This window comes from Sphingobium trunci (genome assembly GCF_022664535.1).
Taxonomy (GTDB): domain Bacteria; phylum Pseudomonadota; class Alphaproteobacteria; order Sphingomonadales; family Sphingomonadaceae; genus Sphingobium.
On sequence record NZ_JAKUJY010000003.1, the window covers coordinates 1 to 57,671 of the forward strand.

The window sequence follows — 57,671 nt, forward strand, 5'->3', positions numbered from 1 at the left end:
CAGATTGGTTATCGCTCTTGGCTGGGCGGCAATTTGGACGCGCTTGATCAGCGGTTCGATTTCGATGCGATGCAGAAAGCGGCGCTCGCGTCCGATCCTGGGCCGACCCGCACGTCCGAGACGAACTTCGCCGGTTTCCTGGAGGCTAATGGCGTGGCCCAACTTGCGGGCCGCGATCTCAAGGTGAATTTGGGCGTTCGTGGCGTCAATACGAAGCAGAAGGTGAGCTATGTCTTCAATGGCACCCCCATAGTAAACGACCACAGCTACTTTGAACTGTTGCCGTCCCTGAATGCTTCCTATGATCTCGGCGGCAATCTTCTCGCGCGGTTCTCGGCCAGTCGGACGATGACGCGTCCTGATCCTTCTTCCATCGAACCTGTAACTAATGTCAGCCTGACGGGCGATGTCAGTAGGGGCAATCCTGATCTTCAGCCATATTTCTCCAATGCAGTCGACCTTGGCCTTGAATGGTATTATGCACAGGGTGCGGCTTTGACGCTGGCCGGGTTCTACAAAAATATCCAGAACTTTGTTGCGCCGGTTTCCTTTCAAGCGCCCTTCCGCAATGCAGGCGTTCCGCTCTCGGCGCTTGACCCTCAGATCGTCCGCGGCTTGGTGAACGGACTCGACACTTTGGTAACTTTCTCGACGGCCGAGAATGTGCAAGACCGTCAAACGCTCAAGGGGGTCGAAATCGGGTTCCAGCAGCCCTTGTCTTTCGTTGTTCGCGGCCTTGGCTTCGTCGGTAATGCAACATATGTCGAAGCCAACAAGAATACGCGGATCAATGGATTGTCGCGCTACGCTTTCAATGTCACGGGTTATTACGAGCGTGACGACGTCAACTTCAGAATCTCCTATAATTATCGTTCGAAATATGCTTTACAGATCGGTCCCGTCCAGGATGGACTTCCTGACTCCATCATCACGCGAGGCCGCGGCCAGCTTGATCTGTCATCAAGCTATAAGCTGCCGTTCCTGAAGGAACTTTCGCTGACGTTCGAAGCCATCAACCTTACCAACTCGGATGAATATTCCTATTTCGGCGTTGAAAACCGGCTGGCTGTCTATCGTAGGCCTGGGCGCCAGTTTTTCTTCGGAGTTCGGGGAAGCTTCTAAGGTTTAGCCGGAAGGTCGCAGAGGAGCGCGGTGCAGCGTGCCGCGCTCCTCTATAAAATTACGATGATCATATTATTTATAATTGAAAATTACCTAAGTTTTTATCTGAAAAATCTTATAATTGTGGTGGTTTTCATTATGATATTCAATGGAATATAATCGAAATTATCATGAATAATATGGAATAAAATCCTATTAAAATCAATTTCGGATCTTGGAAAAGATTGATTATGAACCGGCTTTCCTCCTCTAACTGCGATGTTCTACCGGATACCGTATTGCGTCCAAGCTATGACCGTGCGTCGGTGACCTGTGGAGTGGTCCATCTGGGGATCGGTGCTTTTCATCGCGCTCACCAGGCAGAGATATTCGAAGATGCGCTTGAGAGTGGGGATCTCCGTTGGGGAATCTGCGCAGCTTCGTTACGATCCGCCTCGGTGCGTGATCAACTGGAACCGCAAGACGGGCTCTATACGATGGTCGTGCGCGACGGTGCGATCGAGCGGCGCCGGATCATCGGAGCCGTCCAACAGGTCATCGTTGCCACCGAGCAACCGGAACAGTTGCTGGCCGCTCTGTCTGCCGAGTACACCCACATCGTGACCCTGACCATTACCGAAAAGGGCTACAAGCTGGATTCGTTGACGGGCGCGTTGATTGAAGACGATCCGCAGGTCGCCCGCGATATTGCTTCGCTGGAACGGCCGCAAACCGCGCCGGGCTATCTCGTGGCGGCCTTGAGCCGCCGCCGCGCAGCCGGTCTGCGCCCTTTTACGGCAATCTCCTGTGACAATCTGCCTCGAAATGGACAGCGCCTGCGCAATGCCGTGCTGGAGCTTGCCCGGCGCCATGATCCGGCGCTGGCGGACTGGATCGCCATAACCTGCGCATTTCCGGAAACGATGGTGGACCGCATTGTTCCTGCCACCACGGCCGGGGATATTGCCGCTCTGGCCGATCACCTGGGCGTTGAGGACCGGGGGATGGTCAAAACCGAGCCGTTCACACAGTGGGTCATCGAAGATCGATTCAGCAGTGCGCGCCCTGCATTCGGGTCTGGCGTCCAGCTCACGGCCGCTGTAGGTCCCTGGGAAGAGGCGAAATTGAGGCTCCTCAACGGTGCCCATAGCGCTCTCGCCTATCTTGGCGGTTTGGCAGGCATCGATTATATCCACGAAGTGCTGGCGCTGCCTGATGCACGAACATTCGTCGAAGCGCTCTGGGATGAAGCGGAGGCCACATTGTCGCCGCCGAACGGACTGAATATCGCGGCCTATCGCCGTGATCTCATGGCGCGGTTCGAAAATCCGACTCTCCGGCATCAGACAAGACAGATCGCCATGGACGGTTCGCAGAAACTTCCGCAGCGTCTGCTCGCCACGATCCGGGCGCGTTTGGCAAAAGATCAGGCAAGCCATTCGCTTGTCCTGGCGGTTGCGGCCTGGATCCGATGGCAACATGGCCGGAACGATCTGGGTGAACCCTTTGCTATTGACGATCCACTTGCCGCGCCGCTTGCCGAAGCCCTGGCAGGAGCTTCGACCCCTGCCGAGCGGGTTGACGCAATCCTCGCCATGGATGCGATAATTCCGGTGGAACTCAGGCAGGATGCGCGTTTTCGTGAGGCGCTCGTTGAAAAGCTCGGAGCGCTTGAAGCAAATGGCGCGCTGGCCACTCTCGCTGGGTATCGGCAGGCATCGGCTTGAAGATCCCTGTTCGATCCGTGAATTCCGCGTCAATCCCCTGGCCTCTCATCATGGAGCGATCATATGGCCCGCAGAATATGCTTTGCGCTTGATCTCATGGACGACGCCGAACTGATCCGGGAATATGAAGCGCGTCATCGCCCCGGAGCTGTATGGCCGGGGGTGATTGCGAATATTCGCAAAACGGGATTCCTGGCGATGGAGATCTGGAGGGTCGGAGACCGCATGGTTATGGTTGCCGAAGTGCAGGATGATTGGCCGCGCCCGCTCGAAGCCTCCGAGCGGATGATCGATGAGCGCTGGGAAAGTGCCATGGATCACTATCAGAAGCGACTGCCTTTCGCGCTGCCCGGCGAGAAGTGGGTGCCGATGACGAGGCTATTTTCGTTAAATGAGTGATCGAAGCATGGCGTTCTGTCGGCAGACGCGGATTCGCTCGCGAAGTTCAGCCGATTGGTGGAACGGACTTCAGATTGTCGTTGCCATTCGCGGCTCCTTGAGATAATTTCTCACATATGAAAACGTGTTGGAGGGATGAATGAACCTAGCATGGCGTGTTTTCCTAAGCGATTGTAACCGGGTGGAATCCGGTTACGCATGTGAAGCCGGATTTTTCTTGGGTCTCGGGCCATGGCTGTGATGCCGCTTGAAATGGCCCCGGCCGGAATGCCGGCGAATGCCGCTTCGAGTGTGACAGAACGGCGCCTGCATCCTGCGCTCGTCATTACGGTTGCGCTTTTCTTCCTTTGGGGAATGGCCAACAACCTGAACGATATTCTGATCGCCCAGTTTCGCAAGGCCTTCACGCTATCGGATTTCGGGACGAGTTTTGTCCAGCAGGTCTTCTATCTCGGCTATTTCCTGTTCGCCATCCCGGCTTCGATGATGTTGCGGCGCTATGGCTACAAGGCGGGAATTGTTACGGGATTGCTTCTTTATGGGGGTGGGGCGTTGCTGTTCTATCCGGCTGCTCTTGCAAGTGCCTATCAGCTCTTTCTGGCGGCTTTATTCGTGATTGCCGCAGGACTTGCATTTCTTGAAACCTCAGCCAATCCGCTCATGACGGAATTTGGTGATCCGGCGACTGCGGCGCGCCGGCTGAACTGGGCGCAGGCGGCCAATCCTCTCGGGGCGATTACTGGGATCCTGATCGGCCGCAATTTCATCCTTTCGGGCATTGAGCATGACGAACGGACACTTGCGACCATGGGGGAAGCAGCCCGTTCGGCCTTCTACAAGGCGGAAGTGCAGGCGGTGGCGACTCCCTATGTGGTGATCGCCATTGTCGTCCTGCTGTTCGCTGCCGCGGCTGCGCTGGTCTCCTTTCCCGGCAGCTCCACCCATGGTGGTCATGATGGGCAGACGGGCAGCTTCAGGGACATTTTGCGCCGTCCAAGGGTGGTCGGTGCCATGGCGGCGCAATTCTTCTATGTTGGTGCGCAGGTCGGACTTTGGAGCTTTACAATCCGCTACGCGCAGGCGAATGTCGGCATGGCCGAACGCAGTGGCGCGGATGCGCTTTTCGTTTCCTTATTGCTTTTTTCCACTGGCCGTTTTCTCGGCACGGCTCTGATGGCGCGCGTGCCTCCTGTCCGGTTGCTGGCTATCTTCGCCGCCGTGTCCCTGGCCTTGGCAATAGTGGCCGGAACTATTGGCGGCAGGATTGGACTGTATGCAATGGTTTCGGCGAGTTTCTTCATGTCGATCCAGTTTCCGACTATCTTCGCATTAGGAGTGGAAGGTTTGGGATCTCTTCGCCGGGTGGGTTCTTCGCTGATCATCATGACGATCATTGGCGGTGCGGCACTTACCGCACTCATGGGACTGGTGTCCGATCTGGCGGGTATTGCGACGGCAATGCTGGTCCCGGCCTTCGGCTTCGCGGTCGTCATGGCCTTCGCGATCTGGTGCATACGCACCCGTGAAGCCGATCAATTCAGGGAATTGTCATGACCCGGTTGGTCAGGAAGGGCTCGGTCATCTCAGGGGCTGGGCTGACGCTGTCCACGGTCTCGGACGGTGATGGTCATTCCATGGGTAGCCCTCATCCCATCGACTGCAGGGCCCGCCAGTGATGCGGCCAACGTTCGTCGATGCGCACCTGCATCTGTGGGACAGGGCGCGACTGCGCTATCCTTGGCTGAAGGGCGAGGACAAGGCGGCGATCGCGTCTACATATCTGATCGCCGACTACCGCGAGGAGACTGCAGCTTGGAACGTTGCCGCAGCTGTGCACGTCGAAGCCGGCGCGCATGCGGGCGATGCTGAAGCCGAGACCGACTGGCTGAACGCTGCCGCCGATCAAGAAGGCTTGCTTGCGGGGTTGGTGGTGCAGGTTGCGCTCAACGATCCGGATATAGAGGGCGTGCTGGAACGGCAGGCAGCTCGTCCTCGGGTCAAGGGGGTGCGTCATCTCATCAACTGGCACTCCGATCCGGCGAGGCAGGTCTATCCCGCCGATCTCACTCTGGATCCGGCCTGGCGGCGAGGCTTTGCCGCGCTGGCGCGACATGGCTTGAGCTACGATTTTCATGGTTTCCCGCCGCAGCTTGCTGGATTGGCGGAGGTCGCTGCCGCTCATCCGGACGTACAGGTGGTTGTCAATCATCTTGGAATGCCGATTCGGACGGATGGCCTGGAACAATGGCGCGCGGGAATCCGGGCTTTGGCTGCGATGCCGCAGGTATCGATCAAGCTATCCGGGGCCGGCTTTGTCCATAGCCCTTTTGACCCTCTGACATTTGGCGACCTGATGTACGAGCTTGTCGAAGCCTTTGGCTGCCGTCGTGCGATGGTGGCTTCCAACTTCCCCACAGACCGGCTGTTCGCCTCACTGGACTGCACGCTGCGTGCCTATGAGGCACTGTTCAGCGGCTTTTCAGGTGAAGATCGGGCTGATCTGTGGGGTCGTAACGCGAACCGCATCTATCGATTGGATTTGAAGCTGTGAACGAGATAGCCCGCCGGCCGATCGGCAAAACGCGGCTCCAGGTTGAGGAACTGGGTTTCGGCGCCGGGACGCTCGGGAATTTATATCGTCCCGTATCGGATGAAGCGGCGCGTGCCGCGCTGGAAGCTGCGTTAGGCGCGGGCATGCGTTATATCGATACGGCGCCGCATTATGGCCGCGGCCTGTCCGAAAGGCGTGTCGGTGATAGTGTGCGCCTCAGGCCGGACGTGATCGTCTCGACCAAGGTTGGGCGCTTGATGTTGCCGGACGGAAGCATCACGGACGATCGGGAGCGCGACGGATTCCGATCTCCGATGCCCTTCCGCAAGCATTATGATTACAGTCATGACGGCATTTTGCGCAGTCATGAGGACAGTCTGCAGCGGCTGGGGCTGGATCATGTCGATATTCTTTACGTCCATGATATCGGCAGCCTGACTCATGGCGAACGGCACGCCTTTTATTGGGAACAGCTGACCAAAGGAGGCGGCCTGAAGGCACTGGAACGGCTGCGTGCCGAAGGGACGGTGGCGGCCGTGGGCATCGGTGTCAACGAAATTGCCGTCTGCATGGATGTCATGCGGGAAATCGATCTCGACGCGATCCTGCTCGCCGGGCGCTATACTCTACTTGAGCAGAGCGCCATGGATGAATTGCTGCCTGCCTGCGCCTTGGCGGGAACGTCAATCATTGTCGGTGGCCCTTATAACAGCGGCATTCTGGCGACAGGCACGCGAGGCGGCGGAATGTTACATTATGACTATGAGACAGCATCCGAGGAAGTGGTGAACCGTGTTCGGCTCATCGAGGATGTCGCCGAACGGTACGGCGTCCCCTTGCCAGCTGCTGCGCTGCAATTCGTCTTGGCACATCCTCAGGTCGTATGCGTGCTCCCCGGACTGGGGAGTGCCGAACGCGTGGAGGCGACGATCCGCCTTTACCGCCAAGTCATCCCCGAGGCATTCTGGGCGGAACTGTATGATCGGCGCCTCGTGCGAAGCGACGCGCCCATGCCGGGAGGTTCAGCATGAATCCCACAGCGATCCGGCTGTCGCCCTTGGACAATGTAGCAGTTTGCTGCCGCCCAATCGAAGCGGGTGAACGCATCCTCGTGGAAGAACGGGAACTCGTGATAGATGTAGCCGTACCGATCGGTCACAAGGTAGCGTTCGTCGATCTGAAAAAGGGCGACAAGGTTCGCAAATACGGCATGCCTATTGGTTCGGTGACCGTTGATGCGCCCGCGGGCTCCTGGGTCCACCTGCACAATATGAAAAGCGACTATTTGCCGGCGCACATGCGCGACGCGGCTGGAGATCAGGCATGATGAGCGGTTGGCTGCGTTCGGATGGACGCAAAGGCATCAGAAATGCGATCGTGGTCGTGTATCTTGTCGAATGCGCCCATCACGTGGCACGGCGCATCGTCGATGCGGCCGCCGATCCTAGAGTACAACTCATCGGCTTTCCGGGTTGCTATCCCAATGATTATGCGCTGGGCATGATGAAGGCCCTGACCACCCATCCCAATGTCGGCGGCGTGGTTCTCCTTTCGCTTGGCTGCGAAAGTTTCAATCGGGAGGCATTGGCCGCAAACGCGCAACAGAATGACCGTCCGGTGGAAACGGTTGTCATTCAGGAGGCTGGCGGAACCCGCAAGGCGATTGAAGCGGGAATTGCGGCTGTTGCACGCGTGCGCAACCTTGTGGACGAACAGGCGGTCAGGGTGCCCCTGAATATATCGGAACTGGTCATAGGCACAATCTGCGGAGGATCGGACGGTACCAGCGGTATAACGGGCAATCCCGCGGTCGGTCGCGCCTTTGATACCCTTATTGATGCTGGTGCGATATGTATCTTCGAGGAAACCGGCGAAATGATCGGTTGCGAAGGGCATATGGCCGAGCGCGCGGCGACGCCACAGATAGCAGAGGCGCTCGTCGCCTCGGTGCACAAGGCCGAGCGTTATTATCGTGCGATGGGCTATGGCAGCTTCTCTCCGGGCAATGCCGAAGGCGGCCTCACCAGCCAGGAGGAGAAATCGGCCGGAGCCTATGCCAAGTCGGGCAGCCGACCGATAGACGGCGTCATACTGCCAGCCGAGCGTGCACCCGGGCCCGGCCTCTATCTGCTGGATGTAGTGCCTCCCGGAGATCCGAAATTCGGCTTCCCCAATATCGTGGATAATGCCGAGATCGGAGAACTGATCGCCTGTGGCGCTCACATCAATCTCTTTGTGACCGGACGCGGCTCGGTCGTCGGATCGGCAATTTCCCCGGTCGTCAAGATTTGTGCGAATCCGGAGACCTTCCGTCGCATGGAGGGAGACATGGATATCGATGCCGGCCGTATCCTGGAGGGGAGGGCTACGTTGGATGAGGTCGGAAAGGAAATCGTGGCCCTGATCGAAGCGGTCGCACAGGGGCAGGCGACCAGGTCGGAAGAGTTGGGTCATCAAGAGTTCGTCCTCACCTACAAGTCTTCCGCTCCTTCAGGACCGTCTTGCATGCCCAACGCGGCCTGATGCTCATCAATGAGCATGGCATGGTGATGCGGTGGTCATTGATAAAATCGAACCTGTGGATGGTATTCGCAGCTCCATTTCTTTTTACAGGGAGTCATTTCATTGAAAACGGTTGTCTGCTCCGAGCCGTTCACCCTTAATATCGAGCAGCGCCCCCGGCCAAGGCGTGGCAAAGGCGAGGTGCTGATTCAAGTGAATCGTGTCGGAATTTGCGGAACCGACTATCATATCTTCGCAGGGAACCAGCCATTTCTGAGTTATCCGCGCGTAATGGGACATGAACTGGCAGGTTCGATAGTGGAAGCAGATGCTGCATCCGTCTTCAAACCCGGACAGATCGTTACCATCAACCCCTATCTGGCCTGCGGACAATGTGTCGCCTGCCGAAAGGGTAAACCGAACTGCTGTGTGGGCATAAGGGTGTTGGGAGTCCATGCCGACGGCGGCATGGCCGAGCTGATAGCGGTTCCGGAAGAGGCGCTCGTCGAGGTAGATGGCCTCACGCTCGATCAAGCGGCGATGGTCGAATTTCTGTCTGTCGGAGCTCATGCGGTTCGCCGCGGCAAGGTGCAACCGGCGGACAGGGTCCTCGTAGTAGGGGCTGGACCGATCGGCATAGCCGCCGCCATTTTCGCCAAGGCAGAAGGGGGCGAAGTGACGCTGATCGACACCTCGATCGAACGGCTTCAATATGCTCGTGATCATCTGGGATTCGATAGGGTGGAGAGGGTTGAGGGCGACATCGCTGAACGACTGGGCGGCCAGACCGGTGGTGAGTTCTTCGATGTGGTTTTCGATGCCACCGGCAGCCCCCACGCGATCGAGGCTGGCTTTGCTTATGTTGCGCATGGCGGAACTTACGTCCTAATCAGCGTGGTGAAGGGAGAAATCAAATTCTCAGACGCTGAATTTCACAAGCGTGAAATGCAGCTTGTTGGAAGCCGCAACGCGACCGCAGCGGACTTTCGCCGCGTCATTTCCGCGATCAGGGATGGAATGGTGCCGGCAGCGGCCATGCACACGCACAGCTTTCTTCTGGAAGAGGCCGCAACGCAGATACCTGAGTTGATTGCCAATCAAAGCAAAGTCATCAAGGCCATTGGCCGTTTCTCGGACGGTGAGTTTGCGCCCTAGCTCCTGTGCCGCTTCAGCCGGTTCTTGATGGGCGTGCGTAGTATAAAGCAGAAGAGGGAGCTTGATGTTCAATCGGCGTGAGACGCTTGGAGTATTCGGCGCGGTTGCTGCTGCTGATGCCTTGAGCAAAAATGCAAAGGCCGTTCATGGCCAGGCAGGTCTGCCATACACTCCCGATTGGGCATCCTTGACTGCAGGTTACAGGGCTCCGGACTGGTTTCGGGACGCAAAGTTCGGGATCTGGGCGCATTGGAGCGCACAATGCGTGCCGGAGGAAGGTGATTGGTACGCGCGGGACATGTACCGCCAGGGAAGCCGCGCCAACCGGGCTCATCTCTCCAAATACGGTCACCCGTCGCAATTCGGCTTCATGGAGATCGCAAATCTCTGGAAGGCAGAACGATGGCAGCCGGAACGTCTCATCGACCTGTATAAGCGTGCGGGCGCGCGCTATTTCGTTGCGTTGGCAAACCATCATGACAATTTCGACGCCTATGCGTCCACTTATCATCCCTGGAATTCAACGCGGGTCGGGCCATGCAAGGATATCGTGGGAATCTGGGCCGGGCATGCGCGTGCACGCGGTATGCGATTTGGGGTGTCCAATCACAGCGCTCATTCGTGGCACTGGTTTCAGACCGCCTATGGTTATGACCCTGAGGGACCGATGCGGGGCCAGCGCTATGACGCCGCGCGCCTGGGAACTGCGGATGGACGCGGAAAGTGGTGGGATGGGCTGGATCCCGGGCTGCTTTATGGAAAACGTACCATGCCGCTGCCCGACGGGGTTCAAACCATTGCCGAAGCCGACGCGCTCCACGAACGCACTGATGGCATCTGGACCGAGGCATTCCCTGAGGCCGCTCCACAATTTGCCCAGGATTGGGCGTTACGTTGCCGTGAACTGATCGACAAATATCGGCCTGATCTTTTGTATTTTGACAATTTTGGTCTACCTTTCCAGCAGATAGGCCTCGACATGGCGGCCTATTTTTACAACGCGAACCTCTCCTGGCATGATGGCAGGCTGGAGGCTGTTCTAAACGCGAAAATGATGCCTGCCGAGCGGCGAATGGGATTGGTGGAAGATGTCGAGCGAGGCGGCAAGTCCTTTATCGAGACTTTTCCGTGGCAGACGGATACCTGCATCGGCAACTGGCATTATGACCGGGCGCTTTATGAGCGCAATGGATATAAGACCGCTGCGACTATCATCCATATGCTGTGCGATGTCGTTTCGAAAAATGGAAATCTGCTGCTGAACATTCCGATGCGGGGTGACGGGACCATCGACGAGAAGGAAGAGATGATCCTCGAGCAACTCGCCCGCTGGATGACACGCTTTGGCGAGGCAATTTACGGCACCCGACCTTGGCGTATCCATGGGGAGGGACCCGTCAAGCCCAACAGTGGTATGTTTGCCGAGGGGGGATCCAAGTCGCCGTACACAGCGAGTGATGTGCGCTACGTCCGCAAGGGACCAAATGTCCATGCCCTTGTTCTGGGGTGGCCGGAAGACGGCGTTGTCCGCCTTAAATCCTGGGGGAAAGGCAACCCGGTCGGGCGCGGTGAGATCCAGCGCGTCACAGTGCCGGGGGTGTCCGCGCCGGTTGCGTTCCGCCGAACGGAAGAAGCCCTGGAAGTACCATTGCCCGACACATTGCGAAATGGCATCGGTGCGGCGCTGGTCTTGTCCGGAGAAGGTCTGGCAACGGCCAGTCTCGACGATAGCTGACTATGATGCTTTGAAAGATTCGTCCCAAGAAAAAGCCGGATGGCGAGACCATGGGTGCCACCGGCCGGCTTGCTGGGCAAGGTCAGGCTTCTACTGTGTCCTGATATTTCGGGCGAAGGGGCCGATCTTGAGCACCGTTGGATTATCGATGTCGATCTTGCGCCCGCCGATCGTCACATTTTCCAGGCGAATGTCGTCGATGCCGCGCAACTCGTCATAGCCAGAGATCAGCGAGGCGCTGGGCATACCTTCGCCTGTATAGCTCACGTTGCGCAACGTCACGCGTTTGATGCCGCGTCCCGGACTGGTGTTATATTTCTGGTTGAGCATGACGCGGAACTGGAACAGCTTGGCTTCCTCTATCCGGTCTACCCGGATGTTGCTGAAGCTGATGTCCTGCACCAGGTTCGAATCTCCGGCCATGATCGACATGACGCCTTCATAGTCGGGGTCGTCTTCATCCACATTTACAACGTCGATGTTGTCGAAGCGGACATTTTCGATGATTTCGGGCTTGATGGTATTTCCATGGACGCCGATGAACATCGCATGCGCGACATCGGCCCATAATGTCGAATTGGTCACGCTGATGTCGCGTGAGTCTCCATAGATTTCATCCCGATGCGTATAAACGGTGACGCAATCGTCCGAAGTCCGAAGGAACAGACGATCCAGCGACACCCGTTCCGAACTGTAGATGTTGATCCCGTCGGTCCACCGGCCACCGGTAATACCTTTGATGTCGGAGAAACGAATATCCTTCGACATGACCGATCGGCCGACACCGGCATCGGCCTGTGTCACGATCAGCCCTTGGATAGAGACATTCTGCGATTTGACGACCAGAAACTGCGCGCCGTCTTCGCCGGCAGGCGGCAGAATCAGGCCGTGCCCGACAATGCGCACATTATGCGCATTGTCGACGCGGAACGTGCCCCTCAGCACGGCTCCACCCTCCAGATAGACCGTTTCGTCCGACTTGACGTTGAAAACGCCGCCGCCGCCTTCGGGTACATGCAAGCCGGGTCCGAAGCGGCGGACATTTTCGCCTTGGGGTGCGGGGATAGGTGCTCCAGCAAAGACGTGAAGATTGTGCAGGCGGTCGTCGTCGAAAAAGACCGCGAAATTCTGGGGATGATCCAGCGAGATATAGACTTTGTCGTCGCGTATGATGGGGCGAGGAGCATCGTTCCTCGGACCTATGTTCACCTTGGAGAAATTCCCGTTATTCTTCTGGATACGCAATTCGACCTTGCCGGTGAAATCGAAATAAACCATGGATGCATCCTGCGGTCGGTCATGATCGACGCGAACATTCCATTCATACAGATCTTTCCACTCGCCGTTTTCGGAACGGACCTGAACAGTGAAGTCGTCATTATGGGCCGTATATTGCAGCGCTGGTGGAACGTCATAGGTCTGAAGTGTCTGGCCCCAGACTGGCGCAGCCGTTGACAAGGCCATGATCAAAACTGCCGCGAACGAAATGCGCATACCCCTCCCCGCCATTCTCATGCATCAGGATATCGATAACATATGTCTGCCCGCCGGGGCCAGACTTATTTATCACATCGTCACATCTTTAGGTCAGGGAATGGGTGCGTCGCTGCGCAACAAGCCCTGATGGCGCAGTTCCGCCCAGAAATCCCGGGCTATGACCTCACGATAGAGGTTCACGGTCTGCTCCACGCGCGCGGCGCTTTCCAGTCCGGGAATCACGCTGGCGATCTGGGGATGAGCCAGCACGAATTGCAATGCCGCAGCGGCCAGGGTGACATCATACCGATCTGCAACGGCCTCGATCCTGCGGACGCGTTCGATGACGGCGGCGGGCGCTGGCTGATAATCATAGAGTGCTTGGCTGCCGGTGCGGGTACCTGTCGCCAATATACCGCTGTTATAGGGGCCGCCGACCACGACCGACGTTCCCGCCGCCGCGCATGAGGGCAGCAGGCTGTCGAGCGCCTCCTGCTCGAGCAGCGTATAGCGCCCCGCCAGCAGGATCACGTCCAGATGCGCCTCGCGCATCGCATCCTGGCAGACCGCGATCTCGTTCACACCCAGGCCGAAGGCCGTAATCAGGCCCTCGTCGCGCAGCCGCTCCAGCGCCTTCAGGCCGCCGCCGGCGGTCAGCTGCTCCCAGTAATGCGCTGCCTTTGCCCCGTGATTGAAGCTGCCGATATCATGCACATACAGGATATCCACATGGCTGAGGCCCAGTCGCTGCAGGCTGTCCTCATGGCTGCGCAATATCCCATCGTGGCTATAGTCGTAATGCACCCGGAATGGCATTGGCGATCGGAAGCCGTCCCGTTCTCGGTCGTCGCTTACCGTGCGGTCCGGCTGCATCAGGCGCCCCACCTTGGTCGATATTGTGACGCCAGGCACAAGTCGGACGGCGTCGCCGACCCGTCGTTCCGACAGGCCTCGGCCATAATGCGGCGCGGTATCGATATAGCGCAGCCCCATCTGCAGGGCGGCGTTCAAGGTCGTTCGCGTCTGCGCATCACTGACCGGCCGATAGAGATTGCCCAGCGACGCGGCGCCGAATCCCAGTTCCGGGACATGGAGGGCGGTCAGGCCGACACGGCGGAGGGAGATGTCGTTCACGATGAAGATCCTGGCATGATGGATATCCTGGTCGTTCCATCGACGCCGCACGGGCGATGGTCGCGGGGAGGCGTCAGCCCGCCGCCGCCCAGGGTATGAACAGCTGGCGCTGCTGGCCCAGCTTCTCGATGCCCAGCGTCACGATGTCGCCCGCCTTCAAATACCATGGTTCCGGTTTTTGTCCCAGCCCGACGCCGGGCGGCGTACCCGTGGTGATGATGTCGCCTGGCTCCAGCGTCATGAATTGCGAGCAATAGCTGACGATCTGAGCCACGGTGAAAATCATCGTGCGGGTCGATCCATCCTGCACGCGCTTGCCATTCACCTCCAGCCACATCGACAGCATTTGCGGATCGCCCACCTCGTCGGCGGTGACCAGCCATGGGCCGACCGGGCCGAAAGTGGGAAAGCCCTTGCCCTTGTCCCAGGTCATGCCACGTTCCTGCTGCCAATGGCGTTCGGACACGTCGTTTACTACGCAATAGCCCGCGACATGGGACAGCGCGTCGGCTTCCGCGACATATTCGGCGGCACGGCCGATGACGACGCCCAGCTCAACTTCCCAGTCGGTTTTCCGGCTGTCGCGCGGGATGATGACGGGATCGTTCGGCCCCTGAAGGCAGCTGACCCATTTGTTGAACACCACCGGCTCTTCCGGGATCGGCAGATTGGATTCGGCGGCATGGTCGGCATAATTGAGGCCGATGGCAATGAACTTGCGCGTGCCCGCAACCGGAACCCCATAGCGCTCGCCCGGCGCGACGAGTGGCAGGCTGGCGGGGTCGACCCCATGCAGCGCTTCGAAATTGCAGGCCAGCAACGCCCCATCGATGTCGGTGACAACGTCCGACAGGTCGCGAACGCGGCCTTCGGCATCGACCATCCCCGGCTTTTCCTGTCCGGCGGCTCCGTAACGGCATAATTTCATCGCATGTCCTTCATATCGGCAAGAATGGAACGGTCGATGGCATCGACCCGATTGACTCCGGTCAGCGTCATCGCGACCCGCATTTCCTTCTCGATCAGGTCGAGCAACTGGCGAACGCCCGCTTCGCCCCGCGCTGCGAGGGCAAAGAGCCAGGCCCGCCCGAGCAGCACGCCTTTGGCGCCTAGCGCCAGCATCCGCACCACGTCCAGGCCCGACCGGACGCCGGAATCCGCTAGTACCGTCAGCCGGTCGCCCACCGCATCGGCGATGGCGGGCAGGGCGCGGGCGCTCGACAGCACGCCGTCCAACTGCCGGCCGCCATGGTTGGAAACGACGATTCCCGCCGCGCCGACGTCGGCGGCGGCGCACGCGTCCTCAGGATCGAGAATGCCCTTGATGATGAGCGGGCCACCCCAGGCGTCGCGGATCCATTCCAGATCCTTCCATTGGATCGAAGGATCGAAATTCGCCCCCAGCCAGGCCATATAATCGTTCATGCCGCTGGCATCCCCCAGCACTGGTTCCAGATTGCCCAGCCGGTGCGGCCGTCCGTGGAAGCCGACGTCCCAGGCCCAACCCGGCTTGCCCATCGCCTGGAGCAGGCGCCGGGCTGGTGCCCATGGACCCGACATGCCCGAATGGGCGTCCCGATAGCGCGCCCCGGGAACAGGCATGTCGACGGTGAAGACCAGGGCTTCGGCTCCGGCTTCGCGCGCCCGGGCGATCAACTCGCGCATGAAGCCCCGGTCGCGCAACACGTAAAGTTGGAACCAGAGCGGGCCATCGCTGGCGCGTGCGACTTCCTCTATCCCGCACAGGGCGACCGTCGAAAGAGTGAAGGGCAGGCCCCGCATGTGAGCTGCGCGCGCGGCCAATGTTTCGCCGCGCCTGCGATACATGCCGCCAATGCCGATCGGCGCCAGCGCCACCGGCAGCGCTTGTTTCCGCCCGAACAAGGTTGTCGACATGTCGACTTCCGCGACGTCGCTCAACACCCGCTGGCGCAGTGCCACATCGGCCAGGTCGGTGACGTTGCGGCGCAGTGTCACCTCCGCATAGGCGCCGCCGTCCGCATAGTCGAACAGGAAACGTGGCAACCGCTTCTGTGCGGCGCGGTGGAAATCGAGGGTCGATGCGATGGCCGTCATCGTCAAGCCATGCACCAGCCGCCGTCGATGACGTGAAGCTGCCCGGTTGTATAGGCGCTTTCGTCCGAGGCGAGATAGAGAGCGAGCGCCGCCACTTCCTGCGCCGTACCGATCCGGCCCAGCGGCTGGCGGGCGACGAAGGCCCGCCGTGCCGCGTCCGCATCGCCGGTCGCCGCCAGCCTTTCATCGAGTGATGGCGACTGGACGGTGCCTGGGCAGATGGCGTTGCAACGGATTCTGTCCGCGACATAGTCGACCGCCACGGACCGGGTGATCCCCGCCACCGCCGCCTTGGACGCGCAATAGGCATAGCGGTTGGCGACGCCGATCACCGGACCTGCAACAGAGGCCATGTTAATGATCGATCCGCCGCCGCGTGCGATCATCGCGGGCAACAGCGCGGCGATCATGTGTGTGACGGCATGGACATTGAGGTCGAATGACAGGCGATAGCACGCATCGTCAGCGTCGAGCAGCATGCCAGCATCGACATAGCCCGCGCAATTGAACAATATGTCTGCACCGCCGATCGATGCTCCCAGCGCCGCGATCGCGCTGGCGTCAGTCAGGTCGATCGTCTGGGTAGCGCAGCCTTCCAGCGTTGCAAGCGTTGCCGCGTTGCGGTCCAGCGCAATGACCTCAGCGCCCTCGCGCGCGAACAATTCCGCCGATGCCCGTCCAATGCCTTGACCGGCGCCTGTGACGATCGCTCGTTTTCCCTCAAGCCTTCCCATTGCGTTCCTGTGCTTTCATTTTCTCTACCAAATGTTTTCAGGGGTGATCCGACTGACGGAACACCAGCGCCGCTTCGGGCCAGCCCGTTCCATCCGCGAGCGGCGCGCGCTGCAGCGTGCCCATGCGCCGCTCCCATTCCGCCATGGCCGGATCTGCAGCCTTTTCGGCGTCCATTGCATCGCCGTCGAACAGCGGATCGACCTGCATCAACATCACCAGCCGGTTGCCCGCACGAAAGATTTCCATGTCGATGATGCCATGGCGGCGCTGTGCGTCCAGCACCGCCTGCGTCACGCCGCCGGGCCGGTGCGCGGCGTCATATTCGGCCCAGACCGCCGGGTCGTCGGCCAGGTCCATGACCCGGACGATCCGTCTCGGCCGCTTGCTCTTCGTCTCGCTCATCATTTCGCCTTTTCGGGCTGGGCGCCGCTTCGCGCAATCACCTCTCGCGCACCCTCGGGCCAGGCATTGCCTTCGACCTTCATGTTGCCGGTCATCCGATTGTTCAGATAGTCGCTCCATTCCCCGTTCACGCGGCCGGAATTATACCAGTTCCCCGTCGCCATATTGTCCAGCGCGGTGCGGCGGGGTGCCAGGGATCGCTGCGAATTGAGGTTCAGCCACACCCCGACATTGTCCAGCACATTGTCGCGGATGGTGACATAGCGCGACCCCTCGTCAAGATAGATGGCGATGCCGCCAGGGCCGGGGATGTCCGATACGTAATTTTCGGCGATCAGCGCACCAGGATCGGCCGACAGATGGTAGATGGCGCCGCCGTCGGGGAACCATTGCTTCACCTTCACGACGCGATTGCCGAAGATCACCGTGTCGCGCAGCGTTGTGGGCGTATCGTAGACAATGTTGCCGGGCACGTCATAGTAGCCGCGCTGCCGCCGCATATATTCGGGGCTGCCGCCCGGATCGTTGGTGCCCCATCCCCAGCCCACGTCGATACCATCATAAGGTGTGTCCGACACATCATTGTTCGCGATGACCGTGCCCGACGCATAGGTAACAAGGATTCCCGATTGTTCCTTATAGTCCTGCGCCACACCGGTAATCCGGTTGTCCCGGATTTGAATGTCGCGCAGCCCCATTTCGGGGCGGGACGGGTGATGCGCGTCCGCCTCGATCCCACCCGCCCGGATCGCACCGCCCGCGAGATCGGCAAATTCGTTGCGCGTCACCTCGATGGAGGAGGCGCCCAGGCCGATGCCGCCGTCATGGGCGTCGGGATTGTTGCCGATGCCCAGCGCCACCTGACCCAACTGGCTGAATCGGTTGTCGTCGAATATCACGCGTGTCGCGGCCGCGACCTGGATTGCGGCGGGCTGCTGGTGCCAGTGGTTGCGCGTCGCCTCGAACGCGCGGCAACCCCAACTGCAATCCCGGATTGGATCGGCGGGATAGCCGGGCACATCGCCCGCCAGGTAGGCGCCGTTTTGCTGGCTGGCATAACCTTCGGGTCCCGATGCCTGCAACCAACTGCTATGCCGGAAACCGAGCCCCTGGAATATCAAGTCGCGCACTGGGCGGTCGTAGGTGCCGCTGATCGAAACCAATCGTTCCAGCCGGGGCAGCACGACCTCGATGCGGCTCATGTCTTCGCCCACGCGTGGTTTGTAATAGAGCGTGCCTGCCTCGGGGTCGACGAACCATTGGCCTGGTTCGCGCAGGAAGGCCAGCGAATTGACCAGGAACATCCGCGCCAGTTCCGGCGCGACCGGACGGGCCAGCGTGTCATAGCCGATCAGATTATTGCGCCAGCCGGGCTGTTGCATCATGATCCGGTCGCCCTCGATACGCTCCACCATGGCGTGACGGTGGGTGAAGAAGCTCATGCCCTCCACTTCGATGCGGCTCTGGCCGGGCAAACGGGCGAGTACGCGCCAGGCAGGATCCTTGATCGTCATGCCCCAGGGATGAAATTCGACTGCGGTGCGGGGAATCTCCACGCTGGCCCGGGGCGCGAGTCTGCCGTTCACCGTCAGTTGGCGGGGGTCCGCGCCCTTCGGCACGCTGGCCGTCCAGATGCCGCGTTCCCGGTCGGCGAGCCGCCATCCTGAAACCACAACTCCGCCCGACAGCACCGGATAGGCTCCGTCGGCACCCTTCCAGCGTACCGTGAACCCGTTCTGACCGCCATCTTTCGCATGGAAGACCAGCGGGGCAGAGAGGCGATATGTCCCGACCGAAACAAGCACGGTCACGTCATGGTCGTGGTTCAGCTGCCGCACGGCCGCCTGCGCCCGCTCAAACGTTGCGAAGGGATGCGCGGCCGACCCATCGCCCTTGTCCGATCCCTCCGGTGAGAGGTGCAGCACCAGCGGTTCAGGGGCGGGGGGATTGGGAATGGCGATCTGCGGATGTTCAGGCGCGCGATAGGCCTCCATACGGGGCACGGCAGGCAGCGACCCGATCTGCGCTGCCCCCGGGGTCGTCGCCGCGAGCAGGACGGGCCAGCCGATAAATCGTCGCATCCGCATATTACCCCTCCAGATGATAGAAATCTTCGGCCGCTCCAGCCAGCAGCCGCTCGAGCGGTTCGTCCGACAGGCCCGACAGGCGCACCGCATCGGCCACCCAATCGGCATAGCTGTCGCCTGAGAGCAGCAGCACCGGCCAGTCGCTGCCCCACATCAGCCGGTCGCCGAAACAGGCCACCAGATGTTCGACGTAGGGGCGAAGCGCATCGGCGTGCTGCCCCTGCGCCTGTTCGGTGCGCAGCCCGGACAATTTGCACCACAGGCCTGCCTCGGCAAGCGCCGCGATCTGTTCGCGCCAGGGATCGAGCTCACCTCGCGCGGCAAAGGGCTTGGCGGCATGGTCGATCACCACTGGCAGGTCGGGCCAGCGTTCGGTGAATCGGGTCAGCATTGGTAGGTGACGCGGCTGGACCAGCGCATCGAGCCGCAGCCCGTGCGCGATCATGGCCGCGATCGCGGGCTCCAGCGATGCATCCAGCAGCCAGTCGCTATCGGCCATCGACTGGAGCATCGGCCGCAGGCCACGCAGCTGAGGGTAAGCCGCCAGCTGCGCGATCCGCGCCGGGGCGCCCGGGCTGGCGAGGTCGACCCAACCCACCACCGCGCCCGTCATGGGAGTGCGGTCTGCAAGCGCCAGCATCCAGTCCGTATCCGCATCTGTCGGCTGCGACTGGACTAATATGGTGCGGTCCAGCGTCATCCCGCCGGCAGCGGCGGACAGGTCATCCGGGCCGAAGTCGCGATGAATCCTTGCCTCGGCCGGGGTCGGCCATTGGTGACCGGGCGTCGACAGCGCCCAGTAATGCTGGTGCGCGTCGACTATCCGCATTTCGTTACGCCATGCCGAGAAGCCGTTGCAGCGCCTGCTGGAAATGTACCGTCAGCGCGGCTTCCGCGGCATCCGCGTCGCGCCGCGCACAGGCGTACAGCACGTCCAGATGCTCGCGCAACGTCCGCAGTGCCAGCGGTGCCGTGACCAGCCGGTCCAAACGCAGCAGCGTCACATAATTTTTCAGTCGCCGCGCCGTTGTTTCGATAAGCGGATTGCGCAAGGCGCCCAGTAGAGCGCCATGGAATTGATTTTCCAGCGCGCCCACCCTCTCTTCCTGTTCGGCGCCCAGGCCTTCGGCCTCGATCTGCGCGATCAGATCGAGATGCCCCGCGATCAGCGCGTCGATTTCCTCCGTTGCTCCGGTCTCCGCCAGGCTGCGTGCCCCCGCCCGTTCGATCAACGAGCGAAACTGATAGGTCGCCCGCGACAGTTCCAGGTCGGCCTTGACGAAGCGGATGCATGACCGCGCCTGGATCGTCACCAACCCTTCTGCCTCCAGTTTCAGCAATGCATCGCGCAGCGGCTGGACGGTTAGCCCCAGCATGTCCATCAATTCCGCCTGCGACAGCTCCGCTCCGGCCGGTATGGTACGGTCGAACAAGCCCTGCAGGATCGCCTGATACGCCTTGTCGGCCAGTGGAACGCCAGTCGGCTTGTTCTGCTTTGCCTTGGTTGCCGCCGCTGGCGGCCGGATTCGATTGCTTGCCATATTCGACCTGATAGTTGTTTTGACCCGTCCGGATCAATCGGACGTGATATGCTGGGGCGGGCCGAGTCATTTCACCGACCGTATCGGAAGGACCAGAAAGGCGCCCGCAAGCACGAACAAGCCTGCGGCGATGAACAGCAACGGATAGTTGCCGCCTGTCAAGGACAGCAGCAATGCCGCGAGCGCCGGGCTCAATATCTGGGGTACGTTGACCGCAGTGGTCAATATGCCCAAATCCTTGCCGGTTGCGTCTTCCCCCCCGTCATTGCGCGGCAGAACTTCGGTCATCAGGGCGAGGTCCACCGACATGAATGCGCCATAGCCAATGCCGATCAGGATCGCATAGCAGATCATGCCCCCCATGGTCGGTGCGATCAGTGGCGCCGCTACGGCTGCCGCCATGATGACGCTTGCGGCAAACACCAGCGGCTTGCGGCGCCTGATCCGGTCAGACAGCCATCCGGACGTCAGGCCGGAGATAATCAGCGCCACGAAGGTGATCGAGGACAGCCTGGCGATCGTGATGTTAGCCTCGTGCTGGCTCAATCCGACATGGTCCTGCAGGATGTAGAGCAGGTAGGTCAGAACGGCCTGATAGCCCATATAAATGGTGAACCGTCCGGCAAAAGCCCAAGCGAAGTCGGGATGGTGGCGTGGGCTGACCCAGAAGCTCCGGGCAAAGGAGGCCAACCGAAAGGGGACGGGACGTGGGCCGGTGAAGGGTGTTTCGGGATTGAGGAGGACGAAGGCGGTGCTGACGGCGGCGATCGCCGCGCCCAGTGCGAAATAGGCGAGGCCCAGTTGCTGCGCAAACAGCCCGCCCAATATCGTGCCTGCCGAAACGCCCGCAGTCATTGCCGCGCCGACCACGCCAGACGCGACGCCGCGTGCTGCCGGTTCGAACCGGTCAGCGACGATCGCAGTAATGGCGGGCTGCATCGAATTGAGGCTGACGGTGGCGACCAACCATAATAAAGTCACGGCAACCAGGCCGCTGACGAGCGGCACCAGCATCAGCGCGCCGCCACCAATGGCTGAACCCAGCAGGATCCACGGGGTGCGACGGCCGAACCTGGTCCGCGTCCGGTCGGACAAGGCACCTGCAATCGGTGTCGTCAATGTGCTGAAGACGGATGTGATCGCGAAGATCGTTCCCAATACCGCTGTCTTGCGGGCCGGATCGATATTCTGGATCTGGTTGGGCAGTAGCACTCCCAGCACAGCGGCATAGAGCGTTAGCAGGATGAAGAAGACGATGCCCAGCGACAGCAGCAGGCGCCATGGACGCCCCCGCACATCGTTCGTCAGCGCAGCCGCCGGGCTGATCATGAGGCGCCCCCTGTGGGTAGGACGGTCGCGGATTCGGGCAGCAGGTGGGGCTGGCTGTTTTCCCGCGCGGCGGCGCTCAGTTTCAGGCCATGTCCGGGAACGTCATGCCCGCGGATCGCGCCTTGGGCTATGCTGAAGGGCTGTTCGACCAGATGGTCGAAATTCTGGAAACTATATTCCAGCCAGCGCACACCCGGCAGCGCGAGTGCCATGTTGACGCCGATTTCCAGGAAGCTGTTGCCCAGCGTCACCTCGACATTGCGTTCGCCCGCGAGCCAGCCCGCGCGCATCACATCGCTGACCTGGCCGTGGACGTTGAGCATGTCGCACGCCCCCGCTTCGAGCAGCTTGCGCTTGCCCGAGACATCCAGATATTCGCCCGCATTGATCCGCGTAATGCCCATGGCGCGCAGCATCTTCAGGCCATCCAGATCGTCACGCGGCAATGGGTCTTCCATCCAGTATATGGCATGACCGGCGTGTTCGAACGTCCGCAGCGCGTCCACCGTTTCCTGGGCGGTCCACGCCTCGTTGGCGTCGATCATGACGGGGCGCCCTCCGCCAGTGGCATCGCGCAGCAGGTTCAGCCGGTGCAGGTCGCGCTCTCGGTCTGGGTGGCCCACCTTGATCTTGTATCCCAGAAATCCCTGCTCCGCAGCACGGCCGAACAGTTCGCAGAAATCATGATCCGACAGATGAAAGTCCAGCCCGCTCGCATAGACGCCGACCTGTTCCCGCTCAGCTCCCAGCATGCGCCAGAGCGGCAGGTCCGATTGTTGAGCGAACAGATCCCAAACAGCCTGCTGGATCGACTCTTCGAACGGCAGCGTCATCCGGCGCAGATTGCCGCCGCGCGGGCGGCTCAATCCCAGGGCTAGGGAGGCAGGGAACTTACCCGCCAGCTTCGGCCAAGCCTCCTCCTCGAATATACGCGCTATCTCGTCCTCGTCCGGCAGAGATGTGAACAGCGTCTGGCAGAAACCGAGGCCGCAATTCCCCGCTTCGTCGAGCAATTCAATCGCAGCGACGCTCACGAATGCGGAGCGGACCTGCGAATCGCCGACCGTCCGATCCCGCGCGAACTGGAAACGCGTCACGCGGAAACCGGCTATCCTGGTGGTCACGAACATCTCCTACTGAAATATCAATATTATGATTTAATCTATATGAACGCTAAAATTGGGGGAGGCAACACCTGATTATGAGGTATGAAAACTTAAATCCGTACACTTTTGTGCAAAATTGGGCTTTCATGAACCCGCGAATCGCCATATATATATGTTAATACTGAAAACTGATATATCAGGAGGGGAAGAAAATGCGTAATCATTTGCTGGTAAGAGCTTCTCTGTTGCCACTTCTGGTCATCGCGGCCATGCCGGCGAATGCCCAGACCGCGCCGGCAGCAGGCGCCGCCAAAAACGAAAATGAGATCGTCGTCACCGGACTTCGTGCCAGCCAGCAGGCATCGATCGGGTTGAAGCGCGAAGCCGTCAACGTGGTCGATTCGATTACGACCCAGGACATCGGCCGCCTTCCCGAACAGAATGTTGCCGAATCGCTCCAGCGCGTTCCCGGTCTGACGATCAGCAGAAATGCAGGCGACGGGCAGTTCATATCGGTGCGCGGGCTGGGGCCGCAATTCAACGTAGTCACACTCAACGGCCGCACCCTCGCCACGGACAATATCGGCCGTGAATTCAGCTTCGATATCCTCCCGTCCGAACTGATTGGTGGCGCGGACGTTTACAAGAGCCCGCTCGCCAGTCTGAACGGCGCCAGCATCGGCGCAACCGTCAACATCCGTACTCTGCGGCCGCTGGAACAGAAGGCCCTGGTTCTCGCTGGTTCTTTCGACATGCAATATGACCAGCTGCCCGGGAAATGGAATCCGCGCGCATCCGGCGTGTTCAGCTGGCATAATCAGGACGAGACGCTGGGCGTGTCGCTTGTCGCATCCTACCAGAAGCGTCAGGTGCGGGTCGATTCCTTCGATATTGGGGCGGGCTGGCTGAAGCGCAGCAGCACCGACTCCTACCTTGCCGGACGCGTCGCCCCTTCGGTCGGAAGCTTCACCGATGTGTGGATGCCGTCAAACCTGTCTCCGGCTTTCACCTTTTCCGACCGCGAACGCTATGGCCTGAGTGGCACGGTGCAGATACGTCCCATGGATGAACTGACCTTCACCACCGACGGCTTCTTCTCCCACCTCAACCAGATCGACCGTTACAACGCCATCGCCTACGACTTTTCTGGTGGCACGCTGACGGATCAGGTGATTGGTACTGGAAACCGCGCCGTATATCAGCGCTTTACCGGCGGTTTCGTCGATCAGATCCTGGCGCGCACCCATCGCGATGCTACCACCATCCTGCTGGGCGAAAATGTCACTTGGCAACATGACGGGCTGACGCTGTTCGGGGATGTTTCCGTTTCACGGGCCAAGCGCAAGGGCAATGACGACACCTATTTCACGACTATCCGGCGTACCAATTCGACGCTGGAATGGGACAGCCGGACAGGCAGCCCCATATTCGATGCGCAGTTCAGCAATCCCAACTATGCCAATGCGCCCACCGACTTGAACCATATCGGTGCCCATTATATGAACGTTGGCGGTACCAATACGACAGACAAGACATTCGAAGCCAAGCTGGGCGGCGAATGGAAGAGCGACAGCGGCGCGAAACTGTCAGCGGGCGTCGCGCGCCAGAATCGCGATAAGATCGCCGACACCATTGCCCAGCCCGGCGCGTCGCAATGTGCCTTCTGCGGCGGCACCACCTATGTGCCAATGCCTTCCTCCCTATTCTCGGTGACCCCGTCCAACTGGTTTCCCGGCTATGGCGGCGATACGGTGCGCCAGTGGATCCAATATGACGAGCGTGCGCTGACGCAGGCGCTGGCGGACTATACCGCCGCGCGCAACGACCCGAACTTTGTCGGCTATCAGCCACCGGTCTACAGCCCGTCGCAAAGCTCGGTCGTGAAGGAAAGGGTCTGGACCGGTTATGTAGTGTTCGACCTTAAGACCGAGATTGGCGGCTTACCGCTTGCCCTCAATACCGGCGTTCGGATCGAGGATACGCGCTTCACCTCCAATGGCGCTGCCCAGACGATCATCAGCGCGGTTCCCAATGGGCAGGGGCAGAATATCATCACCCTTTCCCCCGTCGTGCCCATCGGCTTTGCCGGCCATTACACCGACTTGCTGCCGTCGATGAACGCTCGGCTCGACCTGACCGACAAGCTGCTGCTGCGCTTCGCGGCCTCCCGTGTGATGAGCCGACCGACGCTGACCGACCTGTCGCCGGCGCAGACGATCCTTTCGAATCCCGGCAACGAGCAGATCACGCGCGGCAATCCCGATCTGAAACCGTTCCGCGCGTCGCAGGCGGAAACGTCGATCGAATGGTACATGGACAGCTATTCGCTGCTGTCCGCCGCCGCCTTCTACAAGAGCATCGACAGTTTCGTGGCGCGTTCCACCACGCCGCAGGTGGTCGATCAGGTGACCTTCCAGGTGACGACGCCGGTCAATGGCGAAGGTGCGACGGTCAAAGGCTTCGAACTCAGCTATCGCCAGGCTTTCCGCAATCTGCCGGGATTGCTTGACGGCTTGGGTGTGCAGGCCAGCTACACCTATGTCGCCAGCAATGCGCATTATGCGAACCAGGTTACCGGCACCAGCTATGGGCTGGAGGGGCTGTCGAAAAATTCCTACAGCCTTGTTGCCTTCTACGAAAAGTTCGGCATTCAGGCCCGCGCAGCCTATACATGGCGCGACCGCTATTTGGTGCAGGCGAACGGGCGCAACGGGTTGCCGCTCTACGCCGCCGCCTATGGCCAGTTGGACGCGAGCATCAGCTATGACGTGACGCCGCATTTCACCCTCATGGCCAATGCGATCAACCTGAACAATGCCAAGGAGTTCAGCTATGCGGCCGTTCCTGAGCAAACCTTCGACTATTCGTTGACCGGGCGGCGTTTCCTGTTCGGCGCTCGGGCTCGCTTCTGATGAAACTGGTCGCGCCCGGCTCTGCATGGCCGGGCGCGGCGCCTTGACCGGAATGTCTGTTATCGATATCTGATATGCATCCAAGGAGAGAGGCGACAGGCATGATAAAGGCTCTGGCGGCGGCGGGCGGACTTGCGCTGGCGGCCGCGGCAACGGCGCAGGGTTCCGCGCCACAGGTTCAGCCGGTCCAGGTCGATCCGTCCCGCCCGGAGTGGGAAAATCCCGCGATCAATGCCATTGGCAAATTGCCCGCCAGCGCGACCGGTTTTCCCTATGAAAGCCGGGACCAGGCTCTCTCCGGCGACCCCGCCCGATCATCGCGTTTCCTGTCGCTGAACGGTGCGTGGAAATTCTCTTTCTCTCCGGATGCGGATCATCTTCCCACCGGTTTCGAGAAACCGGATTTCGACATATCCGGCTGGAAATCGATCAAGGTTCCCGCCGACTGGCAGGCGGAAGGTTATGATCAGGCGCGCTACAACAACATCACCTATCCCTTCCCCGCCAATCGGCCGTTGATCCCCCATAGGACCAATCCAGTGGGTTCCTACCGCCGCGACGTGGACCTGCCCGCAGGCTGGAAGGGGCGGACCGTCATCCTGCATATCGGGGCGGCGGGGTCTGCCTATCATGTCTGGGTCAACGGGCAGAAGGTCGGCTATTCGGAGGACAGCAAGCTGCCGTCCGAATTCGATGTGACCAGCCATTTGCATCCCGGACGCAACAGCGTCGCCATCCAGGTCTTTCGCTGGTCGGACGGGTCCTATCTGGAGGACCAGGATTTCTGGCGCGTTTCCGGGATCGAGCGTGATGTTTTTCTGATGGCTGTGCCCGGCACGCGAGTCCGGGATTTTTTCGTCCACGCCGGGCTGGACGACGACTATAGCACGGGCATGCTGGCGATCGACATGGCGATAACACCCGGCGCCGCCGTCAGTGCGCGCTACGTGCTGATGGACGGCGATCGCATCCTGCTGGAAGGCCGTCGGGCGCTGGCGGAGGGACAGGCGGAACGCAACGTGACGCTGGATGGGCGATTGCCGGGGGTGAAGCCTTGGACCGCGGAAACGCCCAATCTCTACACGCTGCTGGTCGAACTCTATGACGGTCAGGGGGGCCTTATTCAGTCGACTCCGGTCCGCATCGGTTTTCGGACGATCGCGGTCCTGAACGGCCTTGTCACCGTGAACGGCCGTCCGATCACGATCCGGGGCGTCAATCGGCACGAACATGATCCGGTAACTTTCCATGTGATGTCGATGGAAACGATGGAACGCGACATCCAACTGATGAAGCGGAACAATATCAATGCGCTGCGTACATCCCACTATCCCAATGACCCGCGCCTTTACGAACTGGCGGATCGCTATGGCCTCTATGTCATGGACGAGGCGAATATCGAGAGCCACGGCTATATGGACTATGCCAACCAGCATCCGAACCAGCGCGCCGCCTATCAGATCGGCTTCGATCCCGCCTGGAAGGACGCGCATGTCAGCCGCGTCGCCAACATGGTAGAACGCGACAAGAACCATCCCTCCGTCATCTTCTGGTCGCTGGGCAATGAAGCCGGCATCGGTCCCAATTTCGCGGCCGCCGCCGCTGCCGCCAGAGCGCGTGATCCCGGACGGCTCATCAGCTATCTGGGCTGGGGAACGTTCGACCATGGCGAGACCAGCCATTATCCGAACTGGTATGCCGACATCTACGCACCCATGTACGACACCGTCGCCCAGCTGGCGGACTATGCGACCAACTGGAATTTCAAACAGCCACTGATCCTGTGCGAATATGCGCATATGATGGGCAATTCAGGTGGCAATCTGAAGGACTATTGGGACGTCATTCACGCCCATCCCGACAAGTTGCAGGGCGGCTTCATCTGGGACTGGGTGGACCAATCCATGTATCGCTATACGAAGGACGGCCGTCGTTATTGGGGCGACGGCGGCGAATATGGACCCAATGCTGGAGGAGACATCGAATTTGGCGACGGGCTGCTCCAGTCCGACCGCACCCCCAATCCTGCCCTTTATGAAGTGCGCAAGGTCTATGCGCCGATCCAGTTCGACGGTTTCGATCCGGCGACAGGCAGGCTGACGGTTCGCAACAGGCATGATTTCCTCGATCTGTCGGGTTTTACCTTCGACTGGGAATTGCAGGAAAATGGCGTCTCGGTCGCCGGAGGATCGCTGCCGGGGCCGCTGGCGGCTGCGCGCGCCTCGGCCCAAATGGATCTTCCGATAGCGACATTCCCACTTAAGGCCGGGTTGGAATATTTCGTCACCGTCCGCGCCCGTGCGAAGGCCGATGTCATCCCGGCGGTCGATGCGGGGACGGTGGTGGCCTGGGACCAGTTCGCACTGGATAAGGTCGCCACCGCCCCGGCCCTGGCGCGGACGGGTCCGGTCGAGGCAGTGGACCGAAATGGCGTCATCACTCTGTCGGCGGCGGGTGCTAGCCTGATCCTCGACCGCTCCACCGGCCTTATCCGTTCCTATAGCAAGGATGGCAGGCTGCTCGCAAAGGATGGGTCGCCGAATTTCTGGCGCGCCTTGACCGACAATGATGTCGGGATCGGCACCGGGCAACAACTGGCCGTCTGGAAGGGGATGAGCGAGGTGCGCAAGGTTGACGGGATTATTCTGCGCGCCCTGCCGGACGGATCGCGGGACATAGCCGTAGCCTTCACGCTGGGTAAGGGTGCGGTTCGCTTCACCACGCATTTCCGGATGGCGGGTGACGGATCGGTTGCCGTTTCTGGCGCGTTCGTGCCACTCACGACCGATCTGCCTTCGCCTTTCCGTGTGGGGCTGGTCTTCAGCCTGCCGTCCGATCTCGACACGGTTGAATGGTATGGGCGCGGCCCCCATGAAAGCTATGTCGACCGCAGGACATCGGCCGCGATCGGTCTGTGGCGGGGTGCGCTGGCGGCGCAGAACCACGATTATATCCGCCCACAGGAAACCGGCAACAAGGTGGACGTGCGCTGGATGGAGCTTTCGGGGTCGGGCAGGGGGCTGCGCGTTGAGGGCAGCCGGCCGCTGATGATGAATGCGCTTGCGTTCCCCTATGCCGATCTGGACCGACGCCTGCCGGGCAGCTGGAAATCGAGTGACATCCGCCCGCATGGTGACGGCACGCTGCTGGTCGATGCTGAACAATGGGGGGTGGGAGGGACCACGCAATGGAGCGAACCGGGCAAGCCGCTGCCGGAATATCGCACCAGCCTGGCGCCCGCGACGATCAAACTGCGCCTCAGTCCCTTTGCGGGCGAAGGCACCAGCCCCGGAAAGGCGTCCCCCGCCAGCGCAACGGGGGTGGAATGATATACAACGCCTGATCGCAGCCGCGCGCGGTTTTGTCCGGAGTGACTAGCGCGCGAGCCAGCCGCCATCGACGGCGAGGGTGTGGCCGTGAATATAGTTGGCTGCCGCGCTCGCGAGGAACACGGCCGCCCCACCGATATCGCTGGCCTGGCCCCAGCGGCTCGCCGGGATGCGCTCCTGAATCTCCCGGTTACGGGTTTCGTCGGCCTGAAGCGCGGCGGTGTTGTTGGTCGCGATATAGCCCGGTGCGATCGCGTTGACGTTGACACCCTTCGCCGCCCATTCATTGGCGAGCAGCTTGGTGAGGCCCGCAACGCCGCTCTTGGCGGCGGTATAGCTCGGCACGCGGACGCCACCCTGGAAGGAGAGAAGCGAGGCGATGTTGATGATCTTGCCGCTGCCCTGGGCCAGCATGTGTCGTCCCGCCGCCTGACACAGGAAGAACAGCACCTTCAAATTGGTGTCGATCACAGCGTCCCAGTCTGCCTCGGTGAAGTCGATGCTGTCAGCGCGGCGGATGATCCCGGCATTGTTGACGAGAATGTCCAGGCCCCCGAATTTCTCCAGCACCTCGTCCACGATGCGCTGGACCGGCGCGATGCTGGACAGGTCGGCGGAGATGATCTCCGCCCTGCACCCCAGCGCGCGGACCCTGGCGACGGTGTCCTCGGCGGGCGTGCGGCCCACGGCGGCGATGTCCGCGCCAGCTTCAGCCAGCGACACGGCAATCGCCTGACCGATTCCGGTGTTGGCGCCGGTGACGATCGCCACCTTGCCTGCAAGATCAAAGAGTGTGGGCATCGGTCTTACCGCAACTGGCAGATGTCGAGGACGTTCATGTCGGTATAGTCGAGATTCTCGCCGCCCATCGCCCAGATGAAGGCATAGCTTTTCGTGCCTGACCCCATATGCACCGACCAGGGCGGAGAGATCACTGCCTCCTCATTCCCGATGACGATATGACGCATGGCATCCGGCTCGCCCATATAGTGGAACACCCGGTCGCCGCCCTGAAGGTCGAAATAGAGGTAGATCTCGCTGCGGCGGTCGTGGAGGTGCGGCGGCATGGTGTTCCACACGCTGCCGGTCTCAAGGACCGTGAGGCCCATCAGCAACTGGGCGCTTTCACACAGGCCGGGGATGACGAGCTGGTAGATCGTACGGTGGTTGGAGTTGGCAAGGTCGCCGCGCTCGAGCGGATTGGCCTCGGCCCGGGTGATCTTCCTGATCGGGCAGGCTTTGTGCGCGGGCAGGGAGGCGATGTAGAAGCGCGCCTCGGTGCCCTGGAAGATCACATCCCTCGACCCCATGGGGACATAGAGGCATTCCTTGTTGCCCAGCTCATAGCGGGTGCCGTCGACGATGACCGCACCGTTGCCGCCGATATTCACAACGCCCATTTCACGGCGCTCCAGGAAGGGGTGCCCCGCTGCCGAGGCGGGTTCACTCTGGTCGGGAAGCTTGAGGCTGCCGCCTGCTGGTACTGCGCCCCCGATCACGAAACGCTCATTGTGCGAATAATTGAGCACTACCCTGCCATCCAGGAACATGCCGCCGACCAGATAGCGGTCGCGCAGGGACTCATTGTCCACGCATTCCATCATGTCGGGATGCGTCGCGTGATAGGTCTTCTCGAACATTATCGTGATTCCTGAACCATCTGTGAAAAGGGAGGGGCCTTGGTCAGGCCCAATAGGGCCGCCAGGGGTGGCGCAGGCGCATCAAGGCCTCGAGGTAGAAATAATCGCCCCAGATGCAGGCTTCATCCACGCCGGCCTTGTTCGGCATGTGATAGACCGCGTGCAGCAGCAGCGCGTTGGAGCCTTCGATCGGCGCCAGATAGCTGTCGCCCAGCGTCTTCACGATCGCGACCGCCCAGGCCTCGTAGGTTTCCCGCATCTCCGCCGACAGCGGCAGTGCCTGCGACAGTTCGATCAGGCCGCAGGCGGCGATGGCCGCCGCCGAACTGTCGCGCGGGGTCACGTCATCATCGGTAAAGATCAGATCCCAGCAGCAGATGCCGTCGGTTGGCAGCCGATTGAGAAAATAATTTGCGAGTTTGGAGGCGATTTCAAGATAGGCGGGATCCGATGTGTGCCGCCAGGCGAGCGCAAAGCCATAGATGCCCCACGCCTGTCCACGTGCCCAACTGCTATCATCCGAATGACCTTGATGCGTACTGCCGTGACGAGATTTGCCAGTCTTGGTGTCAACGTAGAAGGTATGGAAAGTCGAGGCATCGGGACGCACCAATAGTTTCGCGGCTTGCGCCAGATGCCTATCGGCGGCGGCGGCGAAATCCTTGTTCCCCGTCTCCCGCGATGCCCAGTAGAGCAGGGGTACGTTGAGGTTGCAGTCGATGATCATGCGCCCGCGCTGCTTGGGATCTTTCATGTCGCCCCAGGCCTGGATTACCTGTGCCACCGGATCGAAGCGCTTGAGCAGCAGGCGGGCCGCCTCCAGCCCGGCGGAGCGCGCCAGCGAGTCCCCGGTCAGCTGATATCCCGCGCAGGCCGAAAGCGTGTAGAGGAAGCCCAAATCATGATGATCCACGTTGATCCGCCGCTCGACCCGCGTGGCGAAGGACTGGATGTTGCCTTCCGCCACGGACCGGTAACGGTCCTCGCCGGTCAACTGCCAAGCCAGCCACAGCATGCCTGTCCAGAAACCATTGGTCCATTCGACATTGTCGATGGGCGAATAGATGCCGCTCTCGCTGGAAGGCGAAGGGAAATATTCCGCGAACTGGGACAGAGTCCGGTCGATCCGGGCCAGGGCGGCCTGGATCCGTCCGTTCAGATCGGTCGCATTGAGAGAGTCCAGGGCTCTTGCCGCCAAAGGTTCATGGACGATAGAATTCATCTTTTTTGTTCCTCAAGAGGCAGGAGGCCGGGCGCTCCGGCATTTGCCGTATCCGGGTCGATGCGTGGCGTGCGCCGCGGCACATATTCTGGCGGGGTGTGCGCAAGGGCGAAAAACGACCATGTCCAGAAGATCAGGGCGAACCCGGCGATCAGGAAGTAACTGTGCTGGAAGCCGATCAGGTCGTAGCTGATGCCGACAAGCGGGGACAATATCGCCAGCCCCAGAGAATGGCCGAAACTGACGCCAACCATATAGACGGTCGATGCAAAGCGCGCTTCGAAATGAAAGGCGATGTAGCGGAAGATCGATACGCTCAGGATCGGCAGCTCGATCGCATGGGCCATCTTGCAGATCGAAATGGTGATCGGGCCGATGGCAAGGCCCGATCCGGCGATCCGCAGGATCATGATCATTGCCGCCAGCAACAGGCCGCGCGTCGCGCCGATGCGTCGGACGACCAAGGGCGCGACGAACATGCCGCTCGCCTCCACGAAGATCTGGGCCGAGTTCAGATAGCCGAACATCGCATTGCCCTTTTCCGGTGTTGGAAACAGGGATGAGAAATAGAAGGGGAATTGCTGATCGTAGACCAGATAGAGATTGGTCACGCCCAGGATCAGGATCATGAACCGCCAGAACTGAGGTTGCGACAGTAGCGAAAGAGAGTCTCGCAATGTCAGCCGGTCAGCCTGTGCTTGCGCGTCGGGGTCCGGTTCCACTTTGGCCCAGCTGAGCAACGGCAAGAGGAGCAGGCCGGCCGCGCTCGCCAGAAAGAAGTTGATCGATGGATCGACATTGTAAAGCCGTCCCGAAAAGGCCGCTGCCGACGCAAATCCGATCGAACCCCAGAGCCGCACGCGGCTATATTCGAAACCATATTTACGCCCGATCCGGTCGACATAACTTTCTAGCGCATAGCTGCCTGCCATGAAGGTGAAGCCCAGATACAGGCCCCCCACGACCGCTCCCACGGGCAGGCTCCAGTGCAGTAAGGGTGCATAGGCATAGAGGAAGAAGGGGCCTGCCAATATGACGAGAATGGCGATGCAGACGGGTATGACCTTCCGGAACCCCATCCGATCCGACAGGAAGCCATAGGCTGGCTGGGCAAGCATCGCGCCCACCGAATTCACCGCGAACACGGTCCCCGCCTCGCCGCCGTTCAGATGCAGCGAGCGGGTCAGCCAGATCGACAGCAGCGAAATCGCCATGGCCTGGGCGAAAAAGAAGCAGAAAAGAAAGGCACTGAGCGCGGCATAATTGCGCTGGCGGAAAGAGGCCACGTCATCCTCATGATCTGTTATCGATATCAAATATGCCGGACTCAACGTGATCTTGCAAGCGCTATCGGTTGACTCGCGGCTTGCACCGGTTATCGATATCTCCAGCAGCGCAGCGACAATGGCGGATTTCCGGAGAGATCAGCGTTCATGGCGGACGATAATGGGTACAACGACACAGGCGCGAAGAGCGCTCACCGCCCCGTCGTGACCATCCATGACGTCGCGCGCCATGCCGGTGTCTCTTCCATGACGGTCTCGCGGGTCATGACCGGCAAGCGCCATGTCAGCGAAGCAATGCGAGAGCGCGTCAATGCGGCCATCGCCGAACTGGAATATTCGCCCAATATCACCGCACGCAGCTTTTCCAGCGCTGTCCGGGTCGGTGCTATCTATTCCAATCCGGCATCGTCCAACCTGGGCAGTTTCCTGATGGGCGCCTTCCGCCAGAGCGGCGAAAGCGGATGCCAGTTCCTGATCGAGCCGGGGCGGAATGAAAAGGAGGCTCTCGAAAGCCTTGGGCGGCTGGTCGAAGCCAGGATCGGGGGTGTGATCCTGCCGCCGCCGCTCTGCGATTCAGAAGCCATATTGGAGTTTGCGGCCCGGTCCGACGTATTGCCGCTCGCCTTTGCGACGGCGATCCCGCGGGAGGGTGTCTCCGCGATCATCGTCGATGATTATAAGGGCGCTTATGACATGACGCGCTATCTCATCGGCCTTGGCCACCGGAAAATCGGCTTTGTTCAAGGCGACCCGAAGCATTCCCCGTCGCAAAGACGTGAGCAGGGCTATCGCGCCGCCATGGCCGGAGCATCGCTCATGATCGACGACGAGTGGATCGCTCCAGGCCTGTTCACCTATCGGTCCGGACTTGATGCCGCCCGCCGCCTTCTGAACGCTGCTTCGCGGCCTACGGCGATCTTCGCAAGCAACGATGATATGGCGGCTGCGGTCGTGGCCGTGGCTCATGGCATGGAACTGCTGATTCCCCGCGATATCAGTATAGCCGGCTTTGACGATGCCCAGATCGCGGCGACGATCTGGCCCGCGCTGACGACCATCCGGCAGCCCATTTCCGACATGGCATCCCGCGCTGTCGCCCTGCTCAGTGACCAGGTTCGCGAGGCACGCACAGGGCGCCAGCCGGAGGTCCGTCATGTGCGGGAAATGCTCACCTTGGTCGAGCGCGACTCGACCGGTGCGCTTCAAGTATAGAAGCGCCGCGTGCATGTCCGCAGGCTCCCAAGCGGGCTTTTCTTCCCTCTCTGACAGGGATGGCGGGGCGCCGGAATAGGGGCGACATTTGATTGAGGGCTGAATCCTGGCGACAAAAAGCGATTGCACACACCGTATGATATCGATATCATACTGCTATCGATAACAGAATGGACTCGGGTAAGAGTGCCGCATCGGTAACAGCCAGCCTGAGGGTTTTGACGTGGAGGGGATAATGAGAAAGTTCAGCCAAATCACAGCCATATTGCTGGCTACAAGCACAGCGATACCCGCATTTGCCCAAGGCGCAGACTCACGGGAGGCCGGAGATGCCTCAGTCGCGGATATTGTTGTCACCGGCCTCAGGGCCAGCCTTCGGAACAGCGCGCAAATCAAGAAGAACACCATGGAAGTGGTGGATTCGATCACCGCCGCCGATATTGGCAAGCTTCCCGATCCCAATGTCGGCGAGACCCTCTCCCGCGTGCCGGGCGTGCAGGCCTACCGTTTCGGCGGTGAGGCATCCTCGCCGGTCGGCAACGGTTCGGGCCTCACGATCCGCGGCCTGACGGGCCAGACCGGGTCGCGGGTCGATGGCCGTGCCTATTTCACCGCGGGCAACCGCGAATTCAACGTGGAAAGCGCCAGCCCCGGCATGGTCGCGGGCATCGATGTCTACAAGAACCCCTCGGCCGAACATATTGAGGGCGCGATTGGCGGCCTGGTCAACCTGCGCACGCGCAAGCCCTTCGACTTCAAGGATCTGGCGGTTTCGGCGGCGGTGGGTAGCCGTTATAATGATCTGGGCAAGGAACTGACGCCCGAATATTTCGGCATGGTTTCCAAGCGCTGGAATGTCGGCGACGGCGGCGAACTGGGCGTCCTGATCTCGGGCAGCTATGCGCAGAGCTTCAACCGCGGCGATAACACGCCGTCAGTCGGCGGCACGCAGTTCCGGCGCGCCATCCGCGGCGACAGCGCGGAATATGCCGCCAATGTGGGCACGGGCCTGAACCTGAACCCCGCCTATGTCGGCCGTTCCGATGTCACCTATCTGGCGGACGTCAATCCGACCACCATTCCGCTCGCGAACCGCCAGAGCCTGTTGTCCTCGACCGGCGTCCAGAACAACATCTCGCAGGAAGATTACCGGCGCACGCGCAAGGGGCTGACCGCGGCCGTACAGTGGAAGCCGAACCCGACGCTCGAATTCTACGCCGAGGGTACTTACAATTATTATCTGTACAACCAGCATTATCGTTTCCTGAACGCCACTGACAGCCGCTATGCGCAAGGCCTTCAGACGACGGCCTTCACCATTGATGAGGCGCTGGCGAACCGCAATTCCAATGGCGGGACGAACGATCTTCTGTCCGGGCAGCGGGTGACGGGCGGCACATTCCTGAACTCGACCTTCACCACCACCGGCGGCGACGAACATCGCCGGTACAAGACGATGATCCTGGCGGGCGGCGTGAAGTGGAAGCCCAGCGATCATTTCGACGCGAATTTCGATTTTGCCTATATCAAGGCGGACCAGTATCAGGACAACCGGTCTGTGGTGCTCTCGCCCGCGGCCGGACTGACCTGGAATATCGCGCGTTCGCTAGGCACGCCGGAAAAGGTGACGATCACCGGTCCCGACCTGGCCTCACCCAGCACCTGGGTGTTCAACAATTATGGCAATGGCACGAACCAGGTCTGGGACGATAACGGCGTGTCCGCCGCGATCGACCTCAAATATTCCTTCGACGATTACTTCCTGAAGGACATCAAGGTCGGCGGCCGCTACGCGACGCAGCGCGACCATTATTATAATTATAATTTTGGCGGGAAGAATCTGACCACCAACGGTCTTGCCCTTGCCGCCGACAGGTCAAACGCCATTTCGGTGAATTCCATGGCCGATCTGATCGAGGGATCGCCGACCAACTTCATGAACGGCGATGCGGGCTATAACGGAGGCTATCTGGTCTTTTCGCCGACCGCTCTGCTCGGCGACAATGTCAGGAACCGCTTTCCGCTCGCGGGCATCCAGGCGGAAGATTCCCTCAGCGAGAATGTCCTCAGCCGGCGCTATTTCAGTGAAAAGACCTATGCCGGCTATGCGGTGGCCGACTTCGCTTTCCTGAACGACCGGATAAAGGGCAATGCGGGCGTCCGCGTGGTAAAGACCGACACCTTCGTCCGCGCCATGAACCGTCAGCCTGGCACGACCACCATCATCCCGACCGGCAGCAATTCCTCCTACACCGACGTGCTGCCCAGCTTCAATCTGACGGGCTATCTGACCCAGAACACGTTGCTGCGCTTCGGCTATGGCAAGGGGATCACCCGGCCTGACCTGGGCGCGCTCAATCCGGCGCTGGTCGTCGATGTGAATTCGGGGACGGGATCGATCGGCAATCCCAATCTGCGGCCGCAAAAGGCCGACAGCTTCGATCTTTCACTCGAACATTATTTCTCGCCGGTCAACTATGTGTCGGCCGCGCTGTTCTACAAGAAGATCGACGGTTTCTTCAGCAACATCACTTCGTGCCAGACCATTGCGGGAGCGTCTACACCCACAACCAACCTCAACTGTACCGGCAGCCAATATTTCCTGACGCAGACGGTCAATGCCGAAAAAGGTACGGCCAAGGGGGTCGAACTGGCGGGACAGACCTTCTTCGACTATGATTTTATGCCCAAATTCCTGTATCATTTCGGGGTCGTCGGGTCGCTCACCTATGTCGAAACCAAAAATCCCCTGACCCTGAATGGCCAGCGTGTGAACACGATGCAGCCGCTGACGTCCAAATATGCCTATTCGATCGCCGGCCTCTATGAAGACGATCTGATCTCGGCCCGTCTCGTCTACACCTGGCGTTCGAAGGCGGTGCTGTTCGGAGTGACACCAAACCCGATCGATGGCCGTTATATCGGTTCGTTCGGGCTGCTCGACGCGTCGTTGAACTTCAAGCTGCCGCACAATTTCTCGCTGGCCCTGACCGCATCGAACATCACGAACAAGGGCGCCGACCGTTTCATCGGCGAACCCGGCCTGGCGACGGGGATCGAACGTCAGCACTTTGTGAACGGTCGCAATTTCGGCGCCACGCTACGCTATAGTTTCGGTAGCTAAACGGTTGCCGAAACGGGAGGAAGGGTTTCTGCACGAACCCTTCCTCCGTCTGCCGCGATGCGCCGCAAGATGCATTTCAAGGCAGGCTTCCGCGGAACTCATGCGAAGACGCTGAGATGCCGACGTATCACGCCTTGGAGTTGCGCAAGGGCCGCATGGCTTCACCAAAGCCTGATGAGTCCAAGCTCATTGGATCTGGTGTCGCCGACACATTGGGCGGGCGGCGATATCAAAGGCTATCGCCGCCAGGCCGCGTCCGCTCGCAAATGCCTGCCCAGATCGCGGGATGCCCACATGTTCAAGAGCGAAATCGTGACCTTCAACTGCACCCGCGCTGTCTCATTGGTGGTGAAGACCGGATCGTAGCGATCCGCGGCAGCGCCCGGATCAGGTACTTCCCTCAGAATTGCGGGCGGGGCGGTCGTCATATGCAGCGCCGACATCATCACATGCAGTTCCAGATGGCGCGCGAGTTGGTGCCGGTCGAGCAATGGCCCCCCGGCGCACGCATATTCAGCGATGAAGAGCTCCAGCAACTCGTCGAGATGCCGATCGTGCATTTCCGGCTCTGCCGCCCCGATGCAGCCCCAGATCGAAGCGGCCACCGGCATTTGCCCGACGCTGCCCCAATCGATCAGGCCGGCCCGTAGCACGCCGTCCGGATCCCGCCAGAACCAGGCATTGTCGATATTGGCGTTCATGTGGCAGAGCGCGATCATTTCCGGCCGTGAATGGAGGAACCGCCAGACATCCTCCTGCTGTTCGACCACCAGCGGCGCCGCGGCACAAAAATCCCTCAGGAAGACGCGATCGGCGATATGCGCTGGTACCAGATGCGGATATCGCAGGATGAATTCCGCCAGGCGGTCGATCCTCTTGCCCAGCAGCGGCGCCTCCAGACGGGGGCGGCGGGCGATCAGCATGTCCAGCTCGAACGGGAACAGATGCTCCACCGCGCTGCCGAGCCTGCCTGATTTGTGTGCGCCCGGGAGTCGCGCCAGATTGGAGATCAATGTACTGTAATGCGCGACCGGCTCCGGCAGGATCTGATCCATGCATTTGGGGTGATGTGGCTCGATGACATCTTGACCATAGGCGATACGCTCGGTGATCAATATGCCGGTGAGCGTGTCCTGCTGAATATCCGCATAGAAGCATCTTGGCACGGCAATGGGAAAATCCGGATCGCGCGACAGGTTTGCGAGCCGCACTTCAGGAGGCATGTGATGGCGGCCGCCATCGCGCACCCTGTCCTGGAAGTTGCGTGAGAATTTCACGAACAGTTCGCGCGTCAAGTGCGGCGAGTCGCGTTCATAGGCGACCGAAAGCAGCGCCTTGACGCCAGTGCCGCCCAGCATCCATTGCTGAAGATCGGTGATGCGTGTGACCCTGTTATCCCGCCCAAGCACACCGCTGGCGCGAAAGGCGCGAGTCAGAAATTCAGGCCCACCCATTTTCAGCGCTTCAAGATGCGCGGGGAAATCGAGTCCGAATATATCGCCCCGTGCCCAATCCATGATCGTCTCTGCCATGAAACAGGGGCTAGCGCGGGATAGGATGGGGGCGCAATGAATAGGTCGCTGATCCTCTTCACAAATCACGCGCTCGACCGGCAAGTCGCGAGGGCCAGCCCTGGACATGGGCGGCTCTTCTGGGCGGCGAGGCCAGCACGCATGCAGCCGCGGAACCAAATATTTCGCCGCGCCTTTGTGCAGCATGGCTTCACCATCCAGTCCTCTTGCGGTGCGCGGTATACGGGGCAATGACCTGCCGGCCTATGTCAGCAACGGCCTTATTGGCCTGCGCGTGTGCGAAGTGCCGCTTGTGCCGGGTTCCGCGATCCTGAACGGCGTTGTCGGCCTTTATCCTGAAGAGCCCCTGGAAGCCGCGATCCCGGTACCCTATCCGCTCTGCGGCGACATCGGCATCGGCGAAGCCTGGATGTCCGAACAGCCATGGGCGGTCAGCGAACTGGAGCAGAGCTACGACTTCTCCGCTGGCGAACTGAACAGCAGCTTCCTGTTCCGGGTTGGAGAGAAAGCTGTTCTCGCGCGGATAATCACTTTTGCAAGCCGCAGCGATCCGGCGCTCGTCCTGCAGCAGCTCGAATTGAGCTCTGAGGCCGCCTGCGAGGTCAGGCTCCGCGCAATGATCGGAACCGCCCATGCGCGGGGGCATGTGGGCAGACGGATGATCGGCGCGGAAGCCCAGCCGGGGGACGGCGCCTTGCTCTGGATCCCCGAAGGCGAAATGAGCTGCTGCGGCATTGCCTTTGCGAGCCAGTGCACAAACACGAGGGAGGAGCCGGTAATCCAACAGAAACACGGGTCTGGGCCGCTTATCAAGGAATATCGGGTGACGCTGAAGCCCGGCAAGCCGGTCCGCCTGCAGCAGGTCACTGCAATGATTCCGTCCATCGTGCACCATCGGCCGGACGAAGAGGCGGTCCGTCGCTTGGCGAAGGGGCTCGCTCTGGGCTTCGACAGGCTGCGGGCGTGCAATCGCGAACAATGGGACGAGATTTGGCAGGGGAGGATAGTCGTCGAAGGGGCCAACAGCCATCATCAGCGGCTGATCGATGCCGGCTTCTTCTACCTCAACAGTTCAGCGCACAGATCGTCCCCAGCCGCGACATCCATGTTCGGCCTCGCAAGCTGGCCCGGATATAATTATTATTATGGCCATGTGATGTGGGATATCGACGCTTTCTGCGTCCCGCCGCTCCTGTTGATCCAACCTGGGGCAGCGCGGAGCCTGCTCGACTTTCGCGCCAGGCATGTGGGCGCGGCAAAGGCCTATGCGAAGCTCGACGGTCATGGGGGCCTGCGTTTTCCATGGCAGGCGGCACCGCGTTCGGGGGAAGAGGCGAGCCCCGGTCCAGGCCCGGCTGCCGCCAATGCTGCGCATGTGTCGCTGCATGTGGCCCGCGCCTTTGCTCTGCATGCCGATGCTACCGGCGACCGCCGCTATTTGCGGGATCATGGCTGGCCGATCTTGTCCGGGGTGGCCGACTGGCTGGTGGATCGCATGTCGACGACGGAAAACAGTATGAAGCTGTTGCGTGCGAACGGTCCGGCGGAGGTTCCCGATCCACCCGATAATGACAGCTTTACGTTGATGACCGCCTGCGATTTGCTGCGCCGCACGATCCGCCTGGCCAGGTCCATCGATGCCGAGGTTCCGGTCTCATGGCATGGGCTGCTTGATCGCATTCGCCTGCCCGTGCGGAGCGACGGCGTGATTGCCTCTCACGAGAATTTCCGTGTCAATGAGGAGAAGGGCGCTACGCCATCGCCGCTGGCCGGGCTTTTCCCCATGCATTATCCCGCTTCGGACCGAGAGAGTAAGGCGACGTTGGATTTCTTCCTCAAGCGCTGGCGCGACTATGTGGGTTCGCCCATGCTTTCGGCTTTCTATCCTGTCTGGGCCGCCATGGCAGGCGACAGGGGCCTTGCTCTCGCGCTGTTCGAGCAGGGCTATGCCGCCTATGACAAGGGCCGTTTCCACCAATGTCTGGAATATCGGGAGGATCATCCCGATTCCAAGGTGCCGGCGGGTCCGTTCATGGCCAATATCGGCGGCATGCTGATGACGATGCTGATGGGGTTGCCGGGGCTGGAGATATCTGCGGCAGATCCCGCCACATGGGGCCGACGCCGGGTGGTACTGCCCTCCGGCTGGAAGAGCATCTCCGTCAATCGCATCTGGGCCGGCGGTCGTCCGATGCGCCTTGTCGCTCAACACGGCAAGGAATGCGCGGAACTGGTTCCCGGGTCAGAAACTATTCATTCCGCCGTTGAGGCTTGAGACAAAAGCCCAACGCAAGGGAGCGCGCGCAGCAGTCCGGCCCGATACATTCGCCATTTGGGCGCCTCGACGGCAGGATGAAATGGGTCCTGACCCTAGGATGATTGGGCCGCGCGTTTCTCTCGTATGAGTTGCATCGACAAAACCATGTTGTTCACTTCCATGTCGAGTGCCGTCTCCATTACCGAATCCTCGGCGGTGTTGAGGCTCGATTTCATCAGGCGCCAGGCGGACACATGGTTCGCCGCCAATGTCTTCGCGATCGCCATGGTCTCCCGTTCCAGATCTTCCGGTGCGAAAAGTTCCGAATAGATGCCTTGCCGATAGGCCGTCTCGGCGTCCAGTTGACGGCCCAGAATGAACATCTTCCTGACTGCGCCGGCGCCGACGATCTTGGTCCAGAAATAGGTCGATCCATAATCGCCCGAATAGCCGCGCTGATCGAAGGCGGGCGTGAAGGTTGCGGTGGTGCTGGCGAAGCGCAGGTCGCACGCACCCGCCAGTCCGATTCCGGCGCCCGCGACCGGGCCGTTGATCATCGCAATGGTCGGCTTGCCCATGTCGTGGAGCATCCGGCCCGTGTCGATGGTGCGGCGGCCGTGATAGATGCGCTGGTCGATCGGAAGGCTCGCGGAGGATGGCTGATCGCCCTTCATGTCTCCTCCCGCACAAAAGCCCCGACCTGCACCGGTGAGAACCACGCAGCGGATTTCATCGTTATAATATGCGTCGGCAACCGCTTCGCGGAGCCTGGCCATGAGGGGGATGTTCATGGCGTTCAGGCGATCGGGCCGATTCATGGTGATGATGCCGACATGATCCTCTATTCTGGTGATGACTTCATCCATCCTCGTATCCCCTATGCAAAACAGTTATTTCTTCACTTCCGGCTCCGGCCAGGCCTCATGCTCCCGTTCCCCGGGATTTGACGGGGCGCTGGGAGAAACGGCAGGCCCGGTCGATCGAAGGATGCGCCCCTTGTCGGCTTATGGGCATCTCTGCACTCCCCATATTTCGCCCCCGCTCGCCGTTCCGGTCTGTCGCTATGGCCGTTAATTAGCTTAATAATATAACTGAAGCAACGTTATAAAGTCGAACTCGTACGATGCCGGTTTTGACGATGCCAGGGCTGGGAGCGCGCTGCCCCGGAGACCGGCAAAAGCTCAATGGAAGACGTCCACCACCGCCGTTTTCCCCACCTTGGAGAGCCAGAAGGGCCCCGCCGTGGTCATGTGCCGGTGCCAATGCTCCTCGGCCTCAGGGCCATTGCCTGCTTCGATGATCTCGATCAGCCGGGCATGAGACCGATATCCTGCCTCGATCGATTTCGCGCTTTGGCCCGGCACGGGACCGTGGCGATAGGACACCTCTATGTGCCGTTCGGTTACGCCATAAAGTGCCTGCCCGACCACCATCAGCGCAACATTCCCGCTCTGCGCGAGCAGCACGCTGTGGAACATGGCGATCGAACGGGCGCGTTCCGCATCGGTCGTGGCCTCGCGTTCGGCCTTGTACTGGACCCACAAAGCCTCGGCCGCTTCCCGGGGCCGCGATTCCGCCGCCAGCCGGGCCGACGGCGGTTCGATCAATGTGCGCGCGGCGTAGATTTCCTCGATCGTCGCGCCAAGCGCCTGCAGGGCAAGGCCCGCCGCCCGCGTGACCGCCTCGCCATTCAACGCATTGACGCGGGCTCCCCCGTTCGCGCCGCGGACCACGGTGATGAGCCCTTCCACTTCGAGAATGCGGATCGCCTCCCGCACCGTAGGGCGGGACACTTCGAACTGGGCAATCAGACTGGCTTCCTGGGGCAATCTTTCACCCGCCGCGATTTGTCCGCGTATGATGGCTTCGCGAAAATGGGCGGCGATAAGTTCGGCCGCCTTGGGAACGCGGACGGTTTTTGCGGAAATGGAACTGCTCATCTTCACTGGTGTCCCCTCGGCCCGGTTGACCTTACCGGGATCATCTTAAGTGCCTCAAGGCCGCGGCTGCTACAACCTCCTATCCATGCTCTCTCCCCGGCGCGAGCGCGGCTTGTCCTCCCATATAAACCTTGTTATGAGATAAATAATATAACGAAATACGGAGGAGGCTAGGTGAATTACGCGGTCAAGCCGATAGAGTATGCGGATCTGCCTATTCACCCTCCAAAGGTGACATTCGAACGCCGGGAAGACGGCTCCATGCTGATGGATTCCGGATTCGTTCTGCCGCCGCTGCACCGTTCGATCGCCCAGCTCTTCATTGATCGGGTTGGGGAATATGGCGACCGCACGTTCATGGCACGGCGCAAGGTCCTGCCCGATGGTTCGCTGGGCGATTGGGAGAGGCTTTCCTTTGTCGAAGCGCTGGCGCGGGCGCGCTCCGTTGGCCAATGGTTCGTGGATCGGGGCGCGGGCCAGGACACGCCCCTGATGATCCTGTCGGGCAACGGCCTGGAACATGCCATCATGATGATGGGCGCGATGCTGGCAGCCGTGCCGGTGGTGTCGATCTCCAGCGGCTATTCCCTGTTGTCGAAGGATTTCGTGAAGCTGCGGCATTGCGTCGACATATGCCGTCCTGCCGTCATCTTCGCCGACGATGGCGAACGCTTCGCTCCCGCGCTTGCCGCCATCCGTGACTCCGGCGCCACCATCGTTACAGCAACCCCGCCGCCGCCCTCCGGTCCGGCCTCGGTGCCGCTGGCGGACCTGCTGGCCACCAATCCTGGCCCTGGCATCGACAAGGCCATGTCGGGAATCGAGCCGGACACCGTTGCGCGCTATGTCTTCACCTCCGGTTCCACGGGCATGCCCAAGGCGGTCGTGGTGACCCAGCGGATGATGACGGCGGTGGTCGCGCAGCATGACGCCTATTACCTGCCCGATGCGGATCCTTCGCTGAAATCCTATGTCTCCTGGTTGCCGTGGAGTCATATCGGCGGCGTCATTCTGGTCAGCGACGTCATCAACGAGGGTGCGACCCTCTATATCGACGATGGCCGCCCGCTTCCTGGACAATTTGAGGAAAGCGTGCGCAATCTGCGCGAGATCTCTCCGCGCGACTATTCCGGCGTGCCGATCCTGCTGGGCGAACTGGTCAAGGCGATGGAGAAGGATGAGACGCTGCGCCGCTCCTTCTTTCGCAGGCTGCGGTTCCTCAAATATGGCACGGCGAGCCTGTCGCAGGATATATTCGACAGGCTCCAGGCGATGGCTGTTGCCGAGACGGGTCAGGGCGTGCCGATCAGTTCCACCTATGGCACGACGGAGACACAGGGAATCTCGACCCCCACGCGGCCGGTCATCATCACCGGGGCGATCGGCACGCCATTCCCCGGCGTGGAGCTGAAACTGGCGCCGGTCGAGGACAAGCTGGAGATCCGGGTCCGGGGCGCGGCGGTCATGCCCGGCTATCTGGGCGATCCGGAAGGGACCGCCGCCGCTTTCGACGAGGAGGGGTTTTACCGCACGGGCGACGCTGCCCGGCTGGCCGACCCCGAACGGCCGGAACTGGGGCTGATCTTCGACGGCAGGATTACGGAGAATTTCAAGCTGACCAGCGGCACCTGGGTGTCGGTCGGCAATCTTCGCGTGGCGTTGGTGGAGGCGTTCGCGCCCCTCGTCCAGGATATCGTCATCGCCGGCCATGATCGCGAATATATCGCGCTGCTCGTCTGGCTGCGGGCCGGTCAGGGAGAGGGTTTGGCGCCGGAACTGCGCGCGCGGCTCGAAGAGAAAATGGCGGAGTGGAACCGGGCCAACAAGGGCTCCTCGACCCGCGTGGAACGTCTGATCATCCTGACCGAACCGCCAACCACGGAAGAAATCGCGGACAAGGGCTATATCAATCAGCGGGCCGTGCTGAGGCGGCGGGCGGACTTCGTCACCCGTCTCTATGCCGATCCGCCGGGCGAAGACGTGATCCGCGCCTGATCCGGGGGCATCGCGATCCCGCCGGTGCCGTCGACGGCAGGCGCGGGCTGTCGGCACGATGCGGCATTTGTGGGATGGTGTCGCGCCGCCGTATGGCGCGACCAAAGGTGTCTTTATCAGTCCAGGCAGCCCAGCCGCACGGCCCGCTGCCGAAGGACGCCCGGCGTACCGCCATAGGCGAAGTCGAACATCGCCCGTTTGACCCAGATCTGCAGGTCATATTCCCACGTATAGCCTATGCCGCCGTGCAGCTCGATGGCGCTGCGCGCCATGTGCATGTAGCGGTCGGCAAGATGGGCCTTGGCCAGGGCGATCGTACGGCTGCGATCCGCGAGATCGAGGTCGAAGCACAAGGCCGCATACCAGAGCAGGCCCCGGCACGGCTCCACCTCGCACAGCAGATTGGCAAGCTGGTGCTTCACGCCCTGAAAGCCGCCGATCGGGCGGCCGAACTGGACGCGCGTGCGGGCATAGTCGGCGGTCAACTCCATGACCCGGCTTGCCCCGCCAAAGGCGTCCGCGCAAAGCAGCACCAGCAGTGCGTCGTAAATCCGTGGACCCGCCGCGATCGGCAACGGATCGGCCACGGCATCGGTGAAGTGCAGGTCGAACAGGCGTCGGCTGCGGTCGGACCCATCGAGCGGGGTGATCGTCACGGAAGGTGGCGCCATTTCGACGATCGTCAGACCGCCGCCCGCCAGGCCGACGACCACCAGGTCGGCGGCATCGGCGCCCACCGCGAAGCCGCCTGCGCCGTTCAGCTTGCTGTCCTCCACACGCAGCGTCCAGTCCTCCGGCTCCCATCCCTGCGCGCCGCCCAGCGCGACGGTGGCGATGCTTGATCCGTCGGCCAGCCGCGGTAGCCAGCGCTGCTTCTGCTCCGGGCTGCCGGCGACCTGCACGGCCAGCGCCGCGAGAACATGTCCCGTATAGCCGCCGGGCGCGGCTTCCTGCCCCAGCACCTCGCACACCAGCGCGAGGTCGACGAGCTTGAGGCCGAGGCCGCCATAATCCTGATCGATGCCCACGCCCAGCGCACCGAGCGCGACCAGCCCGTCCCGAAATTCCGGCGCATGTCCATCGGCGGAATCGAAGGCGGCGCGGTGCAACTGCCCTTTGCCGATCCCCCGCACGCAGCTTCGCACCGCATCCTGCAGCGCGATCTGATCGTCGGACAGATGGAAGTTCATGCCGGTTTTCCTTCCCGCGGCAGGTCGAGGGCGCGTTCGGCGATGATGTTGCGCTGGATGTTGGAGGTGCCCCCGGCGATCGCCACCGAGCTCGACCGCATGACCCAGAAGACATCGTCCATATTTTCGCGCGATGTGCCCGGCGCCGGCATCAGCAGTCCTTCCTCGCCGATCATTTCCTGCGACAGCCGCGCGATCATCTGGCCGATATCGGTTCCCACCAGCTTGTTGCACAACGCCGCGGCACCGGGGTCCTGACCGACCGAATCCATGGAGACCTGCCGCATGACCGAATAGCGGTGCGCCATGGCATATCCCTCGATCTCCGCGATCCTCTGCTGGATGTCGGTGCATTCGATCAGTGGGCGCCCATCGCGGGTCCGGCGGCGCGCGACGTCCTTCAGTCGTTGCAGCAGCGCGTCGATGAAGGGGGGCGGGTTGACGGCGGCGCGTTCGAAGGACAGCGTGGTGCGCGACACCTGCCAGCCCTGGCCCCTTTCCCCGACAATCCAGTCGGCAGGCGTCCGGACATTGTCGAGGAAGACCTCGTTGAATTCGCTCTCTCCCGTCATTTGCCGGAGCGGCCGGACAGTGACGCCCTCCGCACGCATGTCGAGCAGAATGTAGGAAATGCCGCGATGCTTGGGCGCATCCGGTTCGGTGCGGACCAGGGCGAACATGAAATCCGCCTGAGCGGCGTTCGATGTCCAGATCTTCTGCCCGTTGATGACCCAGGCGTCGCCGTCCAGTTCCGCTCGCGTGCGTATCGAGGCCAGATCGGACCCGGCGCCGGGTTCGCTATATCCCTGGCACCAGATCTCTTCGCCATGGAGTGCCGCGCGCAGGAATCGTTCCTTTTGCCAGTCCTGCCCCCAGGACAGGAGCGTCGGCGCAAGAAGCTTCGATCCGCCGCTGTTGATCTCGCCGGGCGCGCCGGCCTTCGCCAGTTCCTCGCGGATGATCTGTTCCTTGAGCGCGTCGTCCGGCTGCTCGCCGCCGCCATAGCGGCGCGGATAGCGGCGGTAGAGATAGCCCCGCTGGGTCGCCAGCGTCCGGAATGCCCTCTCTTGGCGAAGGCGATCGCCGCCGGGCGTGCGCGGCCGCCAGGATTCCGCCAGAAACGCGGCGACCTCCTCGCGAAAGGCTTCATATTCGATGCCGAGGTTCAAATCCAACGCCGCGTCTCCCGATATGTCATGACCCTAGGAACAGTGCCTTCACCGCCGGCATGCTGATCTTCATCGAAGGCGTCCTGGGCAGATCGTCCAGGATGCGGAACTCCACCGGCACGCTATAGGCCGTCATCCGCGCGCGTACCCATGCGCCCAGTTCGTCCGCGCCGGGCGTGGGATGACCTTCGCGCACGATCAGCGCCGCCGCCGGCACCGCGCCGAGGCGCTCGTGCGGAATGCCGACGACGCTGGCTTCCAGGACGGCGGGGTGGGACTGGAGCACGCGCACCACCTCGTCGGGATGAACCTTAAACCCGCCCCGGACGATGGCGTTGTCCGCGCGTCCGACGATCCAGAGGAAATGGTCCTCATCAAGGATTGCCCGGTCGGTCGTGCGCGTCCACACCTCCCCGCCCAGCGCCGCCCCGCGCAGCTCCAGCAAGCCTTCGCGACCCGCCGGGAGCACGTCTCCCGTCTCCGGATCGACGATGCGGGCTTCCACATCCTTGTGCACGCGACCGACCGCTCCCCGCTTTTGCGCCCAATATTTCCGGAAGGTGCGCATCGACCAACTGGCGACGGCCCCGGCGAATTCGGTGGCTCCATAATTGGACAGGACGGGGAGATCATACCGTTGCAAGAAGGCCTCGACAGTATCCGCCGATACCGCCGCCGCCCCCGCGCTCAGGCTTTCGAGGCTGCTCAGATCCTCCGGCGCGACGTCGGCGTCGAGGATCATCCGCAGAGCGGGAGCGGGCACGGACGCCGATCGCGGACGATGACGGGCGATCAACTGGCGCCATTCCTCGACCGTGAACTTGTCGAGCAGGCAGATCGGCCGACCCAGCATGATCGGACCCAGCAGGCCCCATATGCCGCCGATATGCACCATCGATCCGGTGACGATGCCGATCTCGTCGCGTTCCTCCGATGCTCCGCTTACCGAACCGATTACCTGCCGTTCCAGACTCGATCGTTTCAGTGGCACCCGCTTCGGCTTGCCGGTTGTGCCGGACGTGAGCATCAGGATCGCAATGCCGTCCAGCGTCGTTCCCGGCGCGACTGCGGTGTTCAGGGGCAGGTCGGCCATCACCGTCGCGCGCGGTTGCGCGGGTTCGCCCAAACACAGGCCGGCGGCACCGATCGCGGCGGCCGCTTGCCGCAGTTCGGGCCTTTCCCAGTCCTGCGCCGTCGCCAGGATGACCGCAGGTTTCTGCTCCCGCAGATCGTCGGACAGCGCGCCGTCGGGCAGATGCCCATTGAAGGTCACGAGGCAACGCCCGCTGCCCAGGACTGCGAGTACAGCGCCCGCATGGGCGGGAGAATTGCGGAGCACGCAACCTATCGCTGCCCCCTTCGGCTGGCCGAGTTCGTCGAGGATGCGCTCGATCCGGGCGATGAAGCCGCCGAAATCGCCCCAGTCCAACCACTCGCCCCGATAGCCGATGGCGGGACGGCCGGGAAGTTGGGCCAGCACCTGGAGGCGGTCTTGCAGATGATTCATGACCCTGTTCGATCTTTCCCGATGTCGTCACGCCCGTTGCGATGTACCTGCCCGGTCATGCCTGTCCTTTTCCTGTCGATGCCGCCCCTGTCAGTGGGGCCGCATCAATCCTTCCTGCATGGCTGTGGCCAGCAGATTGCCGGCGCGGTCATACAGGTGGCCGCCAGCCAGGCCGCGCCCGGACCCACCCCAGGGCGAATGCGTCGACCAGAACATCCAGTCGTCGACGGCCGGCGGACGATGGAGCCAAAGCGCGTGGTCCAGGCTGCCCGTGTCCATCGGGGTCACGGCATAATGGATTGCGTGCGGCCGCAGCGCCGTGAGCAGCAGGGGCATGTCGCTGATATAGGCCAGAAGACAGAACAGGATGCGCCGGTCCGCGGGAAGCGGACCCAGCGGCCTCACCCAATAATCCGCGACGGGGGGTTCGGGCTTCAACTGCGAAAAGCGCAGCGGCGTGACGGGACGCATCTCGATGGGAAGGTTCTGCATCGTCAAATGTCCCAGATCCAGCCCCAGCGCGGCCGCTTCGGCGCGCCTGACCTCGCCCTCGTCGATCAGCGTCTCGGGCGGGGGGGAGGAGCGTGGCGGCACCTGATGGACCGGGCCATCCTGTGCGATCTGGAAGGACGCCGACAAGGTGAAGATAGTCCTGCCCTGCTGGGACGCCACCACGCGGCGCAGCGACATCGATCGGCCATCGCGGAGCGGCTCGACCTCGAATGTTATCGGCTGCCGTGGATCTCCGGGCCGCAGGAACCAGGCATGAAGGGCATGGGGGTCGCGATCCAAATCGACGGTTTGCCCTGCGGCCGAGAGCGACTGCGCCAGCAGGCTGCCGCCGTAGAGCCTTGGCCATGTTTCCCTGGGTGTCCCGCCGATGAACCTGTCCGTGCCGTCCCGCTCGACCTGCATCAGGCGGATAAACTCTTCATATGCATAATTGGCTGTCACTGACTGTCGATCCTCATCCCATGCCCCCGTGGTGCGGTCCGGCCCTTCGGCTCCCGCCCAGGGGTCGCTGCGATGAATATGGCATATGTCATGTCTTTCCAACTTCTGCCTGCCTCCTGCGATTTCCCGCGGGGCCTGGCGGCCGCCCCGCCCCGGGGTCCGATCAATGTCCGAAGCGGAACGTCGCGGTGACGCCATAGGTCACGGGATCATTGCGCTGTGCCGACCCGACATTGAGCGGCGCGCTGAACAGCAGCCCGGTATTGTAGAAGCGCCGGTTGAGGATGTTTCGGCCGAACACGGCGAGTTCGAGACTATCGTCCATCAGCGATACTCCCGCTCGAGCATTGAGCTCTCCGCCGGCGGTGGCCGTCAAAGCCTTCTTGATTCCCTCCACGTCGGCGGCCGACTGGCCGGGCGTCACGATGGTGCGGAAATTGTTGAGCGGCGTACGTCCCCGCCACGCATAGTCCACATGGAGGGTGCCGCGGCCGAAGCCCAGCTCATGTTCATAGTCGGCGGCAAGGCTGAAATTATATTTGGTGACGAACTGGAACGCTTCATCCCTGCGGTCGCCGCTATCGTCGGCGAATTTGAGATATTTCGGCTGGACCATGGCGCCCGTCGCCGAAAGGGTGAAGCCGGAGAAGAGGCGCGCCGCCAGTTCCGCCTCGCCGCCCCAGAAGCGCGCCTTGCCAGCATTGCTGACGATCGCGGAGGTGGAGGTGACACCGTTGATGACGGTCGTCACCACCGTGGTGCGCTGGATATCGCTCACCTTGTTGTAGAAGGCGGCGATATTGAAGCGCAGGCGGTGATCGAGGAACTCTCCCTTGAAGCCCACTTCATGCTCGCGCGCGATTTCCGGCTGGAAGGGGACGAAGGCCGTTCCACCCAGGCCCGAGGCGCGCAGATTCTGTCCGCCCGAACGGAAACCCTTGCTGGTCTTGATATAGAGCAGCATGTCGGGCGTGATCTGATAGTTGAGGCCGGCCGTATAGGACCAGCCCTTGAATTCGTCGCTGCGGTGGATCCGGCAGGTGCCGGGCTGCGATCCGACGATCAGGCATTGCAGCAGCGCGCCGGTGTCGTCGTCGACCGTGCGGTTGAACGACGTGATGCCCTTGTCGTCGATCGAATAGCGCAGGCCGCCGACCACGGAGAATCGGTCGTCGAGACGGAAGGTGCCCTGCGCGTAAAGCCCCATCGAGTTGGTCTTGATATCACCGAAATAGATGGTGCGCGGCAGGATGCCGCCCGAAGAGATGCGGGTCAGGACCGGCAGCGCGATGGATGTGGACTGATCCGTGCCACCTTCGTGGAATGCGAAGAGGCCGGTCGTGAAGTTCAGCCGGTCGTCGAACACCTGCCCGTTGACCTGGAATTCGCCGGAATAGCTTTCGAGCGATTGCTGGCCCTCCGTCCGGACGATGTTCACGGGCGAACCGTCGAGATCCAGGTTGGCGTCCGCCCTGATCCGGCGATAACCGCCGATCAGCTTGACCGATCCAAAGAAGGTGTCGAGCGTCGCGGTCGCCATGTAGGTCTGCGCCTTTGCGAAACTGCGGGGATCCTCGTTCACGCCGGCGTGGTCGGTGGCGCGCGTATTCGCGATATATTGGCTGAAAATGCCGCCGCCGATGCCGATGAGCTGCCCCAGCCCCGCGGGGGTCGCCAACAGCGCGGCGTTCGCCGGATTGGCCTCCAGCGCCGCCTCGATATTGGCGGGTGAAGTCGGGGATGCATAGACGAGCTGGAACGGCCGGGTGATGGCGTTGGTGCGGAAATATTCGCCCGACAGCAACAAGGAGAGGGTTTCGGTCGGCTTGAGCAGCAGCTTCACGCGGCCGGCATAGCTGTTGCGCTCGCCAAGCTTGTGGCCGTTCACGTCGTTGGTGAAGAAACCGTCACGTTTGTTGACGGAGAAAGCGCCGCGGAGCGCTACCTTGTCCTCTACGAGCGGGAGGTTGAGGATGGCGGTCCCGATGCGCTCGTTGAAGCGGCCATAGGTCGCGGACAGGGAACCCGACACGCCGTTGAAATCGGGATCGTTGGTCTGGAGCAGCAACGCGCCGCCCGTGGTGTTGCGGCCGAACAGCGTGCCTTGCGGCCCGCGCAGCACCTGGGCCGACTGGACGTCGAGCAGGTCGGCGTTGAGGCCGTAGGCACGCGCCCAGTAGAATCCGTCGACATAGGTGCCGACCGAAGGGTCCAGGGTCGCGAGCACGTCCGTCTGCACCTGACCGCGCACCGTGATGGCCAGCGCCGTGGGAGTCGCCGCCGCCGCCGCGAAGGAAATGCCGGGGCTGAGTCGCGCGATGTCGGGGACCCGCACCGCATTTTGCTGCTGTAATGCTTCGCCGGACTGGGCGGTCACGGCAACGGGCACGCGCTGCTGATTTTCGGCAATGCGGCGTGCGACGACGACGATGTCCTGGAGGGTTTCATTGGTGACGGTCGCCGGGTTGGTGGCTTGGCCGGGCCGCACGGGACTAGGGGCTTCCTGTGCGTGCCCCGATGCACTCGCGCCAAGCGCAATGACCAGCGCGCTCCATGAAAAGCCACGAGCACCCTTGTTAACTGGCTTCATAACATCCCCTTCAATAATTATATTTATTAAACTAATTAAGGGAGGAATTCCAAGGGGTCAATATATTAAGCGGATTAAGAGGATTTATCGTGTCCAAGGCCCGAGCAAGCTGGCAACCCAGAGGGAGCAAGATCAATGATGTGCCCGTCCGATCTGATTCGCCCCCGGCACGAATAGAGGATTTGAGCGGCCCATATGGGCTGAAGGGACGAGCAGATGATTGGCTTGAACTATATTCCTGGAGTCACGGCGAAACTCGCGCGGACGACCAACGGATGTTGAGCAGGATCCTCCTCGTCAACCAGGCTGGTTGCGTTGGCGGGACGCGTCGAAAGGATCATGGTTCGTATAAGATGCTCTGCAATCGCTGGCGGCGATGGAACCAGACGCATTCGGATGAGGGCGTGGCTCTATGTCACTTTCTACCATGGTCCGCGCGATCAGTAGCGGTCCGGGGATAGTCTGCTCGATGCGAAGGGATGTGTCGTCGCGTCAGAGCCGAAACCCTTGGGCGATGGCGTAGGTGCATGTTGCCGCGAAAAGCAGGCCGACCAGCGCTTTCCATGGCGACGCGCCCAGATGATCAGCCGTCTCCCCGGCACCTTTGGCGCGGCGGCCATGGATCATCGGGCCGATCAGATCGTGTCGCAAACCCAGCCGATAGAAGAGGATCGCGAACAGATGCAGTCCCACCAGCGCGAGCACGAGGTTGAGCAACAGGCCGTGCAGTTCCGCCGCCGCGCGCCCCTGATCGAAGCTGACATAATCGGCGAGCGGGCCGGATTCGATCCCGTCCACGTCCACCGCGAACAGGCCCGCAGTCACCATCGCCGTTAAGGTGGACAGCATCAGCAAAACGCTCCACCCGCCGACTGGATTATGTCCGGCAGCCGCCTTGTAGGGGCGTTGGCGGAGCGAACGGAGATAGGCTATTGCCGCACGCGGGCCCCGCACGAATTGGCTGAAACGTGCTGTTCGTCCGCCGAAAAACCCCCAATAGAGACGAAAGATCAGCAGGGTCAGTATGGCATAGCCCGACAGGCGGTGCCATTCCATCTCATGCTGTCTGCCGCTCCACCAGGAGAAGGCGAGCAGGCCTACCAGCAGCCAGTGGAACAGCCGGATATAGATATCCCATATCCGCATGTGTATCGGTTCGGTCGGGGCGGAAGCAAGGGTTGCCATGCTTCAATCCGTCAATTGTCGGCGCGAAACTGGCGATGGCACGCGCCGCAAGTTGCGCCGGTTGCCTTTGCCTGCACGCGGATCGCGTCGACATCCCCGCTATTGACCACGTTCACCAGCTTGCCGGTTTCGGCGATCATGCGGGCCATCTGTCCGTCGAAGACGGTGCGCTGGGTCCAGATATCCGGCAATGCGTCGGTCCTGACCCCTGCCGCAGGGCCGCTGCCCGCGGGGAACAGGGCCGGTTGCGCACGGGCCGTCATAGTCAGTGTTTGGGCTGCGCTGGCCAACGCGGCTTTGGCAGGCGCGTCGGTCTTGAGCTGGTCATTCAGCGCCTTCATGGCCGCGCCCATCTTTTTGAAACCGGCCTGACGCGCCGCAATCGCGGCCTGGGGCGAGGGCGCTGCTGCCGGAGCCGCCATCAACGGACCGACGGCGGCCAGCGAGAGTGTCAGCAATGCGAGCTTCGAAATCCGGGTAGCGGGTGATATGGTCATGCGATATCCATCCTGGCAATGCTATTGTCACTTCTGTGGAACGATTGGGCGTGCGGCGTCCGCTAATGTTGCCGCCAATTGAGGTGACGCGACGTCCGGGAAGACTGCGCGAAAGGCCTGCTTGATTTCGGTCAGGCTGTTGTCCGCCATCTGGGCGGCGGTGGCGCCGGACTTGCTCTTGACATCGGGACGGGCGCCATGGCGCGCGAGGATGCGGAGCATGGCCTCAAGCTCCGGCTGGATGCCACCGATGACCAGAAGGTGGAGCGGAGTCATGCCGTTCGCGTCGGTGATATTGGCGTCGGGCACGAGGGTGAACGCGAAGTCGAGCGTGGCCGCGCTACCGCCGCGTGCCGCTGCATGCAGGACGGTCGTTCGGTCCGCTGCGACGAATTTGGGGTCGGCCCCAGCGGCGAGCAGCAGCTTCATCACCTCCTCATGTCCATGGGCGGCCGCGATCAGCAGCGGCGGTGTCGGCGGAACCGGTGGGGGCGGGCGTCCGAAATTCGCCTCCGTCACCCATGTGATCCGCGAGGGACCGGTCAGGCCGTTGGGATCGGCTCCCCTGGCGAGCAGGAGGCTGACCAGTCCAGCGTCTCCGCCAGCGGCCGCGCCGTGAAGCAATTGTTCGCCGGTCCGGTCTCTTTCCGCCACATCCACGCCGCGCGGCACCAGCAGGGCGGCGGCGCCGTAATTTTTCTGGTAAAGCGCAAGCTGGACCGCGCTGGTCCCCTCCGGCCCGCGCCAGGCGCTGTTCGCGCCTGCATCGAGCAGCATCTGGGTGGCGGGCACGATGCCGCTCTTGATGGCGAAGAAGAGGGGGGTGAAGCCGCTCTTCGACAGCCGGTTCACATCCGCGCCAGCTTTCAACAGCATGGCCATCGCTTCGGTCCGGCCCGATGCGGCCGCCCACATCAGCGGAGTCTGGCCGCGACCGTCTGGGGCGTCGGCAGCAGCGCCCATGGCCAGCATATGTGCGACGGCTTCTGGCGGGCCAAAGCGCGCGCAGATGGCGAGCGGTGTCGAACCGTCGTTTCGGGCGCTGCGGACATTGGCGTGGGCGTCGAGCAATTGGGCGGCGATGCTTGCGTCCCCCAGTTCGCAGGCAAGCGACAGGGGCGTAACGCCGTCCTGATCGGCATTGTCGGGCCGTGCCCCGTGCGCCAGCAAGACCCCAACCAGTTCCGGGTTTTGCGTATTCACCGCCCAGGCGAGCGGGGTGCTGCCAAAGGCAAGTTTGCGGTTGGGATCGGCATGTTGCGCCAGCGCGGTCTCTACGCCAGCCCTATCGTTCGCCTGGATGGCGCGCGCCAGATCATCGTCGGCAGCCGTGACGCGCGCCTGAACATTTCCGCCGCCCGCGAACAGCGCCAGCAGGGCGATGGCGGTGCGGAGACGGTCAGGCATGGGTAAGCGCCGCGAACGGGCCGGTGCTGTCGCCGAAGGATGCCGCGGGAACGTCCAGCAGATGCAGTGAACTGAGCAGCAGGTTCGACATGGTCGTGCCCTTTTCGGCGACGATATGCCGATCGCCCGGAACCAGTCCCCCCGCCACGATGATCGGCAAATCCATGAAGTCATGTTCGTTGGAATCGCCGAAGGCGCAACCGCGCAGCACCAGCGTGCGGTCCAGCAACGATCCCTCCCCATCCTTCACCGCCTGCATCCGGTCGAGATAATAAGCGAAATATTCCATATGATGCCGGTTGATCCGCGCCAGCCGGGCCTTCTTGTCGGGATTGTTGCCATGATGACTGAGCATGTGATGCGAATCCGGCACGCCGATTTCGGGATAGGTGCGGTTGCTGAGTTCGCGCCCGATCATGAAGCTGCCGATGCGGGTGATGTCGGCCTGCATCGCCAGCACCTGAAGGTCGATCATCATGCGGACATGTTCGTCGAAGGAATCGGGGATGCCGGCCGGACGTTGCAGATCTTCCGATTGGTGGACGCTGCCGGATGTCATCGCCCGCTGTATCCGCCGCTCTATGTCCCGGGTCGCTTCCAGATATTCGTCCAGCTTGCGGCGATCCTCCATGCCGAGCGAGGTCGACAGCCGGGCGCTGTCGTCCATCACGAAATCCAGGATGCTGGTCTGCCGCCGCAACTGGGCGAGGCGGCTCTTGTCGTCCAGCGCGTCGCCATCGCCGAACAGCCGTTCGAACACGTCGCGCGGGTTGGCGGTGACGGGCAGCGGCACGGTCGCGTTCCGCCAACTGATGCCGTTGGTGTAGGCGCAGCTATAGCCGATGTCGCAGCTCCCCAGCAGGCTGGCCTGGTCGATGCCCAGTTCCAGCGAACTGAGTTGCGTCGCATCGCCCAGATGATTGGCATAGACCTGATCGGCCGAAATGCCGCAGCGTATGTCCGTGCCCTCTGTCTGCTTGACATGGACGCCGGTGATGAAGGCCGGGCAGGATCGCCCGTGCCCGGCAGGACGATCCCCCATTGCGGCGGCGCTGGGATGGCCAAGGCCGGTAATGACGCTGATCCGGTCGCGATGCGGCGCCAGCGGCTCTAGAGTCGGGGGCAGGGCGAAGCCGCTTCCCTGCGTCGCGGGCAGGAATTGCTCCATCATCATGCCGTTGGGCGAATAGAATATCTGGAGCCGCTTGGGCCGCGACGCGATGTCGGCCGCACTGGCCGACGGCATCATCGCTTCCAGAAAGGGCAAAGCCATCATCGTGCCCGCGCCGCGCAACATGGTCCGGCGGCTGAGTGGCTTGCGCATGATCCTCATATTCCCCACCTCATTTCCCGCCTGTTCCGCCCCCGCCTGTTCCGCCCCCGCCTGTTCCGCCCCCGCTCGTCCGGCGCAAGGTAAAGGGATCGCTGTGCACGATGCCCCTGATGACCGTCTGGATGCGGTATCCGTCCGCCGCGGCGCTGCGGCTGATCGCCCGGACCGCCGGCATGTCGCGCGCATCGATGCCACGGGCCAGCGCATAGGTCAGCAGCCGCTCCGTAAAGGCGCTGGCGAATTCGTCCTTGCGTGCCAGCAATATGTGCTGGAGCCCGGCAAGCCCGGCAAATTGCGTTCCGTCCGGCATCCGCGCCGATACGTCGATCGTCTG

Annotated in this window: 44 protein-coding genes (1 of these 44 running past the window's edge); 16 read left to right on the forward strand and 28 right to left on the reverse strand. The window is 61.6% G+C overall.

Going from position 1 to position 57,671, the window contains the following annotated elements; all coding sequences use genetic code 11:
* The 10 genes from MJ601_RS03570 to MJ601_RS03615 all read left to right on the forward strand — a co-directional run.
* The coding region (locus tag MJ601_RS03570) for a TonB-dependent receptor domain-containing protein (protein WP_242123341.1) at positions 1–1,122 on the forward strand (1,122 nt) is incomplete at its 5' end.
* 230 nt (positions 1,123–1,352) lie between these two features.
* Positions 1,353–2,828: a mannitol dehydrogenase family protein gene (locus tag MJ601_RS03575; RefSeq protein WP_242123342.1), complete on the forward strand. Its 1,476-nt coding sequence runs from the start codon at positions 1,353–1,355 to the stop codon at positions 2,826–2,828.
* 63 nt (positions 2,829–2,891) lie between these two features.
* Complete coding sequence (locus tag MJ601_RS03580; RefSeq protein WP_242123344.1) at positions 2,892–3,227, forward strand: L-rhamnose mutarotase; 336 nt, start codon at positions 2,892–2,894, stop codon at positions 3,225–3,227.
* Between the two features lie 240 nt (positions 3,228–3,467).
* The gene (gene fucP, locus MJ601_RS03585) at positions 3,468–4,781 is read left to right on the forward strand and encodes an L-fucose:H+ symporter permease (protein WP_491572885.1); all 1,314 of its coding nucleotides are present in this window, start codon (positions 3,468–3,470) and stop codon (positions 4,779–4,781) included.
* Between the two features lie 121 nt (positions 4,782–4,902).
* Positions 4,903–5,778, forward strand: coding sequence for an amidohydrolase family protein (locus MJ601_RS03590; protein WP_242123346.1), 876 nt, complete (start codon positions 4,903–4,905; stop codon positions 5,776–5,778).
* A complete protein-coding gene (locus MJ601_RS03595; protein WP_242123348.1) occupies positions 5,775–6,809 on the forward strand; it encodes an aldo/keto reductase in 1,035 nt (344 codons plus the stop codon). Before MJ601_RS03590 ends, MJ601_RS03595 begins: the two co-directional genes overlap by 4 nt.
* Positions 6,806–7,105 (forward strand): UxaA family hydrolase, encoded by a 300-nt coding sequence (locus MJ601_RS03600; RefSeq protein WP_242123350.1) that lies wholly within the window; start codon positions 6,806–6,808, stop codon positions 7,103–7,105. Before MJ601_RS03595 ends, MJ601_RS03600 begins: the two co-directional genes overlap by 4 nt.
* Complete coding sequence (locus tag MJ601_RS03605) at positions 7,102–8,301, forward strand: UxaA family hydrolase (RefSeq protein ID WP_242123352.1); 1,200 nt, start codon at positions 7,102–7,104, stop codon at positions 8,299–8,301. Before MJ601_RS03600 ends, MJ601_RS03605 begins: the two co-directional genes overlap by 4 nt.
* Positions 8,302–8,403: 102 nt before the next feature.
* Positions 8,404–9,435: a zinc-binding alcohol dehydrogenase family protein gene (locus MJ601_RS03610; protein WP_242123354.1), complete on the forward strand. Its 1,032-nt coding sequence runs from the start codon at positions 8,404–8,406 to the stop codon at positions 9,433–9,435.
* A gap of 64 nt (positions 9,436–9,499) precedes the next feature.
* Positions 9,500–11,170, forward strand: a complete 1,671-nt coding sequence (locus MJ601_RS03615; protein ID WP_242123356.1) for an alpha-L-fucosidase — start codon at positions 9,500–9,502, stop codon at positions 11,168–11,170.
* A gap of 90 nt (positions 11,171–11,260) precedes the next feature.
* Here the strand turns inward: MJ601_RS03615 and MJ601_RS03620 are convergent, their stop codons facing one another.
* From MJ601_RS03620 to MJ601_RS03670, 11 genes are all read right to left on the reverse strand, one after another.
* Positions 11,261–12,685, reverse strand: a complete 1,425-nt coding sequence (locus MJ601_RS03620; protein WP_242123358.1) for a glycosyl hydrolase family 28 protein — start codon at positions 12,683–12,685, stop codon at positions 11,261–11,263.
* 72 nt (positions 12,686–12,757) lie between these two features.
* Entirely contained in the window at positions 12,758–13,780 is a 1,023-nt protein-coding gene (locus tag MJ601_RS03625) for an aldo/keto reductase (RefSeq protein WP_242123360.1), read from the reverse strand.
* 73 nt (positions 13,781–13,853) lie between these two features.
* Complete coding sequence (locus tag MJ601_RS03630) at positions 13,854–14,708, reverse strand: fumarylacetoacetate hydrolase family protein (protein WP_242123363.1); 855 nt, start codon at positions 14,706–14,708, stop codon at positions 13,854–13,856.
* Positions 14,705–15,856, reverse strand: a complete 1,152-nt coding sequence (lldD, locus tag MJ601_RS03635) for an FMN-dependent L-lactate dehydrogenase LldD (protein WP_242123365.1) — start codon at positions 15,854–15,856, stop codon at positions 14,705–14,707. Before lldD ends, MJ601_RS03630 begins: the two co-directional genes overlap by 4 nt.
* 2 nt (positions 15,857–15,858) lie before the next feature.
* Complete coding sequence (locus tag MJ601_RS03640) at positions 15,859–16,590, reverse strand: SDR family oxidoreductase (protein WP_242123367.1); 732 nt, start codon at positions 16,588–16,590, stop codon at positions 15,859–15,861.
* A gap of 37 nt (positions 16,591–16,627) precedes the next feature.
* Positions 16,628–16,993: an L-rhamnose mutarotase gene (locus MJ601_RS03645; protein WP_242123369.1), complete on the reverse strand. Its 366-nt coding sequence runs from the start codon at positions 16,991–16,993 to the stop codon at positions 16,628–16,630.
* A complete protein-coding gene (locus MJ601_RS03650; RefSeq protein WP_242123371.1) occupies positions 16,993–19,080 on the reverse strand; it encodes a right-handed parallel beta-helix repeat-containing protein in 2,088 nt (695 codons plus the stop codon). The genes MJ601_RS03645 and MJ601_RS03650 overlap by 1 nt, the downstream gene beginning before the upstream one ends.
* 1 nt (position 19,081) lies before the next feature.
* Complete coding sequence (locus tag MJ601_RS03655) at positions 19,082–19,909, reverse strand: amidohydrolase family protein (RefSeq protein ID WP_242123373.1); 828 nt, start codon at positions 19,907–19,909, stop codon at positions 19,082–19,084.
* Positions 19,910–19,913: 4 nt separating this feature from the next.
* Positions 19,914–20,621 carry a GntR family transcriptional regulator gene (locus MJ601_RS03660; RefSeq protein ID WP_242123375.1) on the reverse strand — a complete coding sequence of 236 codons (708 nt, stop codon included), beginning with the start codon at positions 20,619–20,621 and terminating at the stop codon, positions 19,914–19,916.
* A gap of 66 nt (positions 20,622–20,687) precedes the next feature.
* Positions 20,688–21,950: an MFS transporter gene (locus MJ601_RS03665; protein WP_242123377.1), complete on the reverse strand. Its 1,263-nt coding sequence runs from the start codon at positions 21,948–21,950 to the stop codon at positions 20,688–20,690.
* On the reverse strand, positions 21,947–23,074 hold the full coding sequence (locus MJ601_RS03670; protein WP_242123379.1) for a mandelate racemase/muconate lactonizing enzyme family protein: 1,128 nt from the start codon (positions 23,072–23,074) through the stop codon (positions 21,947–21,949). The genes MJ601_RS03665 and MJ601_RS03670 overlap by 4 nt, the downstream gene beginning before the upstream one ends.
* A gap of 194 nt (positions 23,075–23,268) precedes the next feature.
* On the opposite strand from MJ601_RS03670, the gene MJ601_RS03675 reads away from it, so the two are divergent.
* Positions 23,269–25,968, forward strand: coding sequence for a TonB-dependent receptor (locus MJ601_RS03675; RefSeq protein ID WP_242123381.1), 2,700 nt, complete (start codon positions 23,269–23,271; stop codon positions 25,966–25,968).
* Positions 25,969–26,069: 101 nt separating this feature from the next.
* Positions 26,070–29,297, forward strand: a complete 3,228-nt coding sequence (locus MJ601_RS03680) for a glycoside hydrolase family 2 TIM barrel-domain containing protein (RefSeq protein ID WP_242123383.1) — start codon at positions 26,070–26,072, stop codon at positions 29,295–29,297.
* Between the two features lie 45 nt (positions 29,298–29,342).
* Here the strand turns inward: MJ601_RS03680 and kduD are convergent, their stop codons facing one another.
* Genes kduD through MJ601_RS03700 form a run of 4 tightly spaced genes read right to left on the reverse strand, consistent with a single transcriptional unit; the run spans position 29,343 to position 33,445 of the window.
* Complete coding sequence (gene kduD / locus MJ601_RS03685; protein WP_242123385.1) at positions 29,343–30,098, reverse strand: 2-dehydro-3-deoxy-D-gluconate 5-dehydrogenase KduD; 756 nt, start codon at positions 30,096–30,098, stop codon at positions 29,343–29,345.
* 5 nt (positions 30,099–30,103) lie between these two features.
* Complete coding sequence (gene kduI, locus MJ601_RS03690; RefSeq protein WP_242123387.1) at positions 30,104–30,937, reverse strand: 5-dehydro-4-deoxy-D-glucuronate isomerase; 834 nt, start codon at positions 30,935–30,937, stop codon at positions 30,104–30,106.
* Positions 30,938–30,980: 43 nt separating this feature from the next.
* Positions 30,981–32,159: a glycoside hydrolase family 88 protein gene (locus MJ601_RS03695; protein ID WP_242123389.1), complete on the reverse strand. Its 1,179-nt coding sequence runs from the start codon at positions 32,157–32,159 to the stop codon at positions 30,981–30,983.
* Positions 32,156–33,445, reverse strand: coding sequence for an oligosaccharide MFS transporter (locus tag MJ601_RS03700; protein ID WP_242123391.1), 1,290 nt, complete (start codon positions 33,443–33,445; stop codon positions 32,156–32,158). Before MJ601_RS03700 ends, MJ601_RS03695 begins: the two co-directional genes overlap by 4 nt.
* Before the next feature lie 147 nt (positions 33,446–33,592).
* Here MJ601_RS03700 and MJ601_RS03705 point away from each other — a divergent pair, with 147 nt between their 5' ends.
* On the forward strand, positions 33,593–34,657 hold the full coding sequence (locus MJ601_RS03705) for a LacI family DNA-binding transcriptional regulator (RefSeq protein ID WP_242123393.1): 1,065 nt from the start codon (positions 33,593–33,595) through the stop codon (positions 34,655–34,657).
* Between the two features lie 235 nt (positions 34,658–34,892).
* On the forward strand, positions 34,893–37,781 hold the full coding sequence (locus tag MJ601_RS03710; RefSeq protein ID WP_242123395.1) for a TonB-dependent receptor: 2,889 nt from the start codon (positions 34,893–34,895) through the stop codon (positions 37,779–37,781).
* A gap of 236 nt (positions 37,782–38,017) precedes the next feature.
* Here MJ601_RS03710 and MJ601_RS03715 read toward each other — a convergent pair whose 3' ends face one another.
* The gene (locus MJ601_RS03715) at positions 38,018–39,298 is read right to left on the reverse strand and encodes a hypothetical protein (RefSeq protein WP_242123397.1); all 1,281 of its coding nucleotides are present in this window, start codon (positions 39,296–39,298) and stop codon (positions 38,018–38,020) included.
* A gap of 226 nt (positions 39,299–39,524) precedes the next feature.
* Here MJ601_RS03715 and MJ601_RS03720 point away from each other — a divergent pair, with 226 nt between their 5' ends.
* Positions 39,525–41,588 (forward strand): glycoside hydrolase family 65 protein, encoded by a 2,064-nt coding sequence (locus MJ601_RS03720; RefSeq protein WP_242123398.1) that lies wholly within the window; start codon positions 39,525–39,527, stop codon positions 41,586–41,588.
* Between the two features lie 95 nt (positions 41,589–41,683).
* Here the strand turns inward: MJ601_RS03720 and MJ601_RS03725 are convergent, their stop codons facing one another.
* Together MJ601_RS03725 and MJ601_RS03730 are read right to left on the reverse strand one after the other, a co-directional pair.
* A complete protein-coding gene (locus MJ601_RS03725) occupies positions 41,684–42,436 on the reverse strand; it encodes an enoyl-CoA hydratase/isomerase family protein (protein WP_242123400.1) in 753 nt (250 codons plus the stop codon).
* A gap of 315 nt (positions 42,437–42,751) precedes the next feature.
* On the reverse strand, positions 42,752–43,510 hold the full coding sequence (locus MJ601_RS03730) for a FadR/GntR family transcriptional regulator (protein WP_242123403.1): 759 nt from the start codon (positions 43,508–43,510) through the stop codon (positions 42,752–42,754).
* Between the two features lie 261 nt (positions 43,511–43,771).
* Between MJ601_RS03730 and MJ601_RS03735 the strand changes: the two genes are divergently transcribed.
* Positions 43,772–45,505 (forward strand): AMP-binding protein, encoded by a 1,734-nt coding sequence (locus MJ601_RS03735; protein WP_242123405.1) that lies wholly within the window; start codon positions 43,772–43,774, stop codon positions 45,503–45,505.
* A gap of 116 nt (positions 45,506–45,621) precedes the next feature.
* Here the strand turns inward: MJ601_RS03735 and MJ601_RS03740 are convergent, their stop codons facing one another.
* The 10 genes from MJ601_RS03740 to MJ601_RS03785 all read right to left on the reverse strand — a co-directional run.
* Positions 45,622–46,695, reverse strand: coding sequence for an acyl-CoA dehydrogenase family protein (locus tag MJ601_RS03740; RefSeq protein ID WP_242123407.1), 1,074 nt, complete (start codon positions 46,693–46,695; stop codon positions 45,622–45,624).
* Positions 46,692–47,870 (reverse strand): acyl-CoA dehydrogenase family protein, encoded by a 1,179-nt coding sequence (locus MJ601_RS03745; RefSeq protein ID WP_242123409.1) that lies wholly within the window; start codon positions 47,868–47,870, stop codon positions 46,692–46,694. The genes MJ601_RS03740 and MJ601_RS03745 overlap by 4 nt, the downstream gene beginning before the upstream one ends.
* A 19-nt stretch (positions 47,871–47,889) precedes the next feature.
* Positions 47,890–49,371 (reverse strand): class I adenylate-forming enzyme family protein, encoded by a 1,482-nt coding sequence (locus MJ601_RS03750; protein WP_242123411.1) that lies wholly within the window; start codon positions 49,369–49,371, stop codon positions 47,890–47,892.
* Between the two features lie 90 nt (positions 49,372–49,461).
* Complete coding sequence (locus MJ601_RS03755; protein WP_242123413.1) at positions 49,462–50,325, reverse strand: acyl-CoA thioesterase; 864 nt, start codon at positions 50,323–50,325, stop codon at positions 49,462–49,464.
* Between the two features lie 163 nt (positions 50,326–50,488).
* Positions 50,489–52,813, reverse strand: a complete 2,325-nt coding sequence (locus MJ601_RS03760) for a TonB-dependent receptor (RefSeq protein WP_242123415.1) — start codon at positions 52,811–52,813, stop codon at positions 50,489–50,491.
* 594 nt (positions 52,814–53,407) lie between these two features.
* Positions 53,408–54,100 (reverse strand): cytochrome b/b6 domain-containing protein, encoded by a 693-nt coding sequence (locus MJ601_RS03765; protein ID WP_242123417.1) that lies wholly within the window; start codon positions 54,098–54,100, stop codon positions 53,408–53,410.
* A gap of 11 nt (positions 54,101–54,111) precedes the next feature.
* Positions 54,112–54,597, reverse strand: a complete 486-nt coding sequence (locus MJ601_RS03770) for a c-type cytochrome (RefSeq protein WP_242123419.1) — start codon at positions 54,595–54,597, stop codon at positions 54,112–54,114.
* Between the two features lie 27 nt (positions 54,598–54,624).
* Complete coding sequence (locus tag MJ601_RS03775; protein ID WP_242123421.1) at positions 54,625–56,004, reverse strand: ankyrin repeat domain-containing protein; 1,380 nt, start codon at positions 56,002–56,004, stop codon at positions 54,625–54,627.
* Complete coding sequence (locus tag MJ601_RS03780) at positions 55,997–57,337, reverse strand: DUF1552 domain-containing protein (protein WP_242123423.1); 1,341 nt, start codon at positions 57,335–57,337, stop codon at positions 55,997–55,999. The genes MJ601_RS03775 and MJ601_RS03780 overlap by 8 nt, the downstream gene beginning before the upstream one ends.
* Before the next feature lie 10 nt (positions 57,338–57,347).
* On the reverse strand, positions 57,348–57,671 hold the end of the coding sequence (locus MJ601_RS03785; RefSeq protein ID WP_242123425.1) for a DUF1592 domain-containing protein. Its footprint extends 2,154 nt past the window's final position; the window shows 324 of its 2,478 coding nt (coding positions 2,155–2,478); its start codon lies off the right edge, out of view — the gene reads right to left on this strand; its stop codon occupies positions 57,348–57,350.

What these genes read in the sequence shown, in the direction of transcription:
- MJ601_RS03655 (WP_242123373.1), bottom strand. Translation starts at nt 19,909, where the DNA reads ATGCGGATAGTCGACGCGCACCAGCATTACTGGGCGCTGTCGACGCCC.
- MJ601_RS03575 (WP_242123342.1), top strand. Translation starts at nt 1,353, where the DNA reads ATGAACCGGCTTTCCTCCTCTAACTGCGATGTTCTACCGGATACCGTA.
- MJ601_RS03695 (WP_242123389.1), bottom strand. Translation starts at nt 32,159, where the DNA reads ATGAATTCTATCGTCCATGAACCTTTGGCGGCAAGAGCCCTGGACTCT.
- MJ601_RS03750 (WP_242123411.1), bottom strand. Translation starts at nt 49,371, where the DNA reads ATGAATCATCTGCAAGACCGCCTCCAGGTGCTGGCCCAACTTCCCGGC.
- kduI (WP_242123387.1), bottom strand. Translation starts at nt 30,937, where the DNA reads ATGTTCGAGAAGACCTATCACGCGACGCATCCCGACATGATGGAATGC.
- fucP (WP_491572885.1), top strand. Translation starts at nt 3,468, where the DNA reads ATGCCGCTTGAAATGGCCCCGGCCGGAATGCCGGCGAATGCCGCTTCG.
- MJ601_RS03620 (WP_242123358.1), bottom strand. Translation starts at nt 12,685, where the DNA reads ATGAGAATGGCGGGGAGGGGTATGCGCATTTCGTTCGCGGCAGTTTTG.
- MJ601_RS03630 (WP_242123363.1), bottom strand. Translation starts at nt 14,708, where the DNA reads ATGAAATTATGCCGTTACGGAGCCGCCGGACAGGAAAAGCCGGGGATG.
- MJ601_RS03675 (WP_242123381.1), top strand. Translation starts at nt 23,269, where the DNA reads ATGCGTAATCATTTGCTGGTAAGAGCTTCTCTGTTGCCACTTCTGGTC.
- MJ601_RS03615 (WP_242123356.1), top strand. Translation starts at nt 9,500, where the DNA reads ATGTTCAATCGGCGTGAGACGCTTGGAGTATTCGGCGCGGTTGCTGCT.
- MJ601_RS03775 (WP_242123421.1), bottom strand. Translation starts at nt 56,004, where the DNA reads ATGCCTGACCGTCTCCGCACCGCCATCGCCCTGCTGGCGCTGTTCGCG.
- MJ601_RS03605 (WP_242123352.1), top strand. Translation starts at nt 7,102, where the DNA reads ATGATGAGCGGTTGGCTGCGTTCGGATGGACGCAAAGGCATCAGAAAT.
- MJ601_RS03660 (WP_242123375.1), bottom strand. Translation starts at nt 20,621, where the DNA reads ATGGCAAGCAATCGAATCCGGCCGCCAGCGGCGGCAACCAAGGCAAAG.
- MJ601_RS03715 (WP_242123397.1), bottom strand. Translation starts at nt 39,298, where the DNA reads ATGGATTGGGCACGGGGCGATATATTCGGACTCGATTTCCCCGCGCAT.
- MJ601_RS03600 (WP_242123350.1), top strand. Translation starts at nt 6,806, where the DNA reads ATGAATCCCACAGCGATCCGGCTGTCGCCCTTGGACAATGTAGCAGTT.
- MJ601_RS03770 (WP_242123419.1), bottom strand. Translation starts at nt 54,597, where the DNA reads ATGACCATATCACCCGCTACCCGGATTTCGAAGCTCGCATTGCTGACA.
- MJ601_RS03645 (WP_242123369.1), bottom strand. Translation starts at nt 16,993, where the DNA reads ATGAGCGAGACGAAGAGCAAGCGGCCGAGACGGATCGTCCGGGTCATG.
- MJ601_RS03680 (WP_242123383.1), top strand. Translation starts at nt 26,070, where the DNA reads ATGATAAAGGCTCTGGCGGCGGCGGGCGGACTTGCGCTGGCGGCCGCG.
- MJ601_RS03730 (WP_242123403.1), bottom strand. Translation starts at nt 43,510, where the DNA reads ATGAGCAGTTCCATTTCCGCAAAAACCGTCCGCGTTCCCAAGGCGGCC.
- MJ601_RS03640 (WP_242123367.1), bottom strand. Translation starts at nt 16,590, where the DNA reads ATGGGAAGGCTTGAGGGAAAACGAGCGATCGTCACAGGCGCCGGTCAA.
- MJ601_RS03725 (WP_242123400.1), bottom strand. Translation starts at nt 42,436, where the DNA reads ATGGATGAAGTCATCACCAGAATAGAGGATCATGTCGGCATCATCACC.
- MJ601_RS03710 (WP_242123395.1), top strand. Translation starts at nt 34,893, where the DNA reads ATGAGAAAGTTCAGCCAAATCACAGCCATATTGCTGGCTACAAGCACA.
- MJ601_RS03740 (WP_242123407.1), bottom strand. Translation starts at nt 46,695, where the DNA reads ATGAACTTCCATCTGTCCGACGATCAGATCGCGCTGCAGGATGCGGTG.
- MJ601_RS03780 (WP_242123423.1), bottom strand. Translation starts at nt 57,337, where the DNA reads ATGAGGATCATGCGCAAGCCACTCAGCCGCCGGACCATGTTGCGCGGC.
- MJ601_RS03765 (WP_242123417.1), bottom strand. Translation starts at nt 54,100, where the DNA reads ATGGCAACCCTTGCTTCCGCCCCGACCGAACCGATACACATGCGGATA.
- MJ601_RS03580 (WP_242123344.1), top strand. Translation starts at nt 2,892, where the DNA reads ATGGCCCGCAGAATATGCTTTGCGCTTGATCTCATGGACGACGCCGAA.
- MJ601_RS03665 (WP_242123377.1), bottom strand. Translation starts at nt 21,950, where the DNA reads ATGATCAGCCCGGCGGCTGCGCTGACGAACGATGTGCGGGGGCGTCCA.
- kduD (WP_242123385.1), bottom strand. Translation starts at nt 30,098, where the DNA reads ATGCCCACACTCTTTGATCTTGCAGGCAAGGTGGCGATCGTCACCGGC.
- MJ601_RS03650 (WP_242123371.1), bottom strand. Translation starts at nt 19,080, where the DNA reads ATGCGGATGCGACGATTTATCGGCTGGCCCGTCCTGCTCGCGGCGACG.
- MJ601_RS03705 (WP_242123393.1), top strand. Translation starts at nt 33,593, where the DNA reads ATGGCGGACGATAATGGGTACAACGACACAGGCGCGAAGAGCGCTCAC.
- MJ601_RS03590 (WP_242123346.1), top strand. Translation starts at nt 4,903, where the DNA reads ATGCGGCCAACGTTCGTCGATGCGCACCTGCATCTGTGGGACAGGGCG.
- lldD (WP_242123365.1), bottom strand. Translation starts at nt 15,856, where the DNA reads ATGACGGCCATCGCATCGACCCTCGATTTCCACCGCGCCGCACAGAAG.
- MJ601_RS03735 (WP_242123405.1), top strand. Translation starts at nt 43,772, where the DNA reads ATGCTGATGGATTCCGGATTCGTTCTGCCGCCGCTGCACCGTTCGATC.